Origin of the sequence: Planosporangium mesophilum (assembly GCF_016863255.1) — a bacterium.
Taxonomy (GTDB): Bacteria; Actinomycetota; Actinomycetes; order Mycobacteriales; family Micromonosporaceae; genus Planosporangium; species Planosporangium mesophilum.
On record NZ_BOON01000052.1, the window covers coordinates 1 to 55934 of the forward strand.

Genomic DNA, 55934 nt, shown 5'->3' on the forward strand with positions numbered 1-55934 from the left:
GGTGTTCGCGGTCTGGTTTCCCGGTATGAACTTTCCCTCGGTCATACCGGCCCGCTACCCCGGGTAACCGGAACGTACCGCCGGAGCCGGGATCGCTCGGCAACTCAGGCGCGCATCACCGTGGCGATGGGGATGCGGGCAGCCCGTACCGCCGGAACGAAACCGCCGAGTATGCCCGCCACCAGCCCGGCGATGACCCCCGCCACCCCGGCCTGCCAGGGAAACTCGACGTTGGCGAGGAACGTCTCCCGGTCGCCGAGCACCGCACTGAGCACCTTCAGTCCCGCCGCGCCGAAGCCGATCGCAGCCGCGGCCGTGAACAGGCCCGTCAGCAGCGTCTCGGCGAGCACGATCCCGGCCAGCAGCGACCTCGGGGTGCCCACCGCTCGGCGCAGCGCGAACTCCTCGATGCGTTCGCCGACGGTCGCGAGTCCGACGTTGAGGATCCCCGCGACACCGATGAGCAGGACGAGGCTCGCCATCCCGAGGAAGACCCACCGCATGATCGCCAGTTCCCTCGCCGCCCTTTCCCTGGCGTTGACCGGCTCGGCGTGGATCTCTTCGGCGCGCGCGCCGCCGGCCAGCAGCCGGGCGCGCAGCGTCTGTTCGACCGCGGTGGCCGAGGGCGACAGCAGCAGTTGCAGACCGCCGCCGTCCCCCGAGCCGAGGGCCGCCTGCGGCAGCCAGTTGAGCAGCTCCTCGGTACGCACGTACGCGGCCGGCTGGTATCCGCCGTCGTCGACCACGCCGATGATCCGCGGCGTCGGGTCGGCGGTCGCGCCGTCGATGCGCATCTCGGCGGGCACCCGGTGCCGGGCGAAGCCCTTGGCCGCCTGCTTGTTGATCACGATCTGGGGTGACAGCGACGGCGCCGACGAGAAGTCCAGCCAGCGCCCGGACTCCAGCCGGTACGGCCGGAACTGCCGCACGTCCCCGGTCAGCCCGATCAGTTGCAGCTCGATCGCCGCGCCGGGGGGCGCCTGGCTGTCGGCCGGACCGTTGATGCTGCGGCAGCCGCTGTTGTCGCAGATGACGCCGTAGCCGCCGCCATACCGGTCGGTGCCGTCGAACGGATTTCCACCGGGGTTCACCGGGCTCACCCCGGGCTCGCCGATGACCGCCCTGGTACTCGTGACGGCGACCGCGTCCGACCGGCCCCGCAGCGTGTCGAGGGCGACCGGGATCGTGTCCGCGCGGGACGGCAGGTACATCAGCAGCGTCCCGTCCTTGCCCTGATGCAGTTCGGACTCCGACAGCAGGGAACGCTCGGCGAGCGAGGCGCCGGTCTGGACCACCACGACCGCCTGTACGCCGAGGAACAGGCTGACCATGGACAGCAGGGTGCGCAGCTTGCGGGCCCTGATGCCCTGTACGCCGATGATCAGGGAGGAACGGAGTCGTCCGGACAGTCGGATCACACGCCGGCCCTCGCGGTAGCCGGGGTGAGGACGCCGTCGGTGAGCTGGAGGACCCGCCCCATCCGGCCGGCGTGGTCGCGGTCGTGGGTGACCAGGATCAGGCCACACCCCCGCTCGGTGGCCGCGTACAGGGCCCCGATCACCAGGTTGCCGGTCTCGGTGTCGAGCGCCCCGGTCGGCTCGTCGGCCAGCAGCACCCGCGGCTCGCGTACCAGTGCCCTCGCGATGGCGACCCGCTGCTGCTCACCGCCGGACAGCTTCGGCGGCTTCTGCTTGGCGAGGTGGGCGATCCCGACCTGGTCCAGCGCGGCCAGCACCTTCACCCGGCGCTTGCGGCGGGGTAGCCAGCCCTGGCCGTTGACCAGGGCCATCGCCACGTTCTGCGCCGCGGTGAGTTGCTTGAGCAGGAAGAACCGCTGGAAGACGAAGCCGAACTCGGCGCTGCGGAGGGCGGCCGCCCGGCGTTCCGGCAGCCGGGTGATGTCGCGGCCGTTCAGCAGGTACCGGCCGCCGTCCGGCCGGTCGAACAGGCCGATCAGGCTGAGCAGCGTGCTCTTGCCGGAGCCCGAGCGGCCGAGGACGGCCACGCTCTCGCCGGCGCGGACGGTCAGGTCCACGCCGCACAGGATGTCGCGCGGCCGGCCCTGACCCTTGAGCGTCTTGGTAACGGCGTCGAGCTGGATCAGCGGCGTCATTTGGGCTCCGAAGGGGTCGGTCCGGTGTTGCCCTCCTTGGCCGGTGGGATGTTCGGGCCGGGTACCGCGAGCGTCTCGTCGCCGGTCAGCCCCGACTTGATCTCCACGACCTTGCCGTCGCTCAGCCCGAGCACCACGTCCCTGGTCTCGCGGGAACGGTCCGGCCTGACCACGTCGACCTTGCCCTTGCCCTGCGTACCGGCGACGGCCTCGACCGGCACCACGAGCGCGTTCGTGGCCGTCTCCGTCACCACCTCCACGGTGGCGGCGGCGCCGTTGATCAACTTCACGTCGGCGGGTGGGGTGCACACCAGGCGCATGCCGGTCGGCTCGGACGGCGTGGCCCCTTCACGTCCCGGTACCGCCTCGTTGATCGCCGGCGCCTTGCCCGGTGCCCCGTTGGGTGGCCCGCTGGGGGTGGCCGCCGGCTTCGGCGGATCCGGAATGATCCCGGCCGGCAGCGCCGCTATCGTGCCGCGCACCGTGCAGGCGAAGGGGCCCGGACCGTTCTTGATCTGCACCTGCACCGAGGGGAGCGCGTCCGAGAGCTTGTACGCCTGCGCCGCGTCGATATCGGCGACGATGCCGTAACCGGCGAGCGTCGCCGAGACGACGGGCATCCCGGCGGTGACGGTGGACCGGTCGGGCACCAGCCGGCCCGCGAAGGTGGCACCCGCCGGCACCTCCACCGCGTTGGCCTTGCCGTTGGCCCAGATGGTGGCCACCCTGGTCGGCCTGGTGGGTGTGGACTGCGCGGGGCTGACGTCGAAGTACCGCACCTCGCCGCCGACCGGGGCGACCAGCCCGAAGACCGGGTTCATGGTGACCTTGCCCGACAGGCTCACCCGGTTCGACAGATCCTGGCGGCTCGGCTTGGCGGTGGTCATCGTCGCGCCTCGGGCTTCGAGATCCGGGGTACCGGCCTTCGGCCCGGACGAGTCGCACGCGGTGGCCGTCGCGACGATCACCGCGAGCACGCTCAGGTGGAGCAGGAGTTGCCTTCGCACCGGTTCCCCCATCAACTGCCTAACCGTTTCGGGGACATCTGTGACCATGAGCCGCGGCAACATGGTCCCCTGTGAAGACGTAGCGCAGGCCGGGAAGGGTTGCGTCGGGACAAGACCAGCCGCCCCCGCCGGCGAGCCCTGAAGGCCGGAACGCCCTGTCATGCTCGCCGGGAGCATAACGGCAGCGGCCCCGGCCCGCTGCCCGCCCGATCGCCGGTAATCGATGGCCAGGGCCCGGGCACGGCCGCCGCGCCCGGCCTCCGCATACTGCTGTCACCAGCACCGATACCGGAACGAGGTGGCCAGATGTACGTTCCCACTCACTTCGCGGCCGACGACGCGGCGGTACGGGGCCTGCTAGCCAATCACGGCGCGGCGGACCTGGTCACCGCGACGCCGAGTGGACTGATCGCGACACTGCTGCCCTTCGTGTACGACGCCGAGGTCGGCGAGCACGGGGCGCTGCTGGGCCACGTCGCCCGAAACAACGACCAGTGGCGGCAGCCGGTCCTCGGCGAGGCCATGGTCATCGTCCGCGGCCCGGACGCGTACGTGTCACCCTCCTGGTACGCGTCCAAGTCGGAGCACGGCCGGACGGTACCCACCTGGAACTACGTGACCGCCCACGTGTACGGCCGGTTGGTCGTCCACGACGACCCCGACTGGCTGGACTCGCTGGTCCGCCGGCTCACCGACCGGCATGAGGCGGCGACCGCGCGGCCGTGGTCGGTCGACGACGCGCCGCCCGCGTTCATCGCCGGGCAGTTGCGGGCGATCGTCGGCGTCGAACTGGTCATCAGCCGGATCGAGGCCAAGCTCAAGCTGAGCCAGAACCGGCCCCGAGCCGACATCGAGGGGGTCATCGACGGGCTGGAGGCCCGGGGCGACGCCGCCAGCGCCGCCGCGGTGCGGGCCGCCAACGACGTTCACGAGCGGAGGTAGCCGGCGAACGGGTGATCCCTACCAGATCCCCTACCAGGTACCCGCCATGTGAATTTTTGACATTGATTCACTCAAAATCGTTAATCCCTTACCCTTGCGCGGCGCACGGCAGACGACCAAGCTCATCGGCATCCATCTATCACCCCCGGAGGGACCGATGACACGACCGACGCCGGGCTCACCCGCCTCCCCGCGCCGGTGGGGACGTCGCCTGCTGGCCGGCCTGTCCATGGCTGCCACCGCTGCCGCGCTCGCCATCCTCAACCCGACCGCCGCCGCTGCCGCCCCCGCCGGCCTGCCCGGCATGGACGTCTCCGGCCACCAGGGCAACGTGAACTGGCAGGCCGCCTGGAACAACGGGGCGCGGTTCGCCTACGTGAAGGCCACCGAGGGCACCGGCTACACCAGCCCGTCCTTCGCCCAGCAGTACAACGGCTCCTACAACGTCGGCATGATCCGCGGCGCGTACCACTTCGCACTGCCCGACCGCTCCACCGGCGCCACCCAGGCCAACTACTTCGTCGACCACGGCGGCGGCTGGTCCAAGGACGGCAAGACCCTCCCGGGCGCGCTCGACATCGAGTACAACCCGTACGGCGCCACCTGCTACGGCCTCTCCCAGGCCAGCATGCGCAGTTGGATCGCGTCGTTCGTCAACCAGTACTACGCCCGCACCGGCCGGTGGGCCACCATCTACACCACCACCGACTGGTGGACCACCTGCACCGGCAATACGTCGCAGTTCGCCGCCAACAATCCCCTGTGGATCGCCCGGTACTCGAGCACCGTCGGCACGCTGCCGGCGGGCTGGGGCGCCTACTCCTTCTGGCAGTACGCGTCGTCGGGCACCTTCCCCGGTGACCAGAACGTGTGGAACGGAACCCTGGACCGGCTGAAGGTCCTGGCCTGCAACGGCCCCTGCTGATCGATCAACCACCGGAGAGTGCCCTCCCGCCCGGACGGGAGGGCACTCTCTTTCATCCGTCAGGCGACGAACCGGTAATGCGCGGCGACCGGCGGCACAACAGCCACCGCCGATCCGGTGGCTCCCGCAGACTGGCTACGCTCGACGCCATGGAGCAGCGGATTCTTGGCCGTACCGGCAAGCCGGTCGGCGTGGTGGGCCTGGGTACCTGGCAGCTCGGCGCGGACTGGGGCGAGGTCCACGAGGGCGACGCCCTGGACGTACTGCTGGAGGCGGCCGACGCCGGGGTGAACTTCTTCGACACCGCCGACGTGTACGGCGACGGACGCAGTGAGCGGATCATCGGCCAGTTCCTGCGCTCGCCGGCCGGTTCGAACGCCACGGTCGCCACCAAGATGGGCCGCCGGATGGCGCAAGACCCCGCGAATTACACCCTCGACAACTTCCGTGCGTGGACCGACCGCTCGCGCGAGAACCTGGGCGTCGACACGCTGGACCTGGTGCAGTTGCACTGCCCGCCGACTCCCGTGTTCTCGTCCGACGCTGTCTTCGACGCGCTGGACACGCTGGTGCAGGAGAAGCGGATCGCCGCGTACGGCGTGAGCGTGGAGACCTGCCAGGAGGCGTTGACCGCGATCGCCCGGCCGGGCCTGGCGACGGTACAGATCATCTTCAACGCGCTGCGCCTCAAGCCGCTCGAGGAGGTCTTCCCCGCAGCAGCGGAGGCCGGGGTCGGCATCATCGTCCGGGTACCGCTGGCCAGCGGCCTGCTGTCGGGAAAGTACGACGAGCACACCCGGTTCGCCGAAAACGACCACCGCAACTTCAACCGCCATGGCGAGGCGTTCGACGTCGGCGAGACCTTCTCGGGCGTCGACTTCGGTACCGGTCTCGAGGCCGTACGCCGGCTCGCCCCGCTGGTACCGACGGGCGCGACGACCGCCCAGTTCGCGCTCCGCTGGATCATCGACCACCCGGCGGTCTCCGTGGTCATCCCCGGCGCACGGGACTCCCGGCAGGCGCGGGCCAACGCGGACGCCGCCGCGCTGCCGCCGCTGTCGCGGGAGGTCCACGACGAGGTTGAGGCGATCTACCGGGACCTGGTCGCCGAGCAGGTACACCACCGCTGGTGACCTCCAAGATCGTGGCCGGTTTACCGGCTGCCTTCACGCGGGTACCGGTCGACACATGGCGGAACTGGAGTGGCTCGGCATCGTCCGGCACGGCGAGAGCACCGGCAACGTCGCCGCGGCGCGGGCCGAGACCGGCGGGGTCGAGCTGATCGACATCCCGGAACGGGACGCCGACGTACCGCTGTCGCCGACCGGACGCGAGCAGGCCGATGCGGTCGGCCGCTGGCTCGCCGACCTGCCCGAGGGGCAGCGTCCGAGCGTGGTGGTCGTCTCCCCGTACCTGCGGACCGTGCAGACCGCCGAGCTCGCCGTCGGTGAGCTGGGCCTCCCGATGGCGCGCGACGAACGGCTGCGCGACCGGGAACTGGGCATCCTGGACCTGCTGACCAGCCACGGCGTGCGTACCCGGCTGCCGGCCGAGGCGCTCCGCAGGCAGCGGCTCGGCAAGTTCTACTACCGGCCGCCCGGCGGGGAGTCCTGGGCCGACGTGACGCTGCGCCTGCGAAGTCTGCTCGGTGACCTGCGACGCGACCACGAGGGTGGCCGCGTTCTGCTGGTGGGCCACGAGGCGGTGGTCTTCCTGCTCCGCTATCTCGTGGAGGAGTTGACCGAGGCGGAACTGCTGGAGATCGCCCACGACAACACGATCGGCAACTGTTCGCTGACCACCTGGCGGCGCGGGCCGGACGGCCACCTGTCACTGGTGGACTTCAACCAGGTCGATCACCTGCGACGCGAGGGTGCCCAGCCGACACGGGAGGACGAGGTGCATGCCGAACCGGTCTGACCCGACGGTGATCACTCCACGGCTGCTGCGGGAGTGGCCGCTGCCCGTACCCGGCCGCTCCGCCGACAAGGGCGCGCGCGGGACGGTCCTGGTCGTCGGCGGTTCCCGCTTCACGCCCGGCGCGGTACTGCTCGCCGGCGTGGCGGCGCTGCGCGCCGGTGCTGGGGTACTGCAGCTCGCGGTGGCCGAGTCGACCGCGGCGGCGCTGAGCATCCAGGTACCGGAGGCGTTGGTCATCGGGCTGCCGGAGACGCAAGCGGGCTCGGTCGCCGGCCGGCCGCCGGAGCGCCTGGCCGAGCTCGCCGGGAACGCGCGGGCGATCGCGATCGGGCCCGGCCTGGACAACATCGAGGAGACCGGCACTCTGCTGCGCGCCCTGCTCGACGCCGCCGGTCCGGACACCGCGCTGGTCCTGGACGCGTACGCGCTGGGCGCCCTCAGCCACGACCCGGACCTGCTGGCAGAGCGCGAGTACCCGGCAGTCCTGACGCCCAACCTCACCGAGGCGAAGTTCCTGCTCGGCCGGGAGCCCGACGACGACCTCGGCCGTACCGCCGCCAGCCTGGCCGACCGGTACGGGGCGGTGGTCTCGCTCTTCGGCCACATCGCCGCGCCCGACGGACGGACCTGGCGCGAGGAGAGCGGCGACGCCGGGCTGGGCACCTCGGGCAGCGGGGACGTACGCGCCGGAATCGTGGCCGGACTGCTGTCGCGCGGCGCCGACCCGGCACAGGCCGCCTGTTGGGGCGCGTACGCGCACGCGGCGAGCGGACAGCGACTGGCCGCGCGGTTCGGCCGGATCGGTTTCCTCGCCCGCGAGATCGTGGACGGGGTACCGCAGACGCTCGCGGAGATCTGACGGGGCCGGAAAAGACGGAACCGGCCGGGGCACCCTGAGGTGGCCCGGCCGGTTCCGTCATTGAACCGTCAGGCGACGAACTTCGTGTCGCGGCGGCGGCGCAGGACCAGCAGCGCCACACCGGCACCGACGAGCAGCACGCCAATCCCGATCACGACCGGGACGTTGGCGCCGGTCAACGGCAGCTCACCGCTACCGCTACCGCCACCGGCACCGGGGGCGGTGGACGGCGACGGGTTGGCCGGCGCGTCGCAGACGCGGGCCAGCGTGAACTCCGTCGGCGCGCCCTTGACCACGGGGCTGTACACCAGGGCGCCACCGACGAGCTGCCAGCCGGCCGGCGTCTGCAGCCAACCCAGACCCTTGTCGGTCACGCCACCGGCCACACCGGCCGGAGCGGGAACGTCCTTGACGTCACTCGGCTCTGCGCCCGCGGTGGCCTTCGCGAGCGACTTGGCCTGCTCCTTGCTCAGCCGGCCGGCCCTGAGGCTCTGCAGTTCCGCCGCGTCGACCTCCAGGCCGACGACACCGTCCTTGTCGACGGCGACGACGACCGGCTTCAGGTCGGCGCTGACCAGACCGAGGATGTACCCGTACTCGGTCACGCCCTCCACCGGCTGGTTGAGCACCCAGCCGTCCGTGCCGGCCTTGGCGCCACCCGGGATGCCCTCGCAGCCCTTGGTGTCGAAGTCCTTGGCGAGCAGGGGGCCGTCGTTGGGGAGCTTCAGCTCCGCGACGCCGATTTCCGGCTGGGGTTCCTCGGTCGAGCCCGTAGCCGCGGCCGGACCGGCGGCCACGAACGCGCCGACCATCACCGCGCTGGCAGCGACAGCAAGGCGCGCGAGCCCTCGATACGTCATTCGATGTCCTTACGGGAGGGGGTGGGAATGCCATCGGAACTTGCCAAAGCAAGTCCGCCAGCCGCAACCCCATCCACCGGCATCATTAAGGAGAAATCACCCAAGTCCAAAAAGTCCCACCGACCAGCCGGCGGAAAGATCAACCGAACAGCCCAGCCGAAACCACTGTCCGTACAACCCATGATCACGAAGCGGGTGGACCCCCAGAGGGAGTCCACCCGCTCGAAAGTGTGCTCGGGTGCCGCCTGGCTCAGGCGGACTGCACCTTGATCGCCGAGATCTCGAACTCGAGGTTGATCTTCTCCGAGACGAGGACGCCACCCGTCTCCAGCGGGGCGTTGAAGTTCACACCCCAGTCCTTGCGGTTGATGGTGGTAGAGCCCTCGAAGCCGACGCGGAGGTTGCCGAACGGGTCCCGGGCCGCACCGTTGTACTCGAAGTCAACCGTGACCGGCTTCGTCACACCCTTGATCGTCAGGTCACCGGTGAGCCGGTAGTTCACGTCGTCGACCTGCTCCACACCGGTACCCACGAAGGTGATCTGCGGAAAGCTCGGCGCGTCGAAGAAGTCGTTGGTGCGCAGGTGCTCGTCGCGCTGGGCGTTGCGGGTGTCGATGCTGGCAACGTTGATCGTCACGCGAGCGCTGGACTTCGACGGGTCCGCGAAGTCGAGCCGGGCAGAGCCCTCGAACTCGTTGAACGCGCCACGAACCTTCGTGACCATCGCGTGACGGGCAACGAAGCCGAGCCGGCTGTGGGCGACGTCGAGCTGGTACTCGCCGGTGAGCTCGTCGATGGCGATGGGGGCGTCGATCGTGGACATGGTGGGCCGCTCCTCAGGAGACTCGGTTGACCTTGTTGACACATCAACCTAGCCACAAAAAGATGACACGTCAACCTGACGCGGACTATCGTGGATCATGTGGCAGAACCCCGATGGCTCGACGAGCGGGAAGCCCGCGCCTGGCGCGGCTTCTACACGATGCACCGACGGCTCGACGGCGCCATCAACCGGCAGCTCACCCGCGACGCCGGCCTGTCCGCGGCCGACTACGAGATCCTGGTACCGCTGTCGGAGGCCCCCGGCCAGCGGCTACGCGCCCGCGATCTCGGCCGGCTGGTCAACTGGGAGAAGAGCCGACTGTCCCACCACGTCGGCCGGATGGAGCGGCGTGGTCTGGTAACACGCCAGGGGTGCCCCACCGACGCCCGCGGCGCCTTCATCCAGCTCACCGACTCCGGACGGCGCGCGATGGAGACGGCCGCGCCCGGTCACGTCGAGACCGTACGGGGCTGCTTCATCGACCTTCTCTCGGGGGATGAACTGGAGACCCTGGCCTCGATCGCCGACCGGGTCATCCAGCGCATCGACGAAGGAGCGCCGCAGGACGCCACGGACACCGACTGCGGCGGAAAGTCCACCCAGCGGCTCCGGTAGGTCAGGCGACGGAGCCGACCACCGGTACCGGATCGGCCCCGCGCGCACCGCCCGGCCGGCAGCGCAGCAGACGCCGCGCCGCGAGCGACAGGCCACGCCGGACGCCATGCGCCTGCAACGCCCGCACCGCGTACTCCGAGCAGCTGGGCGTGAACCGGCAGCAGGGACGGCGATGGGCGCTGATCTCCCGCTGGTAGACCCGGACGGCCCCTACGAACGCGGCCACCGCACGGGACGGCCGGCGCCCGGCCTCGGCCGACGCTGTCGCCGTACCCCGCCGGCCGGTATCCGTACCCCGCCCGGGCGCCGCCAGCAGGGTGGACGTCATCGCACCGACGAACTGGGGAAGCAGGACCAGACCGGCGACCAGGCAGTTGCCGTCGAGGGACTCCGCGATGCAGCAGCCGGTCTCCAGCAGGCATGCGTCCCGCAGGCAGGAGTTGCCCGACCGGTACCGGGGTGGGCGCCTCCCCCAGCCGCCGTAGGCATAGGGATCACCGAACCTGCGGTCGTACCCGCGAGACCAACGCATCCGCATACGGGACTGTTACCCCCCGTCCGGACGGGGCACACGCCTACGCCACGGCGGACGCCCGTCACGCCCGTCACGCCCGTCACGCCGGTCGCGGCCGGGCGGGCCGGACGACGTCGGGGCGCTGACCCCGCAGCGATCCCTCGATGTCCTCCAGGCTGCGCCCCTTCGTCTCGGGCAGATGCCGGTAGAGGTAGCCGAGGCCGAGCGCGCCGAAGACCGCGTACATCCAGAACAGCCCGGTGGCGGTCAGCAGGTTGATCGTGGTGAGAACCGTCAACGAGATCAGGAAGTCCAGCCCCCAGTGGGTCACCGTGCCGAAGCCCGCGGCCTTGCCGCGGACCGTGGTCGGGAAGATCTCACTGTTGATCAGCCAGATACCCAGGCCCAGGCTGGCCGCGAAGGCGGCGATGTAGACACACAGGGCGGCGACGGTGAGCCAGCTGACCAGGCTGCTGCGGCCGGGCAGGAGGTAGAGGCCGCCGAGGACGAGCAGATCCACGACGATCAGGGCGGTGCCGCCCAGTAGCAGCGGCCGCCGGCCGACCCGGTCGACCAGCGCCAGCGCGACGACGGTCACCATCATGTTGACCAGGCCGATTCCGACCGTCGACAGGATCGCGGCCGAGGCCCCGAACCCGGTACGGGTGAGCAGCGTCGGCGTGTAGTAGATGATCGCGTTGACGCCCACCAGTTGGTTGGTCGCGGCCACCGCGACGCCGAGCAGGATCGCCGGCCGCATCTGGGGTGTGAGCAGGTCACGGAAGGTCAGCCCGCGCTCCGCGTCGTGCAGGCTCCTGATCTCGGAGATCTCGTCGTCGGCCTCCCGGGCCGACCGCGACCGGAGCATGATCTCCCGCGCCTCGCCCGGGCGGCCGTGGGCCAGCAGCCAGCGGGGGCTCTCGGCCAGCGCCAGCAGCCCGGCGAGCATGACCACGGCCGGCACCGCCGCCAGGCCCAGCATCCATCGCCAACCCCCGCTACCGGCGAAGGCGTACCCGACGAGGTACGAGACGAAGATCCCCACCGTGATCATCAGTTGCTGCAGCGAGACCAGCCGACCTCGGATCGACCTCGGCGCCATCTCCGCGATGTAGGTCGGTACGACCAGCGACGCCGTCCCGATGGCGCCGCCGAGGAAGACCCGGGCCGCGATCAGGACGGCGGCGTTCGGCGTGAAGGCCGACGCCAGCGCCCCGGCGGCGAACACCGCCGCGGCGACCATCAACACCCGGCGCCTACCCACCCGGTCCACGAGCGGGCCCGCCACGAGGACACCCACGATCGCCCCCAGCAGGAGCGCGGCGACCACCACCTGTTGCAGCGTGTCGGAGAGGTGGAAGGCCGGTGCCAGGTACAGCAGGGCGGCGGAGATCACCCCCGTGTCGTACCCGAACAGGAACCCGCCGATCGTGGCGACCAGCGCGGGTCCGAGGATCGGCCACGTCGAGCCGGTACGCGCCGGGCCGCCGGTGGCGCGCCGTCCCGGAGTTACAGGGTCAGCCACCGCTCACCTCCGAGGAGGGGCCTTCTGAGCCGGAGCGCCAGAATGATGTCGGCTTCTTCAGAATGTCACCGAGCGCCCCGCTCAGCCATTCGGGCCGGACTCAATGGGGCAGGATCCGGATATGGAGGTACTCACCAGCCGCATCCTGCTCCGACCGTCGGACCTGCGCCGTACCCAGTACTTCTACCGGGAGACCCTCGGCCTGGCGGTCTACCGCGAGTTCGGACCGCCCGACCACCCCGGCGTGGTGTTCTTCCTCGGCCAGGGACTACTCGAGGTGTCCGGGCGATCCGACGGCGACGTCGGCTCGGTGATCCAGCTCGGGTTCCAGGTACGTGACGTGCACGCCGAGTACGAGCGCCTGCGCGCGGCCGGGGTGACGGTGACCCGCCCACCGCGGCTCGAGCCGTGGGGCCTCGTCGAGTCGTGGATCTCCGATCCCGACGGCGTACCGATCGTGCTCATCGAGGTACCCCCGGACCATCCGCTGCGTCGCGACCAGCGGGATGCCCCGGCCTGAGCCCCGGGGCACCCGGGCATCACTCGTAGTCCGTCCCCGCGGCCCAGGCGTCCGGATCGACCGATCCGTCCGGGTCGACCGAGGCGTCCGGATCGGCCTCGGCGTCCGGGGCGTCCTCGCCGCTCCGGTCGGACGCCGCGTCCCGGATCAGCCACTCGCCGACCCGGTCCTTGGCGACCGCCTCGAACAGGGCCCTGGCCCTCGCCTTGTCGGGCATCATGACGCTCTCCTCACCGACCATCGCCGGCCCGAGGTTCGGGCTGACGAGAAAGGTCAGGTCGGTGCCGCGCAGGTTGCGCAGCCGCAGGGCGGCACCCGTCAGCGAGAAGTCGTGGTCGACCGTGAGCGTCTTGGTCACCGACCTCAGGAACGCGTTGAGCCGGCGCGGGTTGGCCAGCGTGTCGGTGGTGGTCGCCTTGTCCAGCAACGCCCTCAGGTACATCTGCTGGTGACGCATCCGGGTGAAGTCACCGTCGGCGAACTGCTGGCGTTGGCGCACGTAGTCCAGCGCCGCTGCCCCGTCGAGGTGGATGAGGCCCTTCTTGAAGTGCCGGAACTTCGGCTCGTTGATCGAGGTGAACTCCTGGTCGTTCTCCAGGTCGACGCCGCCGAGGACATCGGTCACCTTCTTGAACCCCTCGAAGTCGACCATCACCACGTGGTCGATGCGTACCCCCGAATAGTCCTCGACCGCCTGTACCGCGAGCGGCACGCCGCCCCAGGCGAACGCCGCGTTGATCTTCGCGCTGGTGTCACCGAACTCGGGGTGGGCCGGGCTCCTCGGCACGTACACGTACAGGTCACGCGGCACGGAGATCAGGTACGCCTTCTTGTTCCCGGCATCGATGTGCATCAGGACGATCGTGTCGGTGTGGGAGTCGCCCGGCTCGGGGGTGTGGTTCGGGTCGTCCGAGTCGCGGGAGTCGTTGCCCAGCAGCAGAATGTTCTGCGCTCCGTCGGCGCCCCTGGCCGGCCGACCGTCACGGGCCCCGCCGAACATGTCCGCCCGCCGGAGCCCGGATTCCAGATTCTTGTAGTAGAAGAAGCCACCGCCGGCGGTGGTGGCCGCGATCAGCAGGAGCACCACACCGGCCAGCAGGGTGACCCACGGCCAGCGGGGCTGGCCCGGCGGGCGGCGGCGACCCCGATAGGGCCTACCGCCGCCGATAGGTCGGCCGGGGGGCGCCGGTCCGTACCCGTCGTCGCGCGATGGAACCCGCCACCGCCCGATGCTCTCACCACTGTCGGAAGACGAAACGGCCATGACGTCAAGCCAACACCCGCCGCGGGGGCCTGTCATCGTGCAAAGAACGTACTGGACGCGGAGGAGTTGCCACCCAACTGTCCATCATGGACAGCCAACCGACCCGTCGCCGATATGTCGGCCAGCGGTGGCCTGCGGCCGGCCCTCGCGGGACGCCTACCTTGGAACCTAAGGACAACGCTGGCGGACAGGAGGACCAGCAATGGACTATTCCGGCTTCATCACCACGGTCGAGCAACTGGGTGGCATCCCGCATGACCGGGCGCAGGCGCTGGCCTGCTTCACGCTCAACACGCTGGCGCAGCGCATCTCCAAGGGCGAGGCGGCCGACCTCGCGAGCAAGCTGCCATCCGAACTGGGCCCGTGCCTGCACCGTGAAGGCCCGACCGCCACCTTCGGCCTCGACGAGTTCCTCAACCGGATCGCGGCCCGGCTGGGCGGCGCCGACCGGCCGACCGCCGAGCGGGTGGCGCGCGCCGTCCTCGCCGCGACGTGGACGGCGGTGGGGCCCAAGGAGTACAAGGACCTGAGCTCGGAACTGCCCAAGGACTTCCAGCCGCTGCTCGAGGTGGCCATGCTGCAGGCGCCACCCCGACCGGGGCCGGAGGGGGATCCACGGTTCGGCCGGCCGATGTCGCTCGACGAGTTCCTCGACCGCGTGGCGGTGCGGGCCGGGCTCGACCGGGAGGGTGCGCGCAAGGCCACCGAGGCCGTACTCGAGGCGCTCGCCATGCGGGTCACGGCGGGCCAGGTCAACGACCTGCGGCCGTTCCTGCCCCGGGAACTGCACGCCGCCCTCGACCGGGGCATCTCCCGCAGCCGGGGAGTGGCACTGCCGCTGTCCCTGGAAGAGTTCATCAACCAGGTCACCCAGCGCGAGGGCATCTCCAAGACGAAGGAGGCCACCCGGCACGCTCAAGCCGTGATCTCCGTACTGCGCGAGGCGGTCGGGGAGAAGGAGTTCCAGGACACCACGGCACAGCTCCCGGAGGAGTACCGGAGAACCCTGGTCGCCCAGCGCTAGTCGGCTCGGTTCAGGGGTCCCCACTCGTCCGAGCCCTGCTCCCGTACCGCCTGCTCGCACTCCCTGAGCGCCGCGTCGGAGACCCAGGCGATCGGCCGGTGACAGATCACCAACGGTTCGTTGTCCGGCCCACGACCGCACTGCTCACCGACGAACACCCAGGGGCGTACGCCGACGCCCCGCAGCTGGCGAAGGTGGCTGTAGTCGTACAGCCGGCGGGCGACCCACAACCGGATGGAGCGGTCACCCCACCACGGCTCCATCCGCAACGGGTTGGCCGACAGCCCGGGCAGCCTGATCCCGGTCAGGGAGTCCCGGCTGGACTGCTCGGGCCTGTCGTCGGCGGCCAGGTCGACGTCCGGCCCCTTCGACCAGCGCACGTACAGGTCCTCGTCCCCACCCGCGCGTTCCAGGAGGACGGCCAGCTCGTCCAGGTCGTGGAGAGTGTCCATCACCGCCCTGTCAGGTGCACGCTTCACCCACTCTGATTGCCCCTTTTGTGCCGAGGATATTCGCAGCTCACGCGTCAGATCTCCTCCAGGGCGATGCCGGCATACGCCCGCCGCAGGGTTTCGAGTACCGCCGGCTCCCCGGCGAAGACGACCTCGTCGACCCGGGCGACCGGCCGGACCCCCACGGCGGCGTTCGTGACGAACGCGGCCCGCATCCCGGGGACATCGTCCGCGGTGAGCACAGCCTCGGTCGGCTCGATCTCGGCCGGCCCGGCACCGACACCGAGCGCCGCATTCAGCAGCCGCATCGTGACGCCCGGCAGGCACGGCGATCGCGGCCACACCAGCCGCCCGTCGAAGAAGCAAACGTTCCAGGTCGCGCCCTCGGTGATGTGCCCGTCGGGATGGACGAACAGAACGTCGTCGAAGCCCCGCAGTTGAGCCGCCCGGCGCTGGTACACCGACCCGAACAGCCCGACGTGCTTGACCTCCGGGAGGTCCCGGCGATACCCGGCGGTGGCCAGCCGAAGCGGCGGAAGATCAGGGGCTGGAGCCGGGCGGCTGGTTACCAGTACCCGTGGCCGAACCGGCGCCGCCGGACGGCCGAGATCGAGGCCCGGCGCGAAGACCGTCACCCGTACGACCGACGGCGACGGTACGCGCCGGCACACCCGCCGCACGAGAGCGCGTACCCGGTCGGCGTCCAGGTCGACGGCGAACAGCGCCCGGCAGTCGTGGACCAGTCGCTCCAGGTGCCACGCCAATCCTCGTACCCTCAGGTCCTCGACCCGCATCGAGGTGAAGTGCCCGTAGTTGTGCAACGCCAGCGCCGCGATGTCCACTGAGGACACGGTTTTACCGTCGAGCTCCATCACGCGCACCATCCCACCACCACGCGCGGCGTTCTACCGTGGACAGCGGGTGGAGCGACGGCGAGTGGGCCCGGTTCGGCCGTGACGGTGCAACCCCGGGGCCTGCGAATTGCCGGTTTTATATCCGGCCGTCCCCCGCCGTCGAAGGTTCCCAAAAGTTTTGGAATCTGGTGGGGAACCTGCTGACGCTCCCAGGCGTATGCATGGTGGCGGCAGGAGGCCGCCCGTGTTCGAGGGAGAATCGATGCGGGAGACCGCAGACTTCGATGCGTTCTACGCATCGACCTCCAGGCGCGTACTCGGCCAGGTGTTCATGATGACGGGCAGCCGGGCCGAGGCCGAGGACGCGGTCGCGGAGGCATACGCCCGAGCCTGGCAGCAATGGGACAAGGTCAGCGGCCATGCAGCACCGGAGGCGTGGGTGCGCACCACCGCGTACCGGATCAGCGTCAGCACCTGGCGCAAGGCGACCAACCGGCTACTGGCCCACCGCCGCCACGGACAGGCCGACAACGTCCCCGGACTAACCCCCGACCACGTCGCCCTGGTCGACGCGCTGCACCGCATCCCCGCCGACCAGCGCCGCGTGATCGTCCTGCACTACTACGTCGGCATGTCCATCGACGAGATCAGCCAGGAGGCCGGCAGTCCGGTCAACACGGTCAAGACCCGCCTGGCCCGCGCGCGCAAGGCCCTGGCCAGCAGAGTCTCCGAGTTCGCCGACGAATCAACCAGCACCTCGGGGATGGAGGCGCGCAGCAATGCCTGACCAGTTCACCACCATGCTCACCGACATCGCCAAAGCAGCCGAGGAGGCCGGCCCCATGCGGGCATCGTCTTTGATCCGTCGACGCGGCGACCAACGTCGTGCCCGCCAACGTGCTGCCGTCGGCGTGGTGGCCGCGGTCGCCGTGGGCGCCATCGCGGCGACCGGCTTCACCCTCGGCCTGCACCGCACCGCCACCAACCTGCCCGCCATCCCCCCCAACCCAACGGCCACAGCCCCTCCCACGGCCACAGCTGCTCCTAGCGAGACACCCACCCCTGCGCCCTCGTCTACCGGAAGTAGCCAAGCCAACGCCGGGTCCGTCACGAGCCCGGTTCCGGGCCGCTGCCACGCCTCCAACCTGCGCGGTAGCTTCCATCCATTCGAATGGCCCGGTCAGGCCGGGGCCCAAGCCGAGGCTGACCTCGGCCTGACCAACATCAGCGACCAGACCTGCGTCATCTTCGGCTTCCCGGGTGTCCAACTGGTCGGACCCGATGGCAAATCACGGGCCACCAACGTGGTGCGCACCACGAACCGGCCGTCCCGGTCGGTGACCCTTACTCCAGGCGCCACAGCCTGGACACTGGTCGTCTGGACCTTCACGCCATCAGCTGATGAGGCGAACACCAATCCGCTGTGCGGCGGGCACGTGAACGAGATCAAGGTAATCCCGCCGGACGAGACCAGCCAGCTGACCGTGAAAGCCGACGTCGGTACGGTGTGCTCCCATGGCGACCTCACGGTCTGGCCCTTTCAGGTGAACCGGCCGAGCGACGGACCTCCGCCGTCCGGCTCCTGACCAACAGAATTGTCGCCGCGCCGACGACGCCAGACGTGAACGAGCATCGGCCCCGTGACTCGATGGACTTCCCCGTCGAGGCACGGGGCCGCTTCGTGTGCGCGCCCGCCGCGGGCGGCCGGCGCGCCGCAGGTGAAGGCGGGCCGAGGTTCCGCGGATCACGGTCCACGACGCCCGGCGTACCTGCGGTTCGCTCCATGGAGATCTACGCCAAGGTCAGTTCCGCGGCGACCCGGGATGCGCTCAAGCGGCTGGGCGAGAGCCTGGACGGATCATGAGCGCTGCTGCACTGCGCTGCTGCACCGACGCGAAAGGGGCCACCCCGGTTTCCCGAGATGGCCCCTGACCTGCTGTGCGCCCGAAGGGATTCGAACCCCTAACCTTCTGATCCGTAGGGTGCGACTGCGCTTGCCAACCAGTGCCGATCGTTGGCCAACCACGGGTGTTGACGCAGGTCACGCCTTGTCCGCGTTGTCACCGAATGCCGCCTAGATCCATCCGTTGCCAACGCGTGTGTGAGCAATCTGTGAGCAGCGCCCACGGGACTCGGTCGCTGCTCAACCCGCGCCGCTCAAAGCAGATCGGTCCGAGTGCCGACTACGGCCAACCCGCTGAGAGCCACGCAGAGCCAAGATCTGGGCATGGCGAGGGTAACGGGTAGTCCTCACGCCGCTTTCAGTGCACGAAGCTGCTCGATGTACTCGCTCACGGCCGGCTCGCCGGGGAACCGCTCCGCGAGAACGTCCGCCAGTTCCCGAGTGTGCATGGCGAGCGAAGGAATCGAGCGGCGAACGCCCGCAAGCGCCGTGCGACCCTCGATCATGGCCCCCTCAAGGTCGCCCTGACGGGCCGCCGCGATCCCGAGCGTGACGTGAGCTTCCGCAACGCGCATCGGCTTCCGGACCGTCCCATCGGGGTCAGTCGATGACCGGATGACTTCCTCCGCGTACGCGGCAGCGAGACGGTCTTCTCCCACGTGGCGGTAGCAGTCCATCGTGTAGAAGTCCCACTTCGACGGGTCGATGACGAAGTGGTTATCAAGGTTATCGGGGTACGGCAACGACTCCAGCACTCCCCTACCCCGGTCGAGCGCAATCTCGACTTGTCGCCGATCACGCAGTCGTGCCCATGCTTTCGCCTGGTGCGCCGCAAGCTGCACCGCGACACTGTGTCGATCACCGACCTTGTCGAGACCGGCTTGGGCCGCCGCGATTGCCGCCCGGTACTGCCCCTGCGTCAGCGCGTACCAGCTCCGCATCTCGTGCGCCCAACCAACGACCTCAGTGTTTCCCGCCTCCGTACCGAGGCTAAGTGCAGCGCGCCGGGTAGCCTCCGCCGGTTGACGCTGGCCCATGTCGTACTCCACGCAGCCAACCAACAGTGCGACCTGGCCAGCGATCGACAACACCTCTCGGTGCTGCTCCAGGGTGAGCCGCCGCGCGAGAAGGGCGATGATCCGGCGTAGCCAGTCGCGCCCTTCCTCGATCAGTTGCTCCGATGGCACATACGAGTACTCACAGCTCAGGCGTTCAGCGGTTACCTGCAAGGCCTCGATAGTGCTCGGTGACACGTCGGAAGCCCGGAGCTGGGCAAGCAACTCCATCGTGTCCATACCAGAGCCGGCGAGAAGCACCGCGTCGGCATCGGCGCGGTTGTCAGGCGGGAAGAGTACAGAGGTCACAGTTCCGAACGTCTTTGCCAGCAACGGCCCGAAGTAGTTACCGGGTTCCGCTTCGCCTGCCTCCCAACGCTTCCAGTTGCGTAGAAGGCTGGCGTTGCTTGGCAGGTCCTTGCTCGGCGCATGCGACCGCAGCACCTCGACAGCATTTGCCTGAGACCATCCGCGTGCCAGCCGCTCAGCCCTGAGGCGACGCGCCCACGGCGGACGGTCGTCGTCCGTCTCCGCCATGCGATCAGTATCCCTTGAATCGGCCGCTGGTGACACGGCTAGGGACATGCGTCTATCACCCACGTGACACCTGTCAATGTCTGCCCTGGTGCGGTTTTCTCGTTGCATGGCAACCGATACGAACGCGGCTCACGGAGTCGCTGCCGTTCAGCGCAGGCCGCGAATCACCGTCTTGACAGTGGCCTGCGAGACCCCCGCCGCCTCAGCGATCTCAGGCACCGTGTGCTCAGTCGATCGACGCACCTTCCGGATCAGGTCGTCGCGCCGCTGCCGCAGGTCGTCAAGCGCCTGGCTGGCTGCACGTACCTGGTCGGCCATCTTCTGAAGGTCTTCAAGAGTCGCCATGGCTGCACAGTCTAGCGGCTACACGGCTACCGAAGATACGTCTAGACAGCTAGCGGCTAGCCGCCTAGCCTCTAGCTCATAGCAAGCGGCCCCGGCGGGCTCCTACCCCCGCCGAGGCCAGTGCATCAAGCTCCCTCGCTGAAAGGACACAATGATGCAGGTCAAGGCTACCGCCGTCACGGCTACCGCCACAGTGTCCCTGTTCAAGCCGCTTCGGCTGAACTTCGCTCAGGTGTGCATGTACTGCGGGGTCCGGTGGTGCGAGTCGCCCCGGTGCGTGGAGATGCACAACGACGCTATCTGGATCGTGTGCGCGGACTGCGACGGGTTCGGCACGCTGGTCGGATGCCGCAACTGCATGCACGGCGTGGTGGAGTCCGACCGCGCCGGCCTGGCCGAGCAGAACGGCCGGACACTGCCCGACCGGATGCCCGACGACGACGGTTACCAGGTCAGCACCACGGCCCCGGCGCAGTCGGTAAACCTCGCGCAGCTGCGCGACGCGATCCACGGGCTGACCTACGGAGAGGTCGCGCTCGCCATCTGCGCCTCGGACATGCCGACCGAGCGCCCGCGTGGCGTCACCGAGGACCCGAGCGTCTACATCGTGCAGGGCCTCGCCCGGCTCGGCATGGACGCACTCAAGCGCCAGCACGCCGAGAACATGCGTCTGGTCGACGTGAAATACCACGGCGCGGACAAGCAGACCCGCCGCACTGCCAGCGCCGCCCATTTCGACCTGTGGGGCGGTCGGCGCCGGTTCAACCGCGCGCACGACCTGGCCGACCAGTACTGGCACGCCCTGGCCTAACCACCGGCCACCGCACCGGTACGCGATACGCGCACCGGGCTGGTACCGGCCGCCCTGCTACCGGGCCGCCGGCCGACGTTCCCCCTCGTTCCTTGACAACTCCATGGGGCCGCGCCTCCCCGACAAGGCTGCCGCGCACGGCATCAGGTCCGTGCCTTGCTCCACCGCTCGTTGCCCCGTACCGGTACAGGTCCCGTCCGGCGTACCGGTACACCCTCACTCACGCTTCGACCGAAGGGGTACCGACGTTGTTCTGCGATCCCGTCATGTGGGCCGCTGACGCGGCCAGGCGGTACGCCCTGACGGGCGTGCCCATTCCGGCGGCGCTGCGCGCCGCTGGCCCACCCATCACCGCTCCTGCACCCGCGCCGCTCGCGCCGTCTGCCGGGCGGCATGAGATGCCCCCCGCGCCGCCGACGACCAGACCGACTACCCGCCACCCGGCGGGGGGCATCTCCTCACCGCCCACGACATCGGCTGAAACACCGCTGGCGGCGCCGGCCGGGTTGCGTCACCCCGCCCGCGGGCGTTGCGCCGCCGCCGGACCCCGCCCCCAAGGCGCGGGTGTTTCAGCCGCTCGTGTTCGCTTCCTCTCCGAGATTCTCCAGCCAGTCGGCACACGTCGATCCAAGATCGGTCAGCCTGAGATACGGCCCGTCTATGTTCTCGTGGTCACTCTTGACGATGCCCCGCTCAATGAGATGCCGATAGAGGATCGGCGCAGCGATCGCGAGTCCCGCATCGCAACCGATGATGGCCTTGAGGGTCGAGGAGCGACCCGGACCGTCAGCCGGAGCTGCCTTCATGGCTGCGAGGAATCGCGCGTGGGCCGCCTCAAGGTCGCGAAGGATGTTGACGTAGAGCGCGGTTTCCTCGATGAGGTCACCGTCCTTGGCGCCCTGCACGAACACCCGCGCCAGTACCTTGATCTTCCACGCGGTCTTCGCGTCGGTGACGGCGTCCACCGTCTCACCGAGGAAGGTCCGTTTGGCGCCGTCGGTGACGTGCTCGGCCACGAAGTCCTCGATGGGCTGACCCGTCTCGTCCTCGACGGCGTCGGCGAACTGCTGGACCCGGTGGGCGCGGTCGCGCAGTGTCTGCGTGACAAGCTGAACGCCCTGCTCGGTGAGCGCGCCGGCAAGGGCACCGGTGGGGACGGACAGCACGGCCAGTTCGGGATTTCGGGTGACCACGGCTGCGGTCGCCAGCAGCCCCGTCACCGCCGGATTGACCGTGTCACCGACGGTACCGGCGACCACATCAACGACACGTCGCGCGATCTCACCCACGGATCGCATTGTCGTCGGCCGGCGCAAACGCGAGTCGTCATCATGTCCGACACGCTGTCGCCAACTCCGCCGGGTCCGGCGTCCGGACCATGGCGGACCCACACGCCCGGCGGTGCCGTATGACCGCACCCGCGAACGTCCCCGCACAGCCGGTCACCGGACCGGCGTCACCGCAGGCCACCATGCCCGCAGACCCACCGACCGGACCGGACACGAACCCGGACAACGACGGCCGGCGGATCCTACTCACCCCGGCCTCGGCGATCCGAATGCGCCCGGTCCACTGGACCTGGACCGACCGCATCCCGGCCGGCTCCATCACGGTCATCCCCGGCCGCGAGGGCATCGGCAAGTCCCTCACGCTGGCGTGGCTGTCGGCGCAGATCACCCGGGGCACCCTGCCCGGACTGCACTACGGCACCCCCCGCCCGGTCATCTACGCCGCCACCGAGGACTCGTGGGCGCACACCATCGGCCCGCGCCTGTACGCGGCCGGCGCCGACCTGGACATGGTCTATCGCGTCGACGTGGCCTACGACGCAGGCTTCGACGCGCTGACCCTGCCGCGCGACTGCGCCGCCCTGGCCGTCGAGATCGACCGGCTTGGCGTGGCGCTGCTGGCCGCCGATCCGCTGCTGTCGCTGATCGCGGCCGGCATCGATACCCACCGCGACCGCGACCTGCGCACCGCGCTGGAACCGCTGGCCCGGATGGCGGACCAGACCGGTTGCGCCGTGGTCGGACTGGCGCACTTCAACAAGTCCACCAGCGCCGACGCGCTCAACCTCATCACCGGCTCACGCGCGTTCAGCGCGGTCGCACGTGCGGTCATCGCCATCGCCCGCGACGACGAAGCCGGCGACGGCTCCTGCGTCATGAGCCAGGCCAAGAACAACCTCGGCCGCCTCGACCTGCCGTCCCTGCGCTACGTCGTGGAGTCGGCCGAGATCTCCACCGACGAAGGCCCGGCCTACGTCGGCCGGCTGGTCTTCACCGGCGAGTCCGACCGGTCGGTGTCGGACATCCTCGGCGAGACGGCCGGCGACGGCGACGACCGCGCCGAGCGTGATGAGGCCGCCGCCTGGCTGGTCAACTACCTCGCCGAGCGGGGCGGCGAGGCCCCCCGCGACGACATCGCCAAGGCAGCCAAGGCCGCCGGCATCGCCGAACGCACCCTCAAGCGTGCCCGCGTCCGCGCGCACGTGGTCAGCGAGCGATCCGGCTTCCCGGCCCGCGCGGTCTGGCGGATCAACACCGGCCACGCTGCGTCACCGACGCCCGCAGTTGGGCCACAGTCGGGCCAGTTGGGCCACGTTCCCAGTCCTGGCCCAACTGGCCCCACTGCGGCTCAACTGGCCCAACCGGCTCACGCACCGTCACCGACGCCGCTCACCCTCATCCGCTCCGACGCCACCGGAGGCAGCGCAGCATGAGCACCCCGATCACCCACCCGACCGCGCTCGCCGACCAGATCGCCGCCGCATCCGCCCACGCCCTGCGCGTGCTCACCGAGGTCGCCAAAGCCACCCACGCCGACCTCACCACCACCACCCCGGCCGGCGGGTGGCTCGCTGAGCAGGCCGCCGCGCTCGTCGGCGCCCTGGCCGACGGCACCGCCCGCGCCTGCCTTCACCTCGGCCCCGCACCGACCGTCGCGCACGCCGCCGTCTGGGCACCCGGCCTGCTGGTCTGCGCCGGCTGCCTGCCCGCGCTCAAGCCCACGCCATTGGAAGACGCCACCTGCGACCGCTGCCGCCGGTACGCGCGCCGGCTGCACGCCGGAGCCGCCGCCTACGGCCCGGTCATCCTCGCCTACGGCCTGTGCCGCAGCTGCGCGACCGCGGACCTCACGCCCATCGTCCAGTCACGGCCGACGAAACCAGACCAGGTCCTTGTAGATCTGCCACATCATGCGCGGGTCCCGCACCCCCTTGAACGGGCCGATGCCCGTAAACGGCACACCCGACCGACGCAGCAACACCAAACCGGTAATGATCAACACCAAACCCAACAGCCACAGCGACGGGAACCACTGCTTAGGGTCGATCTTTCCGGCGTATGCCAGCGAAAAGAACAGCGCGACCAAGATGACGTTGAACCGCGCCGACCAGATCGCGGCCCGGTAGGTCCGGGTACTGCGGATCTTGCCTAAATCCTCGTCGGTGATCACGCCCGCACCGTAGACCACCGCCGCCAGCATCGACAGAGGGTAAATGGATCGACCTGCGTCATGGCCATTCGGTAATGGGCGACTGCGATAGCACCCCCTACCGGATCGCCGCTAGGTCTAGCACCCTCCCCTGCTAGCGCTAGCACCCGTGCTAGCGGCTCAAACCGATCACCACCAGGACGCTAGCGGCTAGCAGCACAAACGCCCGCCACCCCGAAAACCGGCCCCACACGCGGTTTCCGACACGCCGCCCCGCCGCTAGCGAGCACCCTCCCAACCGCACCAACGGCCGCACCGCCCCGCGATCACCACCGATCACGGTCCGTACACGACTCTTGGAGGACTCTCCGGTGTCCAGCAACGTCATCCCCCTCGCCCACCGCGTCCCAAGCCAGCAACCCGACCGGCCCGCCGAGCCGACCAACTCACCCGCGCCCGTTGTGTCCATCGGAGCCTGCGCGGTCTACACCGTCACCGAGGTCGCACACATGCTGTCCCTGTCGCGAGGCAGCGCCTACGCCCTCGTGCGCTCCGGAGACATCCCCGCACTCAAGCTCGGCGGCCGGTGGGTCATCCCCAAGCGCCGCTTCCACACCTGGCTCGACAACCTCCCCGAGGCCAGCACCGACGACATCGAGCGCGAGCTACGCCGCGAGGAACGCCGCAACCGCTCCTCCTGACCGTCCCGCCACGGCTCCAACGAGGTGGCCCCCGCGCCCGGCGGGGGCCACCCGATTCCCGCCGTGACGAAACGGCGCCGGCCCGCGTGACGGATCCGCCCCAGCCGCCTCCATCGCCGGTCGCGCCACAGGTAGCGCCCCGCTACCAGGTAGCGCCAGCGCTACCCCAGCCGCTACCTACCTGACCAGCCCAAACGGCCCTAGGTAGCAGGTAGCGACACCCCCGCCCGGCCCCCGAAACCCCCGAAAAACCGGCCCCGGCGACCCACGCCAGCCGCTACCCGCTACCCGAACGATCACGCCGAAAGGTCACGTCAATGAGAGGATCGGTCTTCAAGCGTTGCCAGTGTCGCGACGCCAACGGCAAGCGGATCAAGAACTGTCGCAAGCCGCACGGCTCATGGTCGTACGTCGTGGACGCCGGTACCGATCCCGAGACCGGCAAGCGTCGACAGATCACGCGTTCCGGCTTCAAGACCAAGCCCGAGGCCGAAGACGCGCTCACCGCCGAGTTGGCGAAGCTCAACGCGGGCACATGGACGGATGACAAGGGCATGACCCTCGGCAGGTGGCTCGACCAATGGCTCGCCGAGCTGGCCGCCGCCAATCGCGCCGTCAACACGATCACGAACTACCGCACGCACGTCCGGGACGCCTGGAAACCGCAGCTCGGGCATATGCTCCTGCGCGACGTACGACGCGGCCACATCGAACGCGTGCTTGCGGCACTGGCAGCCCCGTTGGACGGCGACCGGCCTACGGGCAACGTCGGCCGTCGCGTCACCCGCCGGTCGCCGGCCACGATCGAGAGCTACCGCAAGACCATCCGCGCCGCGCTCGCGGCGGCGCAACGCCGCGAACTGATCGCGGTAAACCCCGCCCTCGGCCGACTGGACGCGATCCCCCGGCCAACCGCGGAGACCGACGATGAGCCGGTGATGTGGGAGATGGAGGACACGGCGCGGTTCCTGGAGCACGTGATGTCCGACCGACTGTCAGCGCTGTACGAGCTGGCCGCGTACGGCGGACTCCGCCGGGCTGAGCTGTGCGGCCTACGGTGGTCCGACATCGACCCCGACTGCGGTGGCCTGACGGTCCGGCTGACCAACGTGGCGGTCACGCGCAAGCAGGTCACGCCCGAGCAGGCACGGTGCTCGATCTGCGGTGCGGTGCACGTCGGCCGGCTGCTCAAGCCACCGAAATCACGGGCGGGCCGCCGGTGGGTGCCGCTGGCCGCGCCAGCGCAGGAAGCGCTCGCGCGGCACCGCGCCGCCCAGCAGATCGAGCGCGACCTGTTCGGCTTGGACTACGACGATCACGACCTGGTGTTCTGCCGCCCGGACGGCCTGCCGTTGCGGCCGGACCGCGTAACAGCGGAGTTCGAGCAGCACGTTCGTGACTGCGGCCTGCCGGTCATCCGGCTGCACGACACCCGGCACGGCGCGTGCTCGCTGATGCTGGCCGGTGGCGTGCCGATCGAGGTAGTGCAGATGATCCTCGGCCACGCGAGCCCGGACGTGACGCGGCGGGTGTACAAGCACATCCTGCGGAAGGTCACGTCGAAGCAGGTCGAGAAAGCGTCGAAGCTTCTGACGCGCCATCGGCCCAAGCGGAAGGCTTCGTGAGCAATCTGTGAGCAACGGCCGATCAGATGATCGGCCGTTGCAGATAGCGAAACGGCCTCCCACCGCAGGTGGGAGGCCGTTTCCGTACCGTGCGCCCGAAGGGATTCGAACCCCTAACCTTCTGATCCGTAGTCAGATGCTCTATCCGTTGAGCTACGGGCGCTCATTGCTGCTCGGCTAGTGTACACACCAGTCGAAGCGCGGAGGCTCCGGGATTCGAACCCGGGATGGGCTTTAAGACCCAAACCGCATTAGCAGTGCGGCGCCATAGACCAGACTAGGCGAAGCCTCCATGGTGACCACGGGGGCCACCGCCGACCGAGGATACAGGGAAAGCCCCTGGCCGGGCAAAGCGGGTATCCCGTCGGCAAGTCGCTCTTGGCGGCCGGCCCCTACCACCGGGCGCAGGGGGCGACCACTCATCGAGGGACACCATCAGAGTGTGGTCTTCATGACAGTTTAGGCGTACCGCCCCCGCACTCCGGGCGGCAGCCGGCGCCGTGGTCCGGACATCGTCAAAACCCGATGGCGTTTCAGCGCGCACCCCCGCCTGTACAGCACTAATCTCGGACCATGGAGGACGACAAGACGGCGGCGACCCCCCGTAAGCGCGCCGCCAAGGCGAAGCCGAACGATACGTCGGACCCGTCCGCGGCGGCCGAGCAGGCGACCACCGGCGCCGGCAGGACCCCCCGACCGCGCAAGATCCCCCCAGCCACATTCGTCCCACCGGTCCCGCCCGACGCGGCGGCGGAGCCGAAACCTCCCGCGAAGGCGGCGGTCGGGCGACCTGACCCGACCCCGCCGGCGCCGAGCCAGCGGCCGGCAGACCCGACCGAGACGAGCGCCACACCTGCGGGGTCGGGCGCCGCCCGGGCCGAACGGCGGCCGCCGGCCAAGAAGGCAGCCGCGAAGGCGGCGAAGAAGGCAGCCAAGAAGGCCACACCGGCGGCGCGGCCACCACAAGATCAGGTCCAGCCGTCCGCCGCACCGGCGGAGAGCCCGACGCCGGCGCCAGCGACCGCCAAGAAGGCACCCGCGAAGAAGGCCCCCGCGAAGAAGGCCCCGGCGAAGCCGGAGGAAGCCACGAAGCCGGTCGAGGCCGTCACGGCGGAGATGACGCCGAAGCCGGTGGACGCCGTGAAGCCGGCCGAGGCATCGAAGGTGATGGCACCGCTCACCGCCCCGGCGGTACCCCCGACGCCGATCGCTGCGCGACCAGCCCCCACCCCGCCACCGACCTCGGTTCAGCGGCACCTGTGGCCGATCATCAAGACAAGCCCCGGGTACGCGACCGAACTGCTCGCGCTCGCCGCGGTCGAGCGGCTCGGCCCGCAGGCGGCCGACCACCTCAGGTGGCTGCGCGACACCTATCCGGGCGCGGACCCCGACGGGCTGGCCCGGATCGCGGCTGCCCGGTCGGTACGGCAGGCCCGTACCCAGGGAGCGATGGCCGGCCTGGTCGGACCGCTGGCCGTCTTCGCGGAGACGGCGGCGCTGCTGTGGCTCCAGGCGCGGCTGGTACTCGACATCGCGGCCGTGTACGGGCGGGAACCGGCCGACCCCGACCGCGCGGCGGAACTGCTCACGTTGCTGGGGGTACACCCGGACGCGACGGCGGCCCGGCAGGCGCTCGCGGTGGCCCGCGAGGTCGTCGACGACGGACCCGACGGTGGTTACGACGCCCCCCGCGTGACGGTCCCGCTGGTACGGGTCGCGGGGCGCGCGGTGATGCGGATGAGCACCGCGCGGCAGGCTGCCCGGATCGTGCCGGGCGCTGGTGCGGCGCTCACTGCGATCCTGGACGGCCGCAGTACCGAACTGCTGGCCGCGCGGGCCGCGAAGCTGTACAGGGGGTAGCCGCCGATGTCCGGCTCAGGAGCGGATACCCGATCAAAGCCGATGCCCCGGCTACCGCGAGGGTAACCGGGGCATCGAACGGGGGTGGTGGCGTCAGATCTCGGAGGCGAACGCCGCGCTGGCGCCCGGCCGCGTGATCTTCGGCGCGGTGGCGTCGACCGGCCGCACCGCGATGGGGCTACGCACGGCGTGGCCGCGCGTGTCCCTCCAGGTGAGCGAGCCGAAGGCCCAGGCGTCGGCGGCGGCACCGGTCCGCTTGATCGTGACCTTGTAGGTCACCGACTGGCCGGGACGTACCACGATCACCGACGGGCTCACCGTGACCGACAGGCCGGCCGGAGCCTGCACCTTGACCGTGTACGTGCTCGCCCCGGAGACGTTCGTGACGGTACGCGTGATCGTCTGCTCGCCGGCGAGGTCACCGACCGCGATGGACGGGTAGTTGAGGTTGCTCGGGTCCATCTTGCCGATGTACGGGCAGACGTCCCAGCCGGGCGCCGGCCCGACCTTGAAGGGCACGCCGACTCCGCACATGTACCGGATCCAGTCCAGCGGGTTCGAGTCGTACACGAGACCGGGGTCGAACGCCGGAGCCGGGCTGACGTGACCGGCGCCGAAGTCGAGCGGGTTGGCGTCGGCGCCGTCGCGCTGGATCGGCTTGCCCGCGTTGTCGAGCTGGTACGCAGTGGTCATCATCGCCGACTTGACCGCCATCGGCGACCAGTTCGGGTGCTTGGCGATGATCAGAGCCGCGATGCCGGAGATGTGCGGCGTGGCCATGGACGTACCCGACATGAGGTCGAAGTCCTGGCCGTTGTGGCTGGGCGGGGCGACGGCGGCGAGCACGTCGACGCCGGGCGCGGTGATGTCCGGCTTCAGCAGGTCACCGCTGCTGCTGACCGACGGGCCGATGGACGAGAACGCGGCCATCTCCGGCGCCTCGTTCTTGACCTGGGTGGCCGGCGACAGCGAGGCGGTCGGGTTGGCCGTACCCGCGATGTAGGCCTTGATGGCCGCACCGGCGGTCTGGTCCACGTGGATCGACGGCACGTAGTGGAAGTCGGCGTTGAGCGAGTTCGGCGACGGGTTGTACTGGATCATGCCGACGCCGCCGGCCTCCTTGACGGCCTTGCTCTTGTCCACGCGGGCGACGACGCCGCGCTTGCAGAGCACGATCTTGCCGGTCACCTTGACCGGGTCGAGTGTGCCGGGCGTGCACAGTTCGACGGCGGTGGCGTCCTGGCCGGCCGCACCGGCGTTCACCGAGTCCAGCAGCGGAGCCGAGACGGCCTCGGTACCGAGACCGGCGCCGGTGTACGAGGCACCGTTGCCGAGCGTCACCGTCTTGCTGTATCCGCGGTCGTGGGTGCTGGCCGCGACCGTCGTCATCCACGGCGAGGCGTTGTCGACCGTGGCCGCGCCGGCCGCGCCGTTGTTGCCGGCGGCGGCGGAGACGAAGACGCCCGCGGCGGCGGCGTTGAAGAACGCCTGGTCCTCGGGGCCGATCGCGTCGTCGTCGTCACCGATGGAGTAGCTCAGGATGTCGACGCCGTCGGCGACCGCCTGGTCGATGGCGGCGACGATGTCGACCGTGCCGCCCTGGCCGCCGCTGCCGTCCGCGGTGGTGTAGAGCACCTTGTAGATGGCCAGCCGGGCGGCCGGCGCCATGCCGGAGATCCGGCCGATGTTCGAGCCGTTGACCGCCGCCATCACGCCGTTGTCGCCGGCCGCCGTCGAGGCGGTGTGCGAGCCGTGGCCGTGGTGGTCGCGCGGGGAGTGGAACTCGCCGGGGTTGGCGTCGCCGTAGCCCTCGGCGTTGAACCAGCGGGCCCCGATCACCTTGTTGTTGCACTTGATGGGGCCGGTGTCACCGGTCTGGCACTTCTGCGCCGCGGTCGCGCCGGTGCCCCACTTCGCGTCGATGGCCGCCTGGTCCGGGCGCGGCTCGGGCAGCGGCGCGAAGCTGGGGTTCTCGGGCCAGAAGCCGGTGTCGAGGACACCGACGATGACACCCTCACCGGCGTGCGCCGGGTCGCCGAACTGCTTCTGCCACACCCCGCCGGGGCCGTCCAGGCCGAGGAAGGACGGCGTGCTGACGGTGCTGACGTGGTGGACCTTGCTCCGGAACACGTCGACCACGCCGGGCGTGTTTTTGAGCTTGGCGACGTCGGTCAGGGTCAGCTTCGCGGCGAACCCGTTCCAGGTGGTGCTGTACTCTGCGATCGTCTTGTGGTCGACGCCGGCCGACTGCCGCACCTTCTTGTGCTGGTCGAGCAGGTACTGACGGTACGTCTGGTAGGCGGAGGAGTGCCGGTCCAGCTTCTTGCCCTGCTCCGGCTTGGTGGCGGGGATGTTCTGGACGCCGCCCTCGTAGCCGGCGATCGACGCGCCTTGGGTCTGTACGAGGTAGAGAGCCGCCGGCTCCGCCGGTGCCGCGGTGGCGACGGCTCCCCCGGGGGTGAAGAGCCCGAACGCGGTGACCGCGACGGTGGCTACTGCGAGCGCGGCCGGGCGGCGACGCCCGGCCCGTGAAGATAATGACACTGGTCTTTGAACCTCCGTGCCTGCCCGCCCCATGGACCACCCACGGAGCGCTGCCGGGCGACGGCCGATGCCGCACTCCCGACCAGGTGGGTGCGAGCCCACGTGGGCGGCAGCATATTAGGTCCCACCTATGTGCGGAAGTCACCGTAGGGTGCACCTGCGCAAAGCGTAGGGTGCGTCCGCGCGAAACGTCTACAAAGGACTAACGCAGAAACGCGAATCGATGGGCGAAGAACGCGTACCCGACGAACGACACGATGTCGAGGATCGCGTGCGCCACGACGAGCGGCGCCACCCGCCTCGTACGTAGGAAGAACACCGCGAACACCACACCCATCACGGCGTTGCCGACGAAGGCGCCGAACCCCTGGTACAGGTGGTAGGAGCCGCGCAGCAGCGCGCTCGTCGCGACGGCGGTGACGGTCGAGGTGCCGAGTTGGCGTAACCGGGTGAGCAGGTACCCGACGACGACGACCTCTTCGAGTACGGCGTTCTGCAGCGCCGACAGCACGAGTACCGGAGCGGCCCACCACACGTGCGGCAGCGCCGCCGGCACCACGGTCGCGTTGACCCCCACAGCCCGCGCGAGCAGGTAGAGCCCGAGGCCGGGGATGCCGATCACGGCCGCCAGTACCGCCCCCGCGGCCAGGTCGAACGTCGGCCTACGCCGGTCGATACCGAGCCTGGTCCATACGCCGTGCGGGGAGTCGTCGTCACGGGCGAGCAGGTGCAGGGCGAGCAGCGCGGGTACCAGGGCGAAGAAGATCCCGAGTAGCTGGTACGTGAGGTCGAGCCAGGGCCGGCCGGGGGCCTGCGAGGGGTTGAGGGTCGCGTGCTGCTGGCTGAGCGGCTTGCTCGCGGTCAGCTTGGCGATCAGCGAGACGGCCGCGTACACCGCCGACGCACCCAGCGAGACGCCGAGTACCAGCAATACCTCGGCCCGCAGGACCCGCCGACGATCACGATCCACGCGCCCACCTTAGACGCGGTACGACGACCGGCGGGTCAGCGATCCTCGCCGGACCTCGGCCGGTGACCCAGCAACCCCCGCAACCGCCGGTGCCGCCCCGGCGAGCGGCGTCCCGGTTCGGTCAGCGTGGGCACGGTGGCCGCGGTGGCCTCGGTCGCGCCCGGAGCTCGGGCCTCATCGGACGCCGCAGCCGAACCGGTAGCTGCAGCCGCACCGGTAGCTGTAGCCGCACCGATAGCCTCGACGCCGTCCGGCGCCTCGGACAGGTCGGGCTCGGCGGGGCCCTCGGACGGGTCCGGCTCGGCGGGGCGACGCGCCGCCGGAGCCACCCCCGACGCGGCAGAGGCCGCCTCGGGTGCCGCGTCCGGCGCGGTAGAGGCCGCCTCGGCCGCCGCATCCGGCGCCCACGGCCGCTGCTCGCCGGACGCCTGGAAGAAGTCGCCACCCTTGCGCCGCACGTCGTCGGTGCCCCACGCCCGTTCCCGCGGCGCCTTCACCAGCCGGGGGATGTGCTTGGCGCAGTGGATGTACGCCTCCTCGACCTCCACCACGACCCACCGCTCCGGGCGCCGGCCGGGGATGTCGTCGGCGTCGAGATCCTCGTACTCCGCGCGCATCGCGGCGTCTTCGATGATCGTCGCGCGGCCGTTGACGTGCAGGCCGATGACGCTCTGGGTGAAGTCCATGAACAGCAGCCCGACGTGCGGGTTCTCACTGATGTTGCCGAGGCTCGCCATCACGCCGTTGCCCCGGTACTCCGGCCAGGTCAGTCGCTGGTCGTCGAGTACCCGTACGAAGCCGGTCGGTCCGGCGCGGAATGTGTTGTCGCATTCGCCGTGAGCGTCGGAGGTCGCGACGAACATCATCTCCTGCGCGACCACGAACTCGCGCATCGGTTCGTTCAGATGGTCGAGCACCTGCTGGGAGTAGAAACGCTGGGCCCGCTCGGTGGTTCCGTACCGGTCCTGCAGTTGATGTTCACCGGCCGAACCCGGCCAGGGGGTGGTGCGGTCCACGACGCTCCTCGGATCGGATGACAAGGGGTCCCCGAACGCACGGACCGCATGACCACACGTGCACACGATCGCACAGCGAGATGGAAATTGCATGATCCATTTGTCCTGATCGCACACCCTGTGCGACGACCGCCAAACGAGCGTGAGCACTCTTGGTTACGGCACGCGCACGACACATGACCACACACCCCATGACCAGCACGTGCCATGGCCATACCCACGGATGGAGCCGATTCGCCTAGCGCCGAACCGGCTCCGCCAGGTCCGACCGACGCGGTCACCCCGCGCGTCGTGAGGACCAAAGACATCAGAGGGCGTCGATGTACAGTATGTCGCGGCTGTTGAAGGAGAGCTGGACCCTAGTTGAGGAGCAGCAGGACAAGGTCGCGAGGCATTTCTACGCCCGCATCTTCCTGTCCAACCCCCAACTGCGGGACCTCTTCCCGGTACAGATGGACGTGCAGCGGGCACGGCTGCTCGGCGCCATCGTGAGCGCCGTGCAGACGGTCGACGACCCGGAGCGCTTTGACGAGTACCTGCGTTCGCTCGGCCGCGACCACCGCAAGTTCCACGCCGAGCCGGAGCATTACGACCTCCTCCGCGGCGCGTTGCTGGAGGCCCTGCGCACCTACGCCGGCGACCAGTGGTCGCTGGAGTACGAGCAGGCCTGGCGCGACGGGTACGACAGGATCGCCCAGGCGATGATCCGTGGTGCCGAGGAGGACTCCGACACGCCGCCGTTCTGGCACGCCGAGGTGATCAAGCACGAGCGCCGCAGCCGCGACATCGCCGTCTTCACCTGCCGGCCGATGCAGGCGATCGAGTACGAGGCCGGCCAGTACCTCAGCCTGGAGACCGGCTACCAGCCGCGGCTGTGGCGGATGTACTCCCCCGCCAACGCCATGCGCGAGGACAACACGATCGACTTCCACGTGCGCGCGATCGGGGCCGGCTGGGTCTCCAGTGCCCTGGTCCGCCGGCTCAGGGCCGGCGACATGCTCCGACTGGCCGCGCCCATGGGCTCCATGACCCTGGACCGCAGCTCCAGCCGCGACGTGGTCTTCGTCGCCGGCGGTACCGGCCTCGCGCCGATCAAGGCGCTGATCGAGGAGCTGGCCCGGTTCAACCGCAACCGCTGGGTACACGTCTTCTTCGGCGCCAAGGACCGTGACGACCTCTACGACCTGGAGGCCCTGACCGAGTTCGCCTCCCGGTACCCGTGGGTGCAGGTGGTCACGGCGTGCAGCGACGACCCGACGTGGAGCGGTGAGCAGGGCAACATCTCCGAGGTCATCGCCCGCTACGGACCATGGAACAACCACGACTTCTTCGTGTCGGGCTCGCCGAAGATGGTCAAGGCGACGATGCGGACGCTCGCGGAGCTCCAGGTGCCGTCGATGCGGATCAAGTACGACGCCTTCGGCGATCTGTAGGCGTCAGTACCGCCACGGGCGGCCGGTCTCCCGGTACTCCTCCACGGGTACCAGGAGGGAGCCGGGCGGCATCCGGTCGACGTAGAGCCGCCCGTGCAGGTGGTCGATCTCGTGCAGGACGAGCCGGGCGAGGTCGCGGTCGTACCGGTTGACCACCCGGGCGCCGTTGGGCAGCGTGGTCTCCACCGCGACCCACAGCGGCCGGCTGACCAGGCCGCGGACGTCGAAGAACGACAGGCAGCCCTCGTACTGCTCGTCCAGGTCCGGCGACGTCTCCAGGATCCTGGGGTTGAGCAGGATGATCGGCTGCCGCTCCGGGGCGGCCGGGCGTACCACCGCGGCGGCCCAGCCCAGGTTCAGCTGCGGCGCCGCCAGCCCCACCCCCTTGCGGAACGGGTGCAGCGCACCGACCCGGTCCAGCACGGCGAACAGCCGGGACACCACGCCGCGCGCCACCAGTTCCTGACGGGGAAGGTCGAACGTGCGGGCCTCGTCGCGCAACGCCTCGGCGCCCCGCTGCACGATGCCGACCGCGCGCATCCGGTCACTGGCCCGGACCTCCGTGCGCGGGCCGGCGTCGGTGTCGCCGGTGTGGGCGTCGCCGGCGACCGACTCGGCGTCACTGTCACCGGCGACCGACTCGGTGTCGCTGTCGACGGCGGCCGACTCGGCGTCCGGCCGATTCGTCGCCCCGGGCCGGCCCCGCGACCGGAAACGCCACTCCAGCCGGTAGCGGGCGTGCAGCAGCGGGGTGTCGGTAGTCCAGGAGAAGAGCACGCGGTCGTCGGCGACCTCCTGCTCGATGGGGGTGTGCAGCGGTACGGACTCCGCCGACAGCGACGTCTCCACGCCCCAGACCACCGGCCGGGCCGCGACCGGGAACGACAGCCGTACCGTCAGCTGCCGGGTCGGCAGCCGGACGGCCCGTTGGAACCACTGGCCCCACTTGTCGACGCCGACCCGGTAGCTGTACTCGATCTGCGTGCGCTGCCCCGGGTAGAGCGGAAACCGGCTCTCGGCGTTCTCGAACAGCAGCCAGACCTCCTTGAACGCGTCCCGGTCGGTCTTGGGACGCCACTCCATCTCCTCACCGCCGGTCCACGCCCGCAGCCCCAGCTCGTCCCAGCTCAGCGGGTGGTCGTGGTAGTGGCGGTTGGACAGGTCCGGCTGCTGCGGGTACCGGTCGACGGCGATGCGGATCAGGTAGCGGGCGACCGGCTCCCGGCCGCCGTTGTAGAGCATCCGCCGGACCCGGCACACGTACCCGCCGTCGGTGTAGGACAGCTCGGCGACCTCCCGCTCGACGATCAGCCCGACGCCGGGAGGCAGCCACTGCTCGAGTACGGGAGGGTCCCGGCCCGCCGCGCCGACCCGCGCCCGAGCCCCGGCCCGGAGCTTGTCGTACTCCCGGAACCGCTGCCAGATCGCACCGTCGGCGTGCAGGACGGCCTCGGCCCGGCGGGCGAAGTCCTCGGTCGGGCGGTGCCGGCGCGCCTCGACGTGGCTGACATAGGACGGGTCGAAGCCCATCGCGGCGGCGAGGTGCTTCTTGGACATGCCCCGGTCCATGCGCCAGCGCACCAGTTCCGCCACGAACGCCTCGCAGGCCCGCTGCGCGGGCGAGTCGGCGCTCATCCGCCTCCCCGCCGATGTGAGTAGCTCTCTGATCTGATCAGTGTCACCGGGACGACAGCGGTCCGGCCGGGGGCGACACAATCCTGACAGACCCGTTGACAGCTCACTATGGGTTGATAGACGCTGGACGGTCCGTCATCAACCTGTCCCCTTCCCCACACGGTTGGTTAGGCTTGCCTAAATTGAGCTATGGTGGGCGCTTGAGATCGCCGACCGGGGGTACGTGAGCAGGGTGACAGGCAGCAGCGGGTACGGCCGACGGCCGCATGGCGGCAGCCGGTGACGGCCGCCCTCCGGCCGGCCCGGGTCTCGCCGCTGGCCCCCGTGCTGGACGCCGTGGCCGCGATGACCGGGCGCTACGCGGTGCACGGCCTGGCCGAAGGCCTCTACGTGACCGACCGCGCCGGCTGGACCCCGGCTACCGAGATCGTCCACGGGTACGCGTTCGACGACCTGCTGGCCACCGCCGAGCGGCGCTGGAACGCCTCCCCGCACGTCGCGGCCGCCCTGGCCTGGAAGTGCTACTCGTACTGGACCGCGCTGCCCGCGCTGCTCGGCTTCGCCACCGCCCGCCGGGTGCCGCTACTGGAGCCGGAGAAGGTCCTGATCCAGTACGCCGACCACCAGCCCTTCCTGCGCGCCGGCCTGACCGATCCGGACCTGGCCGTGCTGCCGACGGATCCCCTCGCCACCCTCGACCTGCCCGGCGTACGGGTGGTCCGCGACGAGGCCGCGCTCCTCGACGCGCTGCGTACCTCCCTGATCGAGGCCCACCTGGCCCCGGTCGTCGAGCGACTGCACAAGCGGACGCACCTCGGCGCCCGTACCCTCTGGGGCTCGCTGGCCTCGGGGATCGCCCACGGCGTCTCCCGTGCGGCGGATGTGGTCCCCGGCTCCACGCTGGGGGTCGCCAATACGCTGCTGGACGGCCTGGACCTGGGTGATCTCGTGGACCTGGCCCCGCGGGGCGCCGGCCGCCTGGAGGTCCGCCGGCGCACCTGCTGCCTGGCCTTCACCCTGCCCGGGGCCCGGATCTGCTCCGGCTGTGTGATCACGACACCGTGAGCGGAGTCACACTGTCCCTGCCGATGTCTGATCACGGCACCGGACCCGATCCCGGCGCTGTTTACCCGCCTCGACCGATTGGGTAGCCCCATCCCTAGCGCGACATGGTCGACGCCGATCACCGGTAGGTTGACCTTCGTCAGCACGGGAGGTGAACGTGGTCCAGTCAGGCAAGGCAAGGCAGGTACGGAAAGTACGGCTGGGTGACCACCTGTGCCTGCCGTTCTCGAACGACGAGGAGCGGCGCGAGGTCCTCACCACGTACATCGTCGACGGGCTCGCCCGGGGCGAGCGCGTCATCTACTACGCCGACCAGACCAAGCCGGACATGGTCGGCTCCTGGCTCGCCGAGAGCGGCGTCGAGGCCAGCCGGATGGTCGACGAGGGCCATCTGCAGATCCGCCCGATCGACAACGGCCACCTCTCCGGCGGCCGGTTCGAACTCGACATCGTGATCACGACGCTGTGGGTGGAGGTACGGCGGGCCCGCGACGCCGGCTACCCGGGGGTCCGCATCAGCCGCGAGATGACCTCCGAGTTGGCGCAGGTACCCGACGAGCGGGCGCTCCTGGAGTACGAGCAGCGCCTGTCGAGTGTGTTCCACTCCCGCGAACTGGCCGCGATCTGCCAGTACGACCAGCGGCTGTTCGACGACGCCGCGATGACCGGACTGGTCGCCTGCCACCCCCAGCTGGTACAGATCGACCCGCTGCACGACGACCGCCGGCTACGGATCATTCCCACGTACGCGCCCCGGGGCCTGCGGATCGTCGGCACGGTCGACGTGATGACGGTGGGGGCCTTGACGACGACGCTGAACCGGGCGACCCGGTGGCCGGAGGCCGATATTCACCTCGATCTTGGTGGACTCGAATTTATCGACGTCGCCGGGGTACGAGCGATTGTGCGTGCCGCTGCCGGTCTCGAAGACGGGCGGCATCTGGTCATCCAGCAACTGGCGCCCGGTCTACGTAAAGTGTTCGCAGTTGTCGGTTGGGACCGCGCGCCCGGACTGCGATTCGGTGAGGAGGTGGGCGTGTGACCGGCTCCTCCCTGATCCATCAGGCCCTGCTGTACCAGGACGCCCAGCAGTTTCTCGCCGCCGTCCTGCCCTTCATCACCGAAGGTCTGGACCGCGACGAGCCGGTCCTCGCCGTCACCACCGAGACCAACTGCGGCCTGCTCCGCGGCGAGCTGGGCAAGGCGGCCAACAACGTGCAGTTCGTCGAACCGGCGCACTGGTACGACGCGCCCGGCCGCACGATGGCCGCCTGCCACCGGTACGTGCAGGAACGCCGGGACGGACGGGAGCGGGTACGGGTCATCGGCGAGCCGGTGTGGAACAGGTGGGACCGGCTGGAGACGGCCGGGTGGAAACGGTTCGAGGCCAGCCTGAACATCGCTCTCGCCGCCGCACCGGCGTGGATGATCTGCTCGTACGACCAGCGGGAGCTCTCACCGGAGGTGCTCGCCGACGCCCGACGTACCCACCCGCAGCTCAGCGGCGGGCGCGCGAGCGCCGAGTACGCCGAGCCGTCCGGGCTCTGCGCCGAGTGGCAGTTGGAGTTGCCGCCGCCCGAGAAGGCGCACGCGACCCTCGACTTCGACGGCGACCCGGCCCCCGTACGCAGGTTCGTCGTCTCCGAGGCGGCACGGCTGGGACTGCCCGGCGGCCGCGTCGACGACCTGATCCTCGCCGTCAACGAGGTGGCGACGAACGCGATCCGCCACGGCGCGGGCAGCGGGCAGGTCCGGCTGTGGCGCGATCAGCGGTACGTGCTGTGCGAGGTGTTCGACCCGGGCCAGGCCACCGAGGGCCTGTTCGGGGTGGTGCCACCGAGCCCGGACAGCGAGGGCGGGCACGGCTTGTGGATCACCCGCCAGCTGTGCGACCTGGTCGAGATCCGGACGTTTCCGACCGGCACCACGGTCCGGCTGTACATCCGCCTCTGATCACGGGACCCGCCAGACCCAGGTGTCCTCGATGTGCTGCCCCGGGCCGAAGATCTGCTCGGCGGCGTCGTGCAGGACGGCGGCGTTGGGCGCGTCCTGCGGTAGCAGCAGCACGCTCGTGTGCCAGTCGCGCAACTCCCGCAGGCAGTACGAACGCTCCTGCTCGCTCAGGACGGTCGGGCTGTCCCGCGACTCGGCGAACACGGTACGCGCGAAGGACGCGCCGGTGCCGAACGCCGCCTGCTTGTCGTCGCGCCTGGAGTCGGGCCCCAGGAAGTACCCGCCCAGGACCTTGAAGCTGAGGCCCTGCTGGGTCTGCCACCGCATCGTCCTCAGGTCGCTGTTCCAGCCGAACGGCAGGATCCCGACGGTGTCGCCGCCCCGGATGTGGTCACGCCAGGCGCCGGTGGCGAAGAACCGGGGCGTGGGCTGCCGGTCCGCCACGGTCAACGGGGTCGGCGCGATCGGCAGGATCGCCACCACGAGGGCGCCGATCCCCAGTACCCGAAGGGGGGTCCAGAACCGGCGAGCCGCGTCGACGAACCCGCCCGCCGGGGCCTGCGTGCTCCCCTCGCCCGCCTCGCGCGTCGGGGCGCCGTCGATCATCAGCCGTTGCACGAACAGCGCCAGCAGTACACCCACGATCGGGACTGCGACGAGCGACAGCCGGGTCGGCACGACGGTGTCCAGCAACGGCAGCTTCGAGAGCGGGTCCCACGGCCCGACGACGGTGGTCTTGTCGCCGTCGACGACGACGTGCCGCCCCAGCGACAGGAGCACGAACACCGCACCGGTCACGGCGAGGGCACGCACCGCCGCCTGGCGCCACAGCCACCCGACGATCATGACCACCAGGACCGTCAGGCCCCAACCGTAGAACGTGTTCTGCTCGGCCACGCCCTGAGCCAGGTGGTCGGCGCTCGCCGCGCTGCCGGCGAGCGACTGCTGGGCGTACGACACGTACGAGGCGAGATCGGTGTTGTAGTCGAGCACCCAGTCGGGCAGGCCGTGGTAGCTCTGCCGGCCGAGGAACTGCCGGTACAGCGGGTAGGCGATGACGACCGACACGACCCCGGTGGTCAGCGCGAGGCTCAGCAGGGCGTTACGCAGCACGGGCCTGATAACGTCCGGCCGCTGCGCCCAGTACACCAGGACGAAGGTGCCGAGGGCGAGCGCCGCGAGGAGCAGGACCTCCTCGTTGATGAAGATCTGGTACGTGACCAGCCCGGCCAGCAACAGTCCGGTGCGAACGGGGCTGCGAGCCGGCTGCCGCATGCCCAGGACGACGAGCACGATGAAGGGCAGTACGAACTGGGCGACCACGTTCGGGTGGCCGGTGCCCTGACCGAGCATGCCCGGGGCGAACGCGCAGAAGGCACCGCCGACGAACGCGGCGACCCGCGACGAGACGACACGCCGCGACAGCACGTGGTACCAGCCCAGGGCGGTACCGAAGAACGCGCCGGTCAGCATGATCCGGAACGACACCGGCGCGCCGAACAGCGCGGTCATCGGCGCCAGCGGCAGCGCCAGCCCCCAGGTGGACGTGTTCGCCATCAGGTTGACCCCGAACGGCGCGTTGAGCAGGTCGGTGAAGAACGGGTCGGCCAGATGCCGGACCGTGTGGACGGCGTTGGTCAGCATCCACTCGAACTGGATCTGGTCCTGCTGGTTCTCCCGCAGGATCGCGCCGGTGGGATGCAGCCACAGCCTGGCGGTCACGCCGAACGCCATCAGCAGGTACGCGGCGGCGGCGAACCAGTCGCGGCGGCGGGTGTCAGCCACCGCGGTGGACGCCGATCCGGCCGCCGGGCTGGGCGCGCGAGCGCCGTCCCGCCGACCGCCGACGAGGGTGGCGGGCTCGGTCGTCATCGGTCGCCCAGTCTACGAACCCGGCAGCGTTCATCGCTACCCGTCGGCCGTAAACAGCGCGCGACATGTCTCGACATGTAAGGCGTATGAACAGCGCTTGACGCCAAGGATCGCTTGACGCCAAGGATTAGGCCGCCAACCGCGGGGAAGCTCACCGCAATGGGTGGCAAGCAGATGGAAGGCGACAACCAGCGCCGCCGGGCGCTTGCCCGGCGAGCCCGTGAGGAGGGCCGGGCGCCGAGCGAAGCCGGGGTCACGCTGGGCGCCTCCAAGCAGCCCGAGCACACCGAAGGCGCGCATCGCCAGGGCCCTCCGCCGGCCGGCCCGCACAAGCCGGTGCCCCACAGCCCGACGCCGGCAACCCCTCCCCGGCAGAGTTCGCCGTGGCCCAAATGGGATCCAAAGGACCTGGGCGTGGTTGCGGACAACCCCGGTTGGATCCAGTACCGCGAACTGGTCAGCCAGGTTGGCCGCCGCGCCGACCTGGACTTCGATCACGCACGCCTGGCCGCAGAGGCGACCACCACCGTGTTGGCCCGTGCCCTGGACGACAAGGACCGCCAGCGGTTCCTGGACGGCGTGCCGGACGAACTGCACGACGACTTCGCGATCAACGTGCCGTACGCCCCGCTGGACCTGAACGGCTTCCTGATCCAGGTCGGCACGATGGTGCACCGCGAGCGCGACCAGGCGCGGTACCAGGCGCAGGCCGTCCTGAGCACCATGAACGAGCAGGACCACGAGCTGATCGAGTCGCTGGACCTGCCGGACTACGTCCACGACCTCCTCACGCCGCCGCCGATCGGGGGCGGCCTGGTCACCGGACCCACGGAGCAGCCGCCACCGCTCACCGACGGGGAGCTGCTCGAGGCGCTGGCCCAACTGCCGCGGTGGTCAGGCGACCGCCGCGCGCTCTTCCGGGACATCGTGCTGCCGCCCGAAAACCTCGACCGGGTACTGCTCCGACTGCTCCAGCTGCGCCAGGAGGTCGGGCGCGCACCGCACATCGGGCGGCTGCGCCCGGACACCGCAAGGATCGTGGTGCGCACGACCAGCGTCGATGCCGTCACGCGGCTGGACGTCGAGCTCGCCCACGACGTCGACGACGCCGTCCTCGAGGCCGGCGCCGGCATGTCGGCTGGTTGACCGGTACTCCGACCGCGGGCGCGTCGGCCGGTTTAAGTCGACCCGCCATGGTCAGTGATAAGCACGCGAAGTAACGCGAAATACCGCCGCGCGCCCTTCCGCCACGGCGACCAATCGGTAACAGCGCTTGTAGGTTCTTCGGCTCGTCCGTCATGTCGGTCGGACGAGCGCACGCACCAGGAGCGAACACCTTTGCCGTCTGGGAAAATCGGGAAGGGAAATCATGACTTCAGCCACCAGGCAGGACGAAGCGCGTGACATTCGCGAACCGCAGGAGCAGGACGACGGACAGCGGCTCATCCAACCCCTGCTGCTGGCCGCGCTGATCGGTCATCGCAAGGGGCCCGTCGAGGACGTCAGCCCACTGGTGGTCGCCATGATGGGCCGCCGCCGCGAGGAGCGCGGCGATGACATCAACCCGCTGGTACTGGCCCTGATGGCCCACAGACGAGAGGAGCGGGGTGACGGGATCCACCCGCTCGCGCTCGCGATGATGGCCCGCGGCCACGACGGACGCGTCGGAGGCGACCTCAACCCGCTGGTACTGGCTCTGATGGCCCGCAGGCGGGACGAGCGGGACGACGACGTCAACCCGCTCGTGCTCGCCATGATGGCCAGGAACCACGAGGAGCGCGGCGACGGGATCCACCCGCTCCTGCTCGCGATGATGGCCCGCGGCCACGACGGGCGCGTCGCGGACATCAGCCCGCTCGTATTCGCGGCGATGTCCATGCGTCATTGACGGTGGCGACAATTTCCGTGAACGCAGGGGCGGCACCGTCGCGGAGACGATCCGCGGTTTCCAAGCGCCGCCCTCCAACCGCCGGCATTTCCGGCAACGGGGGACGCCTTCAGACTCGGAGGTCATTATGGCGGGCAGGTCCGACACGGCCACGGTAGAGCCGCTGTTGGAGGAACTGATAAAGGAAATAATGACCAGCACCGGATCGGATACCACCGACGGATCGCACCACGAGGACGCCATAACGGCGGCTCTCACCGAAGCGGCCGCGATGTCCCTGACCCGTACCCTCTCCCAGGCGTCCGGGTTCGAGAAGGTCCTTCTGGTCGGAGCCCTCGCGCCGGCGCTCGCGGACGCCCTCGCCCCCGCGCTGGCAAAGGCGCTGGTCCCCGAGATCGTCAGGGCGCTGAGCCAGGTCTGCGGACTGGACGCGACCGCCGGGGAGTCGGTCCCTGGGGCGAGCCACTGACTCACCCTCGCCGCGCCGGACCCGGGTCGCCCCGGCGGTACGGGTCCAGCCAGCCCAGGAAGCGCAGGTACAGGTCGCCGGCGCGGACGTCCGGCAGGTCCTGCGCGGCGGCGCAGAACGACGTACTCATCAGCAACGCCAGGCTGACCCGCGCCCCCTCGTACTCGGCCGCGAGCTGGCTGCGCCGGGTACCGCACGGCCAGGGCTGCCCGCATCCTCCGCACCGCCAGCCGGGGCGGACGGGGTTGTGGTCGCTCACGGCTGGGCACCATGGTCTTCCTTATCGGCCGGGCCTTCCCCGTTCGCCGCATCGTCCCCGCCGGCCACGCGCTCCTCGGCCAGGGCCGCGGTCAAGGTCTCGCACGGGTGGATCTCCGCTCCGCACGAACAGCCGAAGACCACCCTGCTCCCCTGCCGGTTCGCGCTCGGCCGGTGAAAGAACTTGATCCTTGCGATCTCCTCCGGATCCACGACAGCCTCCCCTGCCCCAATGGAACATGAGCCGGGGCAACGCCGGCCGTACCGGTGAGAACCCTAGAGATAGGGAACACCCGGGGGGAGGAGCCGGAGGAGTGTGGGCCAGCGGTGGTGTCCGGTTCCCGACAGAGAGCCGGGGCGCAGACGCGGCTCGGCCGCTGATTCCGCGTTCATGGCAGCGACGCTATGACCTCACATCGCGTCAGGTGCAAGGTCCGACGGCACCGAGGCGACGGGCTCGTGGCGTACCGGGAAGTTGACGGAGTTCGCGATGAAGCAGACCTGGTGGGCATCCTCGTGCAGCGCGGTCGCCCGCTCCACCATGTCCGCCGATTCGACGGTCACCCGCGGCCGCAGCACCACCTCGGTGAAGTGGCCGCCGCCGTCGGCGGTCTCTGCCATGACGCCGCGCGGAGTGTCGCTGTACCCCGTCACCACCACGCCCGCCACCGCACACAGATGCAGGTACGCCAGCATGTGACACTGCGACAACGCGGCGACCAGCAACTGCTCGGGGTTCCACCTGTCGGGTTCGCCACGGAAGGTCGGGTCGGACGACCCGGGCAGCGGCGGCAGCCCGGGCGCGGTGACCTCGTGCGCCCGGCCGTACGCCCGGTAACTCGACGTACCGGTACCCCGGTCGCCGGTCCAGGTCACTGTCAACTCGTACGTGTGTGTCCTCGGCACTGGCAACCCCCTCGGTCATCCGTGAGGGTAGCCCGGCTACTCCGAACCGGCGGGCAGCGCGGCGCGGCGGACCGCTCGCAGGATCAGCCACCCGTCGAGGCCCAGGCCGGCGGCGAGGCCCAACAGGAGGCCGGCACCGAGGATCCCGTACATCCCGTCGCTCTTCTCCGGGGTGGCCGGCGCGGCGGCCGGTGCGTTGTCGCCGTCGTGTTCGTGACCGCCGACCGCCCCCTCGTCCACCAGCGTGACGACCGGCGCGCGGTGGCCGGGCTGATCCGCCCACCGCACGACCTCGCCGTCTGAGTACGTCTGGACGAGGGAGAACGCGATCCGGTCGGTCTGCGGCATCGGCCCCAGGGCGATCGTCAGTACGACCGCCCGACCCGGGTTCGCCGGCGGATCGCCGACCCGGCTCCAGGTGATCGCGGCCGCCACCTCGGTGGTACGCGTGCCGTGGATCAACTCGACGGGTTGGTCGAGCGTGCGGGTCGTGGTCGACGGAGCCCAACCGTCCACCGACAGGGGATAGATCTCGGCGATGGGCGTCGCCTCCGGGGCCACCAGCTCGACCTTTGTCGTGTACGCGCCCGTCCGCTCCTCCGGTACCTGGAACGCGAGCTCCGCCGACCCGCCGCGAGGTGCCGCGGACGGGGTGACGGTGACGTCTGCGGCGGCGGGCGACGCCAGGGCGACCGCCGCGACCACCGCACCGAACGCGACCACCGCGGTACGCGGGATGGGAATCATGTGGGCCTCCAGACGCGGTGGCGGGGCAGTTCCGTGCCCCGTCACCGCGCCGACTGTCAGTTGACGGTGATGCGTACGACGTCGAAGGCGGGCTGCTGGTTGGCGCGCTGCATCATCGGCAGGCGGTGGCTGCCGTCACCGGCCCACGAGGCGCACTGGGCGATGCCCCGCTGCGGCAGGCCGGGCACCTGGATGACGATCTGGTCCGGCTGGGCACCGCCGGCGTTGTCCTCGGTCGCCACGAAGAACGCCGGTACGGGCGCCGGATCGGGCGCGACCTGGGTGTCCTCGAGCATCCGGCAGGAGGTGTGGAAGTGGCCGCGCACCAGACCCTGGGCGTTCAGCTTCGACATCTCCACGTAGTAGCCGCCCTGCCCGGCCGCCAGGAACCGGTCGCGGATCAGGTTTCGGGTACTGACCCGGATCGTGAACGGCTGGTTCACCCGTACCTGCTGGGGAGCCTGGGTGATCAGCAGCGAAGGGTTCTTCGCCGCATCGGCGACCTCGCCCATCTCGGTGTCGACGCACCGGTTGCCGTTCTGGAAGCCGTCGTGCGTCTGAAGTCGGCTACCGCCGCGGCAGCGGTCGGCGAGGATGTTCAGCCCATTGCTGCCGCCGTTGTTGCCGTTGTTCGCGCCGCCGTTGTTGCCGTTGCTGCCACCGTTGTTGTTCCCGCCGTTGTTCTTGGGCGGGTTCATCGTGCAGCCGGTCAGCCGTTCCAGGCCGGCGGGTTTGGCCTGCCCCATGGCCGCGACGATCCGGTTGATCGTCGCCGTGCGCCTGCTGTTCAACTGAGCCATCACCGCGTTGGCGGCGTTGCTGGCGTTGTTGTTGGCGGCGGCGTTGTTGGCGGGGCTCGCCCCGCCCTGGGCCGGGGCCTGGCCGGTCGCCAGGCGCTGGTTGGCGTCGGCGATCTGGCCCTCCAGCTGGGCCAGTTCCTGATCCACCTGATCCCTCGCCGCCGCCGGTACGTTCGGCAGCTTGTCAGCCACCGGCGGGCAGTTGACCGTCGGCGGGGTGTTCGACGGGCAACCGGGGCGGGGTTGCTGGCCGTCCCCCCAGTGGCTGCGGACGTTGCGCCCGTTCTGCTGGGTCGTCGTCGTGTCCTGGCCGTTGGGAGCCGCCGGACCGGTAGCGGACGGGCCACATTTCGCCGAGGCCGCCGCCAACCGCTGTTCTTTTGCCGACGACACCCTGGCCACGGTAATGAGGGCGCCGGCCACCACGAGGACGGTGGCCACCGCGACGATCCGCCTGTTTCTACTGCCGCGGGGCCGTCCGCGCCGTTCTGCCGACCGGTTCATGAGTGGCTACCTTCTCCTTCGTATCCAGGGCGGCGCGGTGGCGTCGTCCGTGGGGCTACGGGGCGTTCGCATGATCTCCGGCCGTTGCCGGCATGCGCCCACTCTCATCCGCGACGAGTACACGCCGCACCTTGCCGAAATTGAAGCTAAAAGCGCGTCCGGGCATGAGCAAGCTCGCCAAGCAGTTTCAAAGGATGCCTTAAGACAGACTTATACCTGTGTCGATTGGCGCCGAATACGGCTTCATGAGGAAGTGAGAGACGATCAGCGGAGGACGGCGTCCGAAGCCAATGCGCGCGGTGCCCGGAGAAGCGATTCTGACACGACAGGAGGTACGCCCACTGAAGGCACCCGGTGGCCTTTGTCGTCGCACGTCCGGCGGCGATGAGAACAGGCTCCGGATAGCCGGAAACGGCGCGGAAAAGCGGGCCTCGTCGACTGGATCCGTCAGCCGCCGGCCAGGCTCAGGTCTGTCGTGAAAGTGTGGGTGGTCGCCTCCGATCGATCATGTCCTCGTCACACCTCGGTAGTACGGACGCGCGAGGCTGCCGGTTCAACCCGTCTCAGGAAAGTTGCGCCGTGCTCTCCGGGTACGGCGACGACCTGCGCAACCGGGTCCATCCTGTCGACTCCGGCCGGGTAGCAGCGCGCCCGTGAACCGAAAATGCACGGTGGACCCTTTTAGCGGATTACTACCTTTAGCCCGTTTCGTCGGGCGTCACAGTGCCACGAGCCGGCTGATGCCGGCCCTCGCCGCCACGGGTCGCAGGTACGTCGATCCACCGCGATCAGGCCGTCACAGCTATCGCTTTTGCGCCGCATCATCGGAGCCGTGGGTCAACGCGAATCTCCCGCTCCGCCATTGCTTCAGGAAAGCGGAGTGGCGGGCCCGACCAGAACGCCGTCCCGATGCGTCTGGACAGTCCAATGACGGCACGCCGAACGCCCAACAGCAGGTCCGGCTCGATTTCCACATGATCCCGAAGGATTCGCCCGGAGCTAGTGGAACCCTTCAGAATCATGGTCAGCCGCACCAATCCCCAGGCACCTGTCGGCGTAAAGGAACGCGAGCGCGCGACCCCGGTTCAGATCGAGGCACATCACGGTGACCGCTTCCCGACCGGTGACCGGCGGACGGAGGGCCGGGACTATCCGCGCGGGTCGGCCTCTCCATGTCCGACGTTCATGACCGGACACGGCAGGACCCTCACGGTCGATCCGCAGGAGACAACGAAACCCGTCTTGACCAGCAGGTACACGGAAATCTCCGCCGCATGCCGTACGCTGACGCCCAGCCAGCCGTCTCGGCCACCATCGGACGGCATCGGACACTGCCGGACGACTCTGGAAGGACCGCAGTGACGCAGACGGTGTCGTCAACCCTTGAACCCCGCCCCGACGTCGTGGCGTCGATCGCCGAACTCGGACGGCAACTACACAGCCTGCGGGTATGGATGGGCAAGCCCTCCTTCCGGACGCTCGAGGCCGAGGCCGCGCGAATCAGAAACAACGGCGACGCGATTTCCGCACTTCCCCGCAGTACCGCCGCGGATGCCGAACGTGGCCGTCACCTACCGCGACTCGAATCTGTCGAGGCATTCGTCCGGGCGTGCGGTGTCTCCGATCCGGAAGATATCGAGCGGTGGCGGATGGCGTGGCGCCGGGCGGCCACGGACGGCAAATCCGCCGCGCCGACGGATATCGCGGATCGGTCCCATCCCAGCGGAACTGATTCGGATCCGGGTCGAATCGAATCGGAAAGCTCGTCTGTCGGCTTCTCCACCGCGGAACGACTGGCGGCAATGCCGGTACGGAAGGCAGCGGACGTGTTGACCGCCATGCTCGTACCCGATGCGGTGGTGATCCTTGCCGCCATGGACGCCGCCGCGGCCAGTCGACGACTGAGGGCGATGCCTCCCGAGAAAGCGGCCACGGTACTCGCCGAAATGGATGAACTGCTCGCCATCGAGCGCATCCAGCCGATGGAGCCCACCGCGGTCGGCGCGCTTTTCGAACACATGACTCCACAGCGCCTTGCCGAGCTGGTGACCGAGTCGAAGGACGTACCACCGAAATGGGTCGCCATGGCCCTGGCCGCAATACCGGCCGAGCGGGCGGGCGCGGTTCTGTTGGAACTGCCCACCCTTCACGTGATGGCTATCCTGACCGTAATGCCGGCCGACCGGGCAAAAGCGGTACTTGCGCAGATGCCCACCCAGCCGGCAATGAAGGTCCTGGCACAGTTGTCTCCCGACCAGGCAGCGGCCGCCTTGACGGAACTACCGGCCCAGCAGGCGATGGCGGTGCTACGGGAATTGCCGATCGAGCAGGCGGCCGACGTATTGGCGCAACTACCGCCCCAGCAGGTGGCCATCCTCCTTGCGACGCTACCCGCCGGACACGCCGCCGCCATATCGGCAAAGCTTCCGCCCCAGCAGGCGACGGCCGTTCTGGCGAGACTTTCGGCGCCACGGGCAATGGCCGTACTGAACGAACTGCCGACGCCGCAGGCCGCCATTCTCCTGACCGAACTGCCCACCCCACGAGTGATGGCTGTTCTGGCGGTGATGCCAACTGAGCAATCGGCCGAATTCCTGGCGAACATGCCGCACGCGGCCCGGGAACGTATTCGAGCGGAATTACAACTCCAGGACCGGTCGTGACGAACCTGATTTCGGTAATCACCCCGGTGCACGAGCCCAGCGTTCGGTACCTTCCTGATGCCTATGACTCCCTCGTGGCGCAGGAGCTGCCGGCGGGTTGGGCATGGGAATGGGTCGTGCAGGAGGACGGCCAGACCGGAACGGTGTCGGCCGCCCTGCCGGCGGACCCTCGGCTATCTCCCGGTACGGGGCGCAAGGGCGGCGTCGCGACGGCCCGCAACATGGCGCTGGCGCGGGCCGAGGGCTCATTGGTACGGGTACTCGACGCCGACGACCGTCTCACCCCGGGCGCGCTCGCCCGTGAGATCGCGGCGTTCGCGCAGTCGCCTGCTCTCGGCTGGACCACCGCGAGCGTGCTGGACCTGCTACCGGACGGATCGACGGTCGGCTGGGAGCACACGGACCCGCCCGACGGCCCGCTTCCGTACGCGTACGTCCTGAACAATTTCCAGCAGAACAACTATCGGCTCCCGGTCCACCCGGCCACCCTCTGCCTGCGCCGGGAACTGGCGGTGGCACTGGGCGGCTGGATGGCGCTGCCCGGCGGCGAGGACACCGGTCTGCTGCTGGCCGCCTCCGTCGTCGCCGACGGCTACTTCATCGGTAGGCCCGGCCTGCTCTACCGCAAGCACCCCGACCAGATCACCGGTCAGGCCACGTGGACCGAGCCGACCGAGTGGAACGCCCGGATGCGTCTCATCGAGGCCCGAGCTCACGCGCTACGGGACCTCTGGCGGCAGCGGTAACCGGGGGTGTCCCCGTACTCACGCCGGTGGCCGCGCTCGGGCTGTGCGTCGTGATGATGGCGCGGCGAGCGCACGTCTGCGCCTGCACGAGCCGCGCAGCGTGACCGCCAACGCGGTGCTGTTCCGCCTGGCGCTGACCGTGGCGATCGGGCGCTTCGCCGGCCTGTCCCGGCGGCGACCAGGGGTTGGCCTTTGACCGCTACCCTGACGGCGGTTGGGGGCCCCTGAGGAGTGAGCGTGTCGTACCGCCAGACGTTCATGGAGGATGTCCGCCGTCAGTTGGCGGCGGAGACGGAGAGCGATGCTATCCGTCGAGTGCGTTTCTTCGGTGCTGGCCTGTCCATCCCTTTCGGGCTAATAGGCATCGCCGGGTTCCTGGCGATGGCACAAGCCGACATGCCATGGGCCGCTGCACCCGGCTGCCTGGTGATGCTGGCCGGCGGTGTGCTGGGGATCTGCTCCCAACGTAAGGCCGATGTCTGGTCGTCGCGACGGCTCGGCGCATGGGCGGCGAGCTGCACGGTGGTCGGCTTCTTGGAGTACTTCCTCGTCAACTGGCTGACCTGACCCCCTCAACCTATCCATGTTGATCTCTGCGGGGGGAGACGCACGTGACCTTTACCGTTCAGCCGGGCTTGCTTGACGGCTACGCCGGCCAGGTGGGCAGAGGTGCGGATCACGCCACCGCCGTGAAGCGGTATCTCGGTCAGTACAGGATCGACGGCGGTTGGAACGGCGGACTCATCGAAGCGGTACGCGATGCGCATATCAGCTCCATGAGCGTCGCCGCCGCGATGGCGGGCAAGGTCGCCGGCATCCTGCACACCAGCCAGGAGGGGCTTTCCGGGGCGGCGACCTATTACCGGACCACCGACGCGGCCGCCGCCGCGCGAGCGGACGCAGCAATGTCGGGCCGGTGCGCGAGCAACCCGACCGCTCTGGAGAAGGAGTGGGCGTCCAACGCATGCGCTCCGTCTTTCCTCGACTCGCGAGAGCCGTCCGGGCGGCTCAAGCCGGTCGATGACGTGGAGTACACGCATCCGCTGGCCTTTCTGGACAACATCAGCCTGTCCAACTGGGCGCTGAAGGGCTTCGACTACGTCCTCGGCTTCAACCCGTTGGACAGGGTCTCAGAGTTCCTCGTCGGTGACTGGCAGGCCGTCGCCAAGGCGGGTGTGGCGATCGGCCGGGCTGCCGACGCGCTGCACGACCTCGGATACAACGTCCAGGGTGGCGCGATCGCGCTGCGAGGCGGCTGGGAAGGCACCGCCGCTGACGCCGCTTACCAGCACTTCACCGGTCTCGCGGGCGGTATCAATGACCTGGTCGACCCGATGCGGGAGATCTCCAAGCAGTTCGACTCCATCGCCCACGGCGTGTACAGCCTGTCGGAAGCGGCGACCGGCTGGGTCAAAGGCATGATCGATGCGGCCATCATTGCGGGCATCGCCGCCGCAGCGGGCACCGTTACTGCCGAGACCGGAATTGGTGCGGTGGTCGGATACGGCGTCGCCGCCTACGAGGTGGCCCGGATCCTCGATCTATGGGGCAAAAGCACCGCCGCGATGACCGATCTCTACGGCGCCGTGCAGGGCGCCGTCGGATTCATCGAATCGCAACTGCACCGTCTTCAGAGTGCGGACCTACCCGATCTGTCTGGCTACCCCGCCTACCGCCACCCCTTGGCCGCGGTCGCAAACTGAAACAGGAGGCTTCGGCATGCACGACAGCGTGTACGAGATGGCCGGCGACGATCCCCGTCTGGCCAAACTGCTGCGCGCCAGCCTCACCAAGCTGGCCGCCGGCCCGGACGGACGGCTGAAGGAGCTGGCGGACGGGGTTCTCGGCGGTCATGTCGACCTGCGGCAGGCCGCCATGTCGGACGCCTACAGCGACGAGCTCGGAGCAGCGTTCGGGCGGTTCTGGTCGCACTACGAGCAGCTCGACCAGCGGGAGCGAGACGAGCTCGTGGGACAGACGGAGCAGCAGCTCGACAATCTGCTCGACGAACCGCGCCCCAGCTGATCCCACCGGAACGTCGCCAGGCTGCCGCGGCGAGTCGGCCACAACGGGCACCGGCAGGGCTCAACAGGCCCGGTCGCCATGAACGACGAGGACAGCCGGTACGGCTGCACGTCGGCGGCGATCTTCACCTCGGCCTCGGTGGACCGGCCGAACCTGCCGGCGTCCGGGTCCTGGTCCATGACCTTGACGACCCAGATCCGCCGGCCGTGCTCGTCGCGGGCCTGGTTGTCGTCCTCCCGCAGACGGTCGAAGTCGACCAGCTTGTCCGCGCTCAGGTACAGCGCCCCGTGCGGGAACACGTACTCGCATGGAACCCGAATCTTGATCGAGTTCGGTACCACTGCCCTTTCCCTCCTGCTGAACCTCGCTTCAGATGCTTGACTACTTGACTAGTCGAGTGCTTTTGCGTGGTCTTCTACATCGCAGGGAAGACGGCGTCGAGTGGTCGCCGATTGGTGGCGATCACTGCGTCGACGGCGAGCACGGGACGGCCGCGCGACAGTGCCCTGAGCAGGACGGTTGTCAGGCAGTCGCGTCGGTCGACCTTCAGCAGGGTGGCCTCGGCGGGATGCGGCCGGCGGGCGGTGATGTGGACCGCGATGTGGTCGGCGGCGGTCGCGGTGCGCTGCGCGACGTGGTGCAGGAGATCGTCGGCGACGAGGCGACGGCCGGCGAGGGCACCGGCCACTTCGGCGCGGGTGTACACGGTGGACAGCTCGACCGGGCCGAGTTGCGCGGCGGCGACCAGGCGGCGCCGGATCACCACGGGAGTGCCGGTCGGTACGTCGAGCGTGGCCGCGGCCCGAATGGGGGCGGGTACGGTGACGACCGAGAGCAGGGTGACGGTCGCTGGATCTTCGGCGGCGAACATCGCACGCAGCGCCTTCGGGACACGCCGCCCCGGCGTCGACGGCCGGTCGAGCACGATCCGGCCGACGCCCTGTTGACCTTCCAGCCAGCCCTGTTGGCGCAGCAGTTCCAGGGAGCGCACGACCGTCGCGCGGGATACGCCGAACTCCCGGACGAGATCGGCTTCGCTGGGCACCTTCGTGCCGACCGGGTACGTGCCGTCCTCGATGCGACTCTGGATCGCGTTGACGATGCGCAGGTACTTAACGGGCGGCGGCTTGATCGGCATGTGACGGTCCCGTCTGCGGTCGGGCCAGGGCGGCGACGGAGACAAGTGCCGGGGTACGCGCGATGACCCGTCCGGATGCATCGAGGGCGTCGCCTTCCACCCAGGCCCAGTCGCCGCCGTACCAGAGGGAGATCTCGACACGGACGCACGCGACCCGGAGGGTCAGCGGGTAGTCGATGTACTGGCAGTCTCCGGGTGCCAGCCGCAACACGCGTCCGACCAACTCGCGGGCCGGTACCGGAAGTCTCGGCGGCATGCATGCGGAGCGGAATGCCGTACCGGTTGCGGTCACGTACCCCGCACCTCGCCGGCGGTTTGGGTTCGGCGTGAACCATCCGTACCACCGGTCGCAGTCGGGCAACCGCTCGTCACCCGGCCACGGCGAACTCACGACGACGCCCGGCGGTCGTCGGCGGCATCGGTCGACGCTGCCCTACCCCGTCTGTCCGTCCATCGGCCGCACGCGGCAGCCAGACCAATACGGCCGAGTTCGCGGCACGGGCAGGGAAAGAAGTGGTACGGCCGGCAGGCCGCGCACCAGCCATCCATTGCAGGTCTATGGTCGGTGAACACCCGCCAGGCCAGTTGCCACATCAGATCGTTGACGCACCCTGCCGGCGGCCGGTGCGGCGGTTCGGCCGGGTCGTACGGCAAGTCGCTCATCCGCGCCTCGCATCCTGCTGGAATGGCACCGAGGCGGGCGGGGTCGCGCCCAGCACCCGCCCCGGGCCGGCTCTTGTCGACGCACTTCATTCGCACGTCGCCGTCCATTTGACTGGCTTGGCTAGTCAAATGGACTGTAGAAACTGTCGCACCCTGTAGACAAGAGGGACCGGACCGATACTTCTAGCTTGGCTAGCCAGGCTTTAAGGTGAGCGAATGAGCGTCGATCTCCTGGACGAGCTGGACCCGGACGACCCCCGACCGGCATCCCAGCGGATCGCCAACCTGCTCCGGGCCGCGATCCTGACCCGCAAGTTCGCGCCCGGCGAGCGGCTGCCGTCGCAGAACGACCTCGCCGACCGGTACGGCGTGGCCCGCGAGACGGTCAAGACCGCGCTGCGCATCCTGCGCGACGAGCGGCTGATCGTCAGCCGGCAGGGCAGCGGCGCATTCGTCCGCGCGCAGACCGAGCGCCCGGTCGGATTGCGCCCGCACATCGAAGCCGCGTTCGAACGGCCCCACGTCGCGATCGACTTCGCCGGCTTCTCCGGCGAGACGTTGCACGGTGCGATCCAGGAAGCCCTCGACAAGATCCGGGCCGGCCGGCTCACCCCGGAGTCGATCGCGATCCGGATCCTGCTGCCCGACCTCGACCTGCCGGCCGTCGTCCCATCCCGCGCCGAACCGCCGGGCGACGACCCGGCCGTACGCGAACGTGCCGCGCGGATCGTCCGCCGCCACACCGAAGCGATCCTCGAATCCGTACGCGAGCTGGGCGAACTCGGCCTGGTGCGCAGCGCCACCGCCGAGGTACGGGCGCACGGCACCACAGCACTGTTCAAGCTCTACATCCTCAACGGCGATGAGGTCTTCTTCGGCTTCTACCCGGTGGTCCAGCACACCGTGTCCATCGATAAGCAGCCCGTACCGATCTTCGACGTGCTCGGCAAGGACGTGCCGCTGTTCCACTACACCGCCGACGACACCGACGGCGACGGCACCGGCAGCCAGTACGTCCAGCAGGCCCGCGGCTGGTTCGACAGCGTCTGGACCACCATCGCCCACGAGTACACGCCATGACGACGCCCATCGACCACCCGCTGGCCGACCGCCGCGCGCTGCTGCTGGACTTCGACGGCCCGGTCTGCGCCGTGTTCGCCGACTACCCCGCCGCGACCGCCGCCGCGCAGCTGCACGCCGTCATCCGCGACCGGCTCGGGCACGTCCCGCCCGACATTGCCTCGCTGACCGGCCATCCGCTGGGCATCCTGCGCCGGACCGCCGACCTCGGCGACGACGAGCTGACCCGGGCCGTCGCCGACGCCTGCAGAGACGCCGAGCTGACCGCCGTGGCCAGCGCCGCGCCCACGCCGGGTGCGGTCGATGTCCTGCACGCCGCCCACGACAGCGGCTGCGCGGTGGCCATCGTCAGCAACAACCACGCCGACGCCATCGAGAAGTACCTTTCCGCCCACGACCTCCTCGGATACGTCGGCGGCATCGCCGGCCGCACCGACGGCATGGACCCCCGGCTACTCAAGCCACACCCGCTCCTGGTCACCGCCGGGCTCGCCACCGTCAACGCCCAGCCAGCCGACGCGGTCTTCGTAGGCGACTCCGAAACCGACATCGAAGCTGGCCGAGCCGCGGGCGTGACGACGATCGGGTACGCCAACAAACCCGGCAAGCGCGAACGCCTGGCCGACGCCGACCTCGTCGTCGACTCCCTGACCCCGCTCGTCGACGCGATCCGCCGCCTGGCGGCCAGGCCGTGACCGCGGCCGCCCCGCAGGTACCGGCCGATGTGATCGCCAATGTCCGCCAACGCTGGCCCGAACGCGCCGACACCTGGGCCGATCTCGTCGATGCCGAGCTGCGTGATTTGTGTGACCGCTACGACGCCACACCGCGGCAGGTCCTTCCCGCCCGGTACGGCTTCGTCATCGCCGCCGAGAGCCCAGCCGGCCCGATCGTCCTCCGCAGCAGCCCCGACCCTCACGGCCTCGAACAGGCCGCCGTCGCAACCACACTCGCCAAACTCGACCTCGCACCGACCGTCCACGAGACGACCACCACCGACCACGGCACCTGGACGATCTTGGACGAGGTACGGCCCGGCATACCGCTCGCCGATGCCGACCCGAGAA

57 protein-coding genes and 2 tRNA genes (1 of these 59 running past the window's edge) are annotated in these 55934 nt (G+C 69.7%); 31 read left to right on the forward strand and 28 right to left on the reverse strand.

Annotation, left to right across the window (positions count from 1 at the left end; all coding sequences use genetic code 11):
• Positions 1-104 precede the first annotated feature (104 nt).
• From Pme01_RS25020 to Pme01_RS25030, 3 genes are read right to left on the reverse strand one after another with little or no spacing between them, the layout of a single operon-like run.
• A complete protein-coding gene (locus Pme01_RS25020; protein WP_168113952.1) occupies positions 105-1418 on the reverse strand; it encodes an ABC transporter permease in 1314 nt (437 codons plus the stop codon).
• The gene (locus Pme01_RS25025; protein WP_168113951.1) at positions 1415-2113 is read right to left on the reverse strand and encodes an ABC transporter ATP-binding protein; all 699 of its coding nucleotides are present in this window, start codon (positions 2111-2113) and stop codon (positions 1415-1417) included. The genes Pme01_RS25020 and Pme01_RS25025 overlap by 4 nt, the downstream gene beginning before the upstream one ends.
• Positions 2110-3120, reverse strand: a complete 1011-nt coding sequence (locus Pme01_RS25030; RefSeq protein ID WP_168113950.1) for an efflux RND transporter periplasmic adaptor subunit — start codon at positions 3118-3120, stop codon at positions 2110-2112. Before Pme01_RS25030 ends, Pme01_RS25025 begins: the two co-directional genes overlap by 4 nt.
• Before the next feature lie 306 nt (positions 3121-3426).
• Here Pme01_RS25030 and Pme01_RS25035 point away from each other — a divergent pair, with 306 nt between their 5' ends.
• The 5 genes from Pme01_RS25035 to Pme01_RS25055 all read left to right on the forward strand — a co-directional run bounded on the left by Pme01_RS25035 (position 3427) and on the right by Pme01_RS25055 (position 7766).
• Positions 3427-4062, forward strand: a complete 636-nt coding sequence (locus Pme01_RS25035) for an FMN-binding negative transcriptional regulator (protein WP_168113949.1) — start codon at positions 3427-3429, stop codon at positions 4060-4062.
• A gap of 229 nt (positions 4063-4291) precedes the next feature.
• Positions 4292-4987 carry a lysozyme gene (locus Pme01_RS25040; RefSeq protein WP_168114104.1) on the forward strand — a complete coding sequence of 232 codons (696 nt, stop codon included), beginning with the start codon at positions 4292-4294 and terminating at the stop codon, positions 4985-4987.
• 149 nt (positions 4988-5136) lie between these two features.
• Positions 5137-6120: an aldo/keto reductase gene (locus tag Pme01_RS25045; RefSeq protein ID WP_168113948.1), complete on the forward strand. Its 984-nt coding sequence runs from the start codon at positions 5137-5139 to the stop codon at positions 6118-6120.
• A 55-nt stretch (positions 6121-6175) separates the two neighbouring features.
• Positions 6176-6907 carry a histidine phosphatase family protein gene (locus Pme01_RS25050; RefSeq protein WP_168113947.1) on the forward strand — a complete coding sequence of 244 codons (732 nt, stop codon included), beginning with the start codon at positions 6176-6178 and terminating at the stop codon, positions 6905-6907.
• Positions 6891-7766 carry an NAD(P)H-hydrate dehydratase gene (locus Pme01_RS25055; RefSeq protein ID WP_168113946.1) on the forward strand — a complete coding sequence of 292 codons (876 nt, stop codon included), beginning with the start codon at positions 6891-6893 and terminating at the stop codon, positions 7764-7766. The genes Pme01_RS25050 and Pme01_RS25055 overlap by 17 nt, the downstream gene beginning before the upstream one ends.
• A gap of 68 nt (positions 7767-7834) precedes the next feature.
• Here Pme01_RS25055 and Pme01_RS25060 read toward each other — a convergent pair whose 3' ends face one another.
• Together Pme01_RS25060 and Pme01_RS25065 are read right to left on the reverse strand one after the other, a co-directional pair.
• Positions 7835-8626 carry an LAVTG motif-containing sortase-dependent surface protein gene (locus Pme01_RS25060; RefSeq protein WP_168113945.1) on the reverse strand — a complete coding sequence of 264 codons (792 nt, stop codon included), beginning with the start codon at positions 8624-8626 and terminating at the stop codon, positions 7835-7837.
• A 250-nt stretch (positions 8627-8876) separates the two neighbouring features.
• Positions 8877-9449: a YceI family protein gene (locus Pme01_RS25065; RefSeq protein WP_168113944.1), complete on the reverse strand. Its 573-nt coding sequence runs from the start codon at positions 9447-9449 to the stop codon at positions 8877-8879.
• 99 nt (positions 9450-9548) lie between these two features.
• Between Pme01_RS25065 and Pme01_RS25070 the strand changes: the two genes are divergently transcribed.
• Complete coding sequence (locus tag Pme01_RS25070) at positions 9549-10064, forward strand: MarR family winged helix-turn-helix transcriptional regulator (RefSeq protein ID WP_203935854.1); 516 nt, start codon at positions 9549-9551, stop codon at positions 10062-10064.
• 1 nt (position 10065) lies between these two features.
• On the opposite strand, the gene yidD is transcribed toward Pme01_RS25070, so the two are convergent.
• Together yidD and Pme01_RS25080 are read right to left on the reverse strand one after the other, a co-directional pair.
• A complete protein-coding gene (gene yidD, locus Pme01_RS25075; RefSeq protein WP_168113943.1) occupies positions 10066-10596 on the reverse strand; it encodes a membrane protein insertion efficiency factor YidD in 531 nt (176 codons plus the stop codon).
• An 82-nt stretch (positions 10597-10678) separates the two neighbouring features.
• Positions 10679-12103: a sugar porter family MFS transporter gene (locus tag Pme01_RS25080; RefSeq protein WP_203935855.1), complete on the reverse strand. Its 1425-nt coding sequence runs from the start codon at positions 12101-12103 to the stop codon at positions 10679-10681.
• A 121-nt stretch (positions 12104-12224) separates the two neighbouring features.
• Between Pme01_RS25080 and Pme01_RS25085 the strand changes: the two genes are divergently transcribed.
• On the forward strand, positions 12225-12623 hold the full coding sequence (locus Pme01_RS25085; RefSeq protein WP_168113942.1) for a VOC family protein: 399 nt from the start codon (positions 12225-12227) through the stop codon (positions 12621-12623).
• A gap of 19 nt (positions 12624-12642) precedes the next feature.
• On the opposite strand, the gene Pme01_RS25090 is transcribed toward Pme01_RS25085, so the two are convergent.
• Positions 12643-13887 (reverse strand): LCP family protein, encoded by a 1245-nt coding sequence (locus tag Pme01_RS25090; RefSeq protein WP_239088450.1) that lies wholly within the window; start codon positions 13885-13887, stop codon positions 12643-12645.
• A 202-nt stretch (positions 13888-14089) separates the two neighbouring features.
• Between Pme01_RS25090 and Pme01_RS25095 the strand changes: the two genes are divergently transcribed.
• Positions 14090-14911, forward strand: a complete 822-nt coding sequence (locus tag Pme01_RS25095; RefSeq protein ID WP_168113941.1) for a DUF2267 domain-containing protein — start codon at positions 14090-14092, stop codon at positions 14909-14911.
• On the opposite strand, the gene Pme01_RS25100 is transcribed toward Pme01_RS25095, so the two are convergent.
• Both Pme01_RS25100 and Pme01_RS25105 read right to left on the reverse strand, forming a co-directional pair.
• A complete protein-coding gene (locus Pme01_RS25100) occupies positions 14908-15363 on the reverse strand; it encodes a DUF6098 family protein (protein ID WP_168113940.1) in 456 nt (151 codons plus the stop codon). The two genes, Pme01_RS25095 and Pme01_RS25100, sit on opposite strands and share 4 nt — an antisense overlap.
• A gap of 74 nt (positions 15364-15437) precedes the next feature.
• On the reverse strand, positions 15438-16247 hold the full coding sequence (locus Pme01_RS25105; protein ID WP_308441112.1) for an aminotransferase class IV: 810 nt from the start codon (positions 16245-16247) through the stop codon (positions 15438-15440).
• A gap of 232 nt (positions 16248-16479) precedes the next feature.
• Between Pme01_RS25105 and Pme01_RS25110 the strand changes: the two genes are divergently transcribed.
• Both Pme01_RS25110 and Pme01_RS25115 read left to right on the forward strand, forming a co-directional pair.
• Positions 16480-17004: a sigma-70 family RNA polymerase sigma factor gene (locus Pme01_RS25110; RefSeq protein WP_168113938.1), complete on the forward strand. Its 525-nt coding sequence runs from the start codon at positions 16480-16482 to the stop codon at positions 17002-17004.
• Positions 16997-17803 carry a DUF4232 domain-containing protein gene (locus Pme01_RS25115; protein WP_168113937.1) on the forward strand — a complete coding sequence of 269 codons (807 nt, stop codon included), beginning with the start codon at positions 16997-16999 and terminating at the stop codon, positions 17801-17803. Before Pme01_RS25110 ends, Pme01_RS25115 begins: the two co-directional genes overlap by 8 nt.
• Positions 17804-18467: 664 nt before the next feature.
• On the opposite strand, the gene Pme01_RS25120 is transcribed toward Pme01_RS25115, so the two are convergent.
• Entirely contained in the window at positions 18468-19712 is a 1245-nt protein-coding gene (locus tag Pme01_RS25120) for an NsdA family TPR-like regulatory protein (RefSeq protein ID WP_239088451.1), read from the reverse strand.
• 147 nt (positions 19713-19859) lie between these two features.
• Positions 19860-20057 (reverse strand): hypothetical protein, encoded by a 198-nt coding sequence (locus Pme01_RS25125; RefSeq protein WP_168113936.1) that lies wholly within the window; start codon positions 20055-20057, stop codon positions 19860-19862.
• Between the two features lie 154 nt (positions 20058-20211).
• Here Pme01_RS25125 and Pme01_RS25130 point away from each other — a divergent pair, with 154 nt between their 5' ends.
• Positions 20212-20868 carry a hypothetical protein gene (locus Pme01_RS25130; protein WP_168113935.1) on the forward strand — a complete coding sequence of 219 codons (657 nt, stop codon included), beginning with the start codon at positions 20212-20214 and terminating at the stop codon, positions 20866-20868.
• A gap of 569 nt (positions 20869-21437) precedes the next feature.
• On the opposite strand, the gene Pme01_RS25135 is transcribed toward Pme01_RS25130, so the two are convergent.
• On the reverse strand, positions 21438-22157 hold the full coding sequence (locus Pme01_RS25135; protein ID WP_168113934.1) for a hypothetical protein: 720 nt from the start codon (positions 22155-22157) through the stop codon (positions 21438-21440).
• Positions 22158-22276: 119 nt separating this feature from the next.
• Here Pme01_RS25135 and Pme01_RS25140 point away from each other — a divergent pair, with 119 nt between their 5' ends.
• Positions 22277-23590 (forward strand): AAA family ATPase, encoded by a 1314-nt coding sequence (locus Pme01_RS25140; RefSeq protein WP_239088452.1) that lies wholly within the window; start codon positions 22277-22279, stop codon positions 23588-23590.
• A gap of 431 nt (positions 23591-24021) precedes the next feature.
• On the opposite strand, the gene Pme01_RS25145 is transcribed toward Pme01_RS25140, so the two are convergent.
• Entirely contained in the window at positions 24022-24357 is a 336-nt protein-coding gene (locus tag Pme01_RS25145) for a hypothetical protein (RefSeq protein WP_168113933.1), read from the reverse strand.
• A gap of 320 nt (positions 24358-24677) precedes the next feature.
• On the opposite strand from Pme01_RS25145, the gene Pme01_RS31225 reads away from it, so the two are divergent.
• Both Pme01_RS31225 and Pme01_RS25155 read left to right on the forward strand, forming a co-directional pair.
• Complete coding sequence (locus tag Pme01_RS31225) at positions 24678-25007, forward strand: helix-turn-helix domain-containing protein (protein WP_239088453.1); 330 nt, start codon at positions 24678-24680, stop codon at positions 25005-25007.
• 317 nt (positions 25008-25324) lie between these two features.
• Entirely contained in the window at positions 25325-26632 is a 1308-nt protein-coding gene (locus Pme01_RS25155; RefSeq protein WP_168113932.1) for a site-specific integrase, read from the forward strand.
• Positions 26633-26722: 90 nt separating this feature from the next.
• On the opposite strand, the gene Pme01_RS25160 is transcribed toward Pme01_RS25155, so the two are convergent.
• Together Pme01_RS25160 and Pme01_RS25165 are read right to left on the reverse strand one after the other, a co-directional pair.
• A tRNA-Arg gene (locus Pme01_RS25160) sits at positions 26723-26795 on the reverse strand.
• Between the two features lie 38 nt (positions 26796-26833).
• Positions 26834-26924, reverse strand: a tRNA-Ser gene (locus Pme01_RS25165).
• 281 nt (positions 26925-27205) lie between these two features.
• On the opposite strand from Pme01_RS25165, the gene Pme01_RS25170 reads away from it, so the two are divergent.
• A complete protein-coding gene (locus tag Pme01_RS25170; protein WP_168113931.1) occupies positions 27206-28492 on the forward strand; it encodes an EcsC family protein in 1287 nt (428 codons plus the stop codon).
• Between the two features lie 93 nt (positions 28493-28585).
• Here Pme01_RS25170 and Pme01_RS25175 read toward each other — a convergent pair whose 3' ends face one another.
• The 3 genes from Pme01_RS25175 to Pme01_RS25185 all read right to left on the reverse strand — a co-directional run bounded on the left by Pme01_RS25175 (position 28586) and on the right by Pme01_RS25185 (position 33022).
• Positions 28586-31036: a S8 family serine peptidase gene (locus tag Pme01_RS25175; protein WP_168113930.1), complete on the reverse strand. Its 2451-nt coding sequence runs from the start codon at positions 31034-31036 to the stop codon at positions 28586-28588.
• A 202-nt stretch (positions 31037-31238) separates the two neighbouring features.
• A complete protein-coding gene (locus tag Pme01_RS25180; RefSeq protein ID WP_168113929.1) occupies positions 31239-32006 on the reverse strand; it encodes a CPBP family intramembrane glutamic endopeptidase in 768 nt (255 codons plus the stop codon).
• Between the two features lie 35 nt (positions 32007-32041).
• The gene (locus Pme01_RS25185; RefSeq protein WP_239088454.1) at positions 32042-33022 is read right to left on the reverse strand and encodes a pyridoxamine 5'-phosphate oxidase family protein; all 981 of its coding nucleotides are present in this window, start codon (positions 33020-33022) and stop codon (positions 32042-32044) included.
• 320 nt (positions 33023-33342) lie between these two features.
• Between Pme01_RS25185 and Pme01_RS25190 the strand changes: the two genes are divergently transcribed.
• Positions 33343-34455, forward strand: a complete 1113-nt coding sequence (locus Pme01_RS25190) for a globin domain-containing protein (protein ID WP_168113927.1) — start codon at positions 33343-33345, stop codon at positions 34453-34455.
• A gap of 3 nt (positions 34456-34458) precedes the next feature.
• Here the strand turns inward: Pme01_RS25190 and Pme01_RS25195 are convergent, their stop codons facing one another.
• Complete coding sequence (locus tag Pme01_RS25195) at positions 34459-36090, reverse strand: peptide deformylase (protein ID WP_168113926.1); 1632 nt, start codon at positions 36088-36090, stop codon at positions 34459-34461.
• Between the two features lie 345 nt (positions 36091-36435).
• Between Pme01_RS25195 and Pme01_RS25200 the strand changes: the two genes are divergently transcribed.
• From Pme01_RS25200 to Pme01_RS25210, 3 genes are all read left to right on the forward strand, one after another.
• On the forward strand, positions 36436-37155 hold the full coding sequence (locus tag Pme01_RS25200) for an IucA/IucC family C-terminal-domain containing protein (RefSeq protein WP_168114097.1): 720 nt from the start codon (positions 36436-36438) through the stop codon (positions 37153-37155).
• A gap of 157 nt (positions 37156-37312) precedes the next feature.
• Positions 37313-38197, forward strand: coding sequence for an MEDS and STAS domain-containing protein (locus tag Pme01_RS25205; protein ID WP_168113925.1), 885 nt, complete (start codon positions 37313-37315; stop codon positions 38195-38197).
• Positions 38194-39108, forward strand: coding sequence for an anti-sigma factor RsbA family regulatory protein (locus tag Pme01_RS25210; RefSeq protein ID WP_168113924.1), 915 nt, complete (start codon positions 38194-38196; stop codon positions 39106-39108). Before Pme01_RS25205 ends, Pme01_RS25210 begins: the two co-directional genes overlap by 4 nt.
• Here the strand turns inward: Pme01_RS25210 and Pme01_RS25215 are convergent, their stop codons facing one another.
• Positions 39109-40980, reverse strand: coding sequence for a DUF6311 domain-containing protein (locus Pme01_RS25215; protein WP_168113923.1), 1872 nt, complete (start codon positions 40978-40980; stop codon positions 39109-39111). It lies immediately after the preceding gene.
• Positions 40981-41139: 159 nt separating this feature from the next.
• On the opposite strand from Pme01_RS25215, the gene Pme01_RS25220 reads away from it, so the two are divergent.
• The 3 genes from Pme01_RS25220 to Pme01_RS25230 all read left to right on the forward strand — a co-directional run bounded on the left by Pme01_RS25220 (position 41140) and on the right by Pme01_RS25230 (position 43337).
• The gene (locus Pme01_RS25220) at positions 41140-42126 is read left to right on the forward strand and encodes a DUF2267 domain-containing protein (RefSeq protein WP_168113922.1); all 987 of its coding nucleotides are present in this window, start codon (positions 41140-41142) and stop codon (positions 42124-42126) included.
• A gap of 223 nt (positions 42127-42349) precedes the next feature.
• Entirely contained in the window at positions 42350-42868 is a 519-nt protein-coding gene (locus Pme01_RS25225; protein WP_168113921.1) for a hypothetical protein, read from the forward strand.
• A 190-nt stretch (positions 42869-43058) separates the two neighbouring features.
• A complete protein-coding gene (locus Pme01_RS25230) occupies positions 43059-43337 on the forward strand; it encodes a hypothetical protein (protein ID WP_168113920.1) in 279 nt (92 codons plus the stop codon).
• Between the two features lies 1 nt (position 43338).
• On the opposite strand, the gene Pme01_RS25235 is transcribed toward Pme01_RS25230, so the two are convergent.
• The 5 genes from Pme01_RS25235 to Pme01_RS25255 form a co-directional block, all read right to left on the reverse strand.
• Complete coding sequence (locus tag Pme01_RS25235) at positions 43339-43596, reverse strand: hypothetical protein (protein ID WP_168113919.1); 258 nt, start codon at positions 43594-43596, stop codon at positions 43339-43341.
• Positions 43593-43808, reverse strand: a complete 216-nt coding sequence (locus tag Pme01_RS25240; protein ID WP_168113918.1) for a hypothetical protein — start codon at positions 43806-43808, stop codon at positions 43593-43595. Before Pme01_RS25240 ends, Pme01_RS25235 begins: the two co-directional genes overlap by 4 nt.
• 198 nt (positions 43809-44006) lie before the next feature.
• Positions 44007-44501, reverse strand: a complete 495-nt coding sequence (locus Pme01_RS25245; RefSeq protein ID WP_168113917.1) for an OsmC family protein — start codon at positions 44499-44501, stop codon at positions 44007-44009.
• Positions 44502-44537: 36 nt separating this feature from the next.
• On the reverse strand, positions 44538-45248 hold the full coding sequence (locus Pme01_RS25250; RefSeq protein ID WP_168113916.1) for a DUF1775 domain-containing protein: 711 nt from the start codon (positions 45246-45248) through the stop codon (positions 44538-44540).
• Positions 45249-45304: 56 nt separating this feature from the next.
• A complete protein-coding gene (locus Pme01_RS25255; RefSeq protein WP_239088455.1) occupies positions 45305-46441 on the reverse strand; it encodes a hypothetical protein in 1137 nt (378 codons plus the stop codon).
• Between the two features lie 1469 nt (positions 46442-47910).
• Between Pme01_RS25255 and Pme01_RS25260 the strand changes: the two genes are divergently transcribed.
• Genes Pme01_RS25260 through Pme01_RS25285 form a run of 6 tightly spaced genes read left to right on the forward strand, consistent with a single transcriptional unit; the run spans position 47911 to position 51986 of the window.
• Positions 47911-49215 (forward strand): magnesium transporter MgtE N-terminal domain-containing protein, encoded by a 1305-nt coding sequence (locus Pme01_RS25260; RefSeq protein WP_168113914.1) that lies wholly within the window; start codon positions 47911-47913, stop codon positions 49213-49215.
• The gene (locus Pme01_RS25265) at positions 49212-49961 is read left to right on the forward strand and encodes a glycosyltransferase family 2 protein (RefSeq protein WP_168113913.1); all 750 of its coding nucleotides are present in this window, start codon (positions 49212-49214) and stop codon (positions 49959-49961) included. The genes Pme01_RS25260 and Pme01_RS25265 overlap by 4 nt, the downstream gene beginning before the upstream one ends.
• Positions 49962-50004: 43 nt before the next feature.
• Positions 50005-50157, forward strand: a complete 153-nt coding sequence (locus Pme01_RS25270) for a hypothetical protein (RefSeq protein WP_203935856.1) — start codon at positions 50005-50007, stop codon at positions 50155-50157.
• 41 nt (positions 50158-50198) lie between these two features.
• On the forward strand, positions 50199-50528 hold the full coding sequence (locus tag Pme01_RS25275; protein WP_168113912.1) for a hypothetical protein: 330 nt from the start codon (positions 50199-50201) through the stop codon (positions 50526-50528).
• A 44-nt stretch (positions 50529-50572) separates the two neighbouring features.
• Entirely contained in the window at positions 50573-51664 is a 1092-nt protein-coding gene (locus Pme01_RS25280) for a WXG100 family type VII secretion target (protein WP_168113911.1), read from the forward strand.
• A 16-nt stretch (positions 51665-51680) separates the two neighbouring features.
• Positions 51681-51986: a hypothetical protein gene (locus Pme01_RS25285; protein WP_168113910.1), complete on the forward strand. Its 306-nt coding sequence runs from the start codon at positions 51681-51683 to the stop codon at positions 51984-51986.
• A 415-nt stretch (positions 51987-52401) separates the two neighbouring features.
• Here the strand turns inward: Pme01_RS25285 and Pme01_RS25290 are convergent, their stop codons facing one another.
• Together Pme01_RS25290 and Pme01_RS25295 are read right to left on the reverse strand one after the other, a co-directional pair.
• The gene (locus Pme01_RS25290; protein WP_168113909.1) at positions 52402-53124 is read right to left on the reverse strand and encodes a GntR family transcriptional regulator; all 723 of its coding nucleotides are present in this window, start codon (positions 53122-53124) and stop codon (positions 52402-52404) included.
• Positions 53099-53380: a hypothetical protein gene (locus Pme01_RS25295; RefSeq protein WP_168113908.1), complete on the reverse strand. Its 282-nt coding sequence runs from the start codon at positions 53378-53380 to the stop codon at positions 53099-53101. Before Pme01_RS25295 ends, Pme01_RS25290 begins: the two co-directional genes overlap by 26 nt.
• Positions 53381-54003: 623 nt before the next feature.
• On the opposite strand from Pme01_RS25295, the gene Pme01_RS25300 reads away from it, so the two are divergent.
• The 3 genes in view from Pme01_RS25300 to Pme01_RS25310 are tightly spaced (each overlapping or abutting the next) and all read left to right on the forward strand, a layout consistent with a single transcriptional unit that may run on beyond the window.
• The gene (locus tag Pme01_RS25300; RefSeq protein ID WP_168113907.1) at positions 54004-54867 is read left to right on the forward strand and encodes a winged helix-turn-helix domain-containing protein; all 864 of its coding nucleotides are present in this window, start codon (positions 54004-54006) and stop codon (positions 54865-54867) included.
• Complete coding sequence (locus Pme01_RS25305) at positions 54864-55562, forward strand: HAD family hydrolase (RefSeq protein ID WP_168113906.1); 699 nt, start codon at positions 54864-54866, stop codon at positions 55560-55562. The genes Pme01_RS25300 and Pme01_RS25305 overlap by 4 nt, the downstream gene beginning before the upstream one ends.
• On the forward strand, positions 55559-55934 hold the start of the coding sequence (locus tag Pme01_RS25310; protein WP_168113905.1) for an aminoglycoside phosphotransferase family protein. 452 nt of this gene lie beyond the right edge of the window; the window shows 376 of its 828 coding nt (coding positions 1-376); the start codon lies at positions 55559-55561; the stop codon falls past the right edge of the window. The genes Pme01_RS25305 and Pme01_RS25310 overlap by 4 nt, the downstream gene beginning before the upstream one ends.

Bases quoted from the DNA above. Each gene is read 5' to 3' on its own strand.
- Pme01_RS25220 (WP_168113922.1), top strand. From the start codon at position 41,140: ATGGGTGGCAAGCAGATGGAAGGCGACAACCAGCGCCGCCGGGCGCTT.
- Pme01_RS25170 (WP_168113931.1), top strand. From the start codon at position 27,206: ATGGAGGACGACAAGACGGCGGCGACCCCCCGTAAGCGCGCCGCCAAG.
- Pme01_RS25095 (WP_168113941.1), top strand. From the start codon at position 14,090: ATGGACTATTCCGGCTTCATCACCACGGTCGAGCAACTGGGTGGCATC.
- Pme01_RS25045 (WP_168113948.1), top strand. From the start codon at position 5,137: ATGGAGCAGCGGATTCTTGGCCGTACCGGCAAGCCGGTCGGCGTGGTG.
- Pme01_RS25050 (WP_168113947.1), top strand. From the start codon at position 6,176: ATGGCGGAACTGGAGTGGCTCGGCATCGTCCGGCACGGCGAGAGCACC.
- Pme01_RS25290 (WP_168113909.1), bottom strand. From the start codon at position 53,124: ATGCCGATCAAGCCGCCGCCCGTTAAGTACCTGCGCATCGTCAACGCG.
- Pme01_RS25140 (WP_239088452.1), top strand. From the start codon at position 22,277: ATGACCGCACCCGCGAACGTCCCCGCACAGCCGGTCACCGGACCGGCG.
- Pme01_RS25060 (WP_168113945.1), bottom strand. From the start codon at position 8,626: ATGACGTATCGAGGGCTCGCGCGCCTTGCTGTCGCTGCCAGCGCGGTG.
- Pme01_RS25230 (WP_168113920.1), top strand. From the start codon at position 43,059: ATGACCAGCACCGGATCGGATACCACCGACGGATCGCACCACGAGGAC.
- Pme01_RS25125 (WP_168113936.1), bottom strand. From the start codon at position 20,057: ATGGCGACTCTTGAAGACCTTCAGAAGATGGCCGACCAGGTACGTGCA.
- Pme01_RS25105 (WP_308441112.1), bottom strand. From the start codon at position 16,247: ATGGTGCGCGTGATGGAGCTCGACGGTAAAACCGTGTCCTCAGTGGAC.
- Pme01_RS25120 (WP_239088451.1), bottom strand. From the start codon at position 19,712: ATGGCGGAGACGGACGACGACCGTCCGCCGTGGGCGCGTCGCCTCAGG.
- Pme01_RS25285 (WP_168113910.1), top strand. From the start codon at position 51,681: ATGCACGACAGCGTGTACGAGATGGCCGGCGACGATCCCCGTCTGGCC.
- Pme01_RS25200 (WP_168114097.1), top strand. From the start codon at position 36,436: ATGACCGGGCGCTACGCGGTGCACGGCCTGGCCGAAGGCCTCTACGTG.
- Pme01_RS25250 (WP_168113916.1), bottom strand. From the start codon at position 45,248: ATGATTCCCATCCCGCGTACCGCGGTGGTCGCGTTCGGTGCGGTGGTC.
- Pme01_RS25115 (WP_168113937.1), top strand. From the start codon at position 16,997: ATGCCTGACCAGTTCACCACCATGCTCACCGACATCGCCAAAGCAGCC.
- Pme01_RS25090 (WP_239088450.1), bottom strand. From the start codon at position 13,887: ATGGCCGTTTCGTCTTCCGACAGTGGTGAGAGCATCGGGCGGTGGCGG.
- Pme01_RS25145 (WP_168113933.1), bottom strand. From the start codon at position 24,357: ATGCTGGCGGCGGTGGTCTACGGTGCGGGCGTGATCACCGACGAGGAT.
- Pme01_RS25085 (WP_168113942.1), top strand. From the start codon at position 12,225: ATGGAGGTACTCACCAGCCGCATCCTGCTCCGACCGTCGGACCTGCGC.
- Pme01_RS25100 (WP_168113940.1), bottom strand. From the start codon at position 15,363: ATGGACACTCTCCACGACCTGGACGAGCTGGCCGTCCTCCTGGAACGC.
- Pme01_RS25055 (WP_168113946.1), top strand. From the start codon at position 6,891: ATGCCGAACCGGTCTGACCCGACGGTGATCACTCCACGGCTGCTGCGG.
- Pme01_RS25300 (WP_168113907.1), top strand. From the start codon at position 54,004: ATGAGCGTCGATCTCCTGGACGAGCTGGACCCGGACGACCCCCGACCG.
- Pme01_RS25295 (WP_168113908.1), bottom strand. From the start codon at position 53,380: ATGCCGCCGAGACTTCCGGTACCGGCCCGCGAGTTGGTCGGACGCGTG.
- Pme01_RS25130 (WP_168113935.1), top strand. From the start codon at position 20,212: ATGCAGGTCAAGGCTACCGCCGTCACGGCTACCGCCACAGTGTCCCTG.
- Pme01_RS25035 (WP_168113949.1), top strand. From the start codon at position 3,427: ATGTACGTTCCCACTCACTTCGCGGCCGACGACGCGGCGGTACGGGGC.
- Pme01_RS25225 (WP_168113921.1), top strand. From the start codon at position 42,350: ATGACTTCAGCCACCAGGCAGGACGAAGCGCGTGACATTCGCGAACCG.
- Pme01_RS25110 (WP_168113938.1), top strand. From the start codon at position 16,480: ATGCGGGAGACCGCAGACTTCGATGCGTTCTACGCATCGACCTCCAGG.
- yidD (WP_168113943.1), bottom strand. From the start codon at position 10,596: ATGCGTTGGTCTCGCGGGTACGACCGCAGGTTCGGTGATCCCTATGCC.
- Pme01_RS25305 (WP_168113906.1), top strand. From the start codon at position 54,864: ATGACGACGCCCATCGACCACCCGCTGGCCGACCGCCGCGCGCTGCTG.
- Pme01_RS25190 (WP_168113927.1), top strand. From the start codon at position 33,343: ATGTACAGTATGTCGCGGCTGTTGAAGGAGAGCTGGACCCTAGTTGAG.
- Pme01_RS25025 (WP_168113951.1), bottom strand. From the start codon at position 2,113: ATGACGCCGCTGATCCAGCTCGACGCCGTTACCAAGACGCTCAAGGGT.
- Pme01_RS25065 (WP_168113944.1), bottom strand. From the start codon at position 9,449: ATGTCCACGATCGACGCCCCCATCGCCATCGACGAGCTCACCGGCGAG.
- Pme01_RS25040 (WP_168114104.1), top strand. From the start codon at position 4,292: ATGGCTGCCACCGCTGCCGCGCTCGCCATCCTCAACCCGACCGCCGCC.
- Pme01_RS25215 (WP_168113923.1), bottom strand. From the start codon at position 40,980: ATGACGACCGAGCCCGCCACCCTCGTCGGCGGTCGGCGGGACGGCGCT.
- Pme01_RS25195 (WP_168113926.1), bottom strand. From the start codon at position 36,090: ATGAGCGCCGACTCGCCCGCGCAGCGGGCCTGCGAGGCGTTCGTGGCG.
- Pme01_RS25155 (WP_168113932.1), top strand. From the start codon at position 25,325: ATGAGAGGATCGGTCTTCAAGCGTTGCCAGTGTCGCGACGCCAACGGC.